This is a genomic window from Cryptosporangium arvum DSM 44712 (genome assembly GCF_000585375.1).
GTDB classification, from domain to species: domain Bacteria; phylum Actinomycetota; class Actinomycetes; order Mycobacteriales; family Cryptosporangiaceae; genus Cryptosporangium; species Cryptosporangium arvum.
The window spans coordinates 7,979,722-8,037,392 of record NZ_KK073874.1; the positions used below are offsets into that span (position 1 = coordinate 7,979,722).

Consider the following 57,671-nt stretch of genomic DNA (forward strand, 5'->3'; position numbering starts at 1 on the left):
CATCGGCAGGCGCTGGCAGCGTCGGCGCCACGGGCGCGACCGGTGCCGCCGCAAACGCCACCGATGCCGCAGCAAACGCCACCGGTACCGCGGCAAACGCGACCGGTGCCGCAGCGGGCACGAGCGGCGCCTCGGCGGGCGCGGGCGGTGGCGCAGCGAGCGCAGCCGGTACCGCAGCAAGCGCCAGCGGTGCCGCAGCGGGCGGCGCCGGAAGCGCCGCAGTGGCCGGAATGGGTAGCGCCGCAGGCGCGGGCGGTGGCGCAGCGGGTGGGGCGGGAAGTGCCGGAGCGGGCGCGGCCGCGGTCGACGCTGGGATCGCGGCGGCTTCGGCGCCTACCGTGATGACCGGTGGGCTCGCCGCGGCGCTCAGTAGCGTCTACGGGGCCGGTAACGCCCGCCCCCGAGCGAACCCCACACCCCCGCCCTCGCCGGTGGACGGCGTCACGGTCACGCACGCCGAGTTGCCGACCCAGGTCCACCCGGTGGTCCCGAACCGGCGGAGCGTGCCGAACAATCAGAGCCCGTACTCCGGCTCGCCCTGGGGCGCACGGGAGGAGCTGCCGCCGAGCAACGCCTACCTCCCGCCGCCCCCGGTGCAGCCGTCGAACGTCGTTCCGTTGCGTCGGCGCGTGGCCACCGGAGCGGTCGCGGCGGTCGTCGCCCTGCTGTGCTCGTTCGGCGGGGTGATGCTCGCCCAGGGCCAGGTCTCCGGCGACCCGTCGGACGTCCTGGCCGCGGCGACCCCGGACGGCGCGGAAGCGTCCGATGGGCCCTCGCCGATCGGCGACCCGCCGGACAGCAACACCCGGCGCGACGAGCCGAAGCCCGACAGCTACCAGATCGACTCGAACGCCGGGAACGACTACCCGGTCCCGATCCCGGAGCCGCGCACCAACGACGGGACGCCTCCGGGCTCGCCGTCGAAGAAGCCGCCGACGAAGTCGCCGAGCACCAAGCCCACCACGCCGTCGCCGTCGGTCACCACGCCCCGGCCGACGCCGTCGAAGACCACCCCGGAGCCGACCCCGACCGAGGACGAAGACGAGGACGACCCGACGACGCCGCCGCCGGACGACGACCCGACCACGACGCCGCCGACCAAGGGCCCGACGAAGGGGCCGTCGACTCCGCCGGCCTCCCCGACCGTGCCCCGGACGAGTTCCCCGGCGACGATCGTGATCCCGGCCTGACCGGAGAACTAGCCTAGGCCCCGGTCGTCGCCTGGAAGACCGTTCCCCGGCCGGTCACCGTCACGTCGCGGTGGCCGGCCGACACGTAGCCGGCCTCCCCGCCGCGCAGCTCGACCGGGCCCGTCCCGTCCTCGACGGTGGCCTCGCCCTCGAGGCAGAACAGGATGCGCGGCCCGTCCGACGCCAGCGACGCCTCGCCGCCGGCCTCGTCGAGCACTACGCGGGTCAGCGCGAACTCCGGCACCGGCGGCGCCCACACGCGCACGCCCGGTCCGGGTTCGGACGCCGGGAACGGCACCGCGGGCGTCTCCTCGAACCGCACCACCCGCAGCAGCTCCTGGACGTCCACGTGCTTGGGGGTGAGCCCGCCACGCAGCACGTTGTCGGAGGCGGCCATCACCTCGACGCCGAGCCCGTGCAGATAGGCGTGCAACACACCGGCCGGGAGGAAGATCGCCTCCCCGGGCGCCAGCTCGAGCCGGTTGAGCAGCAACGCGAGCACGATGCCGATGTCGCCGGGGTACTGCGCGGCGAGCGACACCGCGAGCTCGTGGTCGGCCGCCGCGTCGTCGTTTCCGGGCGGTGGCTTGCGGCACGCGTCCGCGAACGAATCGGCGACGGTCCCGGCGTCGGGAAGGCCGAAGAGCCCGGCCACGAACGCACGGAGACCGGAGCCGTCGGGCGAGGCGCGGAGCGCGTCGACGAGCGCGCGCAGCGCGGGGATCTCGGCGACGACCGGCGTGAGCACGGCCACCGACCGCACCGGGGACCGGAACCCGCAGAGCGCGGAGAACTGGCCGACCGCGCAGATCAACTCGGGCTTGTGGTGCGGATCGACGTAGTTGCGCCGGGGGTCGCCGATCGGGGGCCCGGCGGCCTGTTCGGCCGCGAAACCGGCCCGGGCCTGCGAGTCGCTCGGGTGGGCCTGCAGCGACAGCGGTGTCTCGGCCGCGAGCAGCTTCAGCAGGAACGGCACCCGGGCGCCCGGCGCGTCGGCCGAACCGAGCTCACGCTGCGGGTCGGCCGCGACCAGCGCGTCGAGGCCACGCTCGACGCCGTCCCTGGTCAACCGCGACGGCGCCGACGGGTGACCGCCCATCCACAGCTCGGCCTCCGGCTCCGCGCTGGGCACCGGGCGGCCCTGCACCCCGGCGATCGCCGACCGCGAACCCCAGGCGTACGTGCGGATCGGGTTAGTGAGCAGCTCCATGAGCCGCGCCCTCCTCCCCGCCCGACGCGACCGCCTCCGCCGGCTCGGGCTTCGCCTTGTTCGCGTGGTAGATGTCGGGTTCCAGGTAGATCACCCGGGCGACCGGCACGGCTTTCCGGATGCGCGACTCCGCGGCGTCGATCGCGTCGGCCACCGTGGCCGCGGTGTCGTCGTGGTGGACGGCGATCTTGGCCGCCACCAGCAACTCGTCCGGCCCGAGGTAGAGCGTCTTCATGTGGATGATGTGCTCGACCGTGCCGCCGTCGGACAGGATCGCGGCCTCGATCCTGCGGATGTCCTCGGGGTTCGCGCCCTCACCGAGCAGCAGGCTCTGCGTCTCGATCGCGAGGAAGACCGCGACCAGCACGAGCAGCACGCCGATCATGATCGTGCCGACGCCGTCCCAGATGCCGTTGCCGGTCAGCAGCGTGAGGCTGACGCCGAACAGCGCGAACACCAGGCCGAGCAGCGCCGCGGTGTCCTCGAGCAGCACCACCGGCAGCTCGGGCGCCTTCGCCCGGCGGATGAACGTGATCAGCGACGACGAACCGCGGGTCTTGTTCGTCTCGCGGAACGCGGTCGTGAACGAGTAGCTCTCCAGCGCGATGGCCACCAGGAGCACCGCGACCGGCACCCACTGCCACGAGTGGAACGCCTCCGGCTCCCGGATCTTGTGGTAGCCCTCGTACAGCGCGAACAGGCCACCGACGCTGAACAGCACGATCGAGACGATGAACGCGTAGATGTACCGCTCGCGGCCGTAGCCGAACGGGTGCTCGGGGGTGGCGGGCTTCTTCGACCGCCGACCACCGATGAGTAGCAACAGCTGGTTCCCGGAGTCGGCCAGTGAGTGGATCGACTCCGCGAGCATCGACGAGGAACCCGTCAGCAGCCACGCCACCAGCTTGGTCAGGGCGATGCCCAGGTTGGCGATCAGGGCCGCGACGATGGCCTTGACGCCGCCTTCAGCGCTCACGCGTTGGTCCGCTCCTTCAGTTCGGACACAGCCCGAACCGCGATCGGATCGAGACCGTGCAACAGGGCCAGGTAGACCGACGCGAAGTCGGGCACCGCGATGAGCGACGCCAGCCGCTCGAGCTCGGAGCCACCCTCCGCGTTCAGCACGCTGACGCCTATACCCCGTTCCCGGGCCAAATTCTCAATCGCGGTGGCACGAGCTGCGTCCACCTCGGATTCGCCGTCGTCGCGCAGCAGGACCAGGCGCAGCTTTGTGGTTCCGGCCGAGTCGACCCGGTCGGCGAAGAAGTCGTCGGCCTCGTCGGCGAGCGAGCCGAACACCCCGTCGATCAGGCCGACGCGACCCCGGCCGGCCTCGACCAGGTTGCCGGCGATGGCGGGGTAGCGCGCGTTGGCGGCCAGCTGGTCGGCGAAGCGGTTCGCGGCGACCGTGGCCAGCGCCGACGTGCCCCAGACGACCGGGATCGTGTTGGCCAGCTCGATCGCCAGCGACTTGCCCTCGTTGACGAACGACTCGGCGGTCGGGCGGCAGCGGTCGGCGTCGTTGTCGAGCCGGGTCGCGGTCTCGGCGAAGTCGGCCTCGGCGACCTGGCACATGCCCAGCGCACGCCCGGCGAGCAGCACCGGGGCGGCCAGCGACCAGAACGCCACCCGGGCGGGGCGGCGACGCGGCACCGGGACGAACAGCGCCCGGGCGCGCTCGGCCATCGACTGCAGCTCGCTGTCGGGTGCACCGATCGCGACCAGGCGGGCACCGCGGTGCATCGCGGCCTCGGCGGCGGCCAGCGCCTCGGGGCTGCGCCCGGACGCGGACACCGCGATCACGACGTCGGCGGCACCGACCCAGCCCGGCACGCCCCGGCTGCGGTGCAGGATGACCGGCACCGGGCAGCGCGGCCCGGCGACCGCGTTCAGCACGTCGCCGGTGCGCGCCGCGGTGCCGACGCCGGCGACGACGAGCGCGCGGGGACGGATCTCCTCGGACAGGACGTGCAGGCCGGCCTCGGCGGCCAGCGAGACGGCTTCACGCAGCTGCGGGCCGGCGCCCGCGGTGGCCCGGAGCATCTCGGCCGGGTCGGCACCGGACAGGACGTCGGTGTCGTCGAGGCGGCTCTCGTCGATCTGCGCGGTCACTTGGCGTCACCCCGGTGGCGGGCCTCGTCGAGCAAGAGCACGGGAATGCCGTCCCGGACCGGGTACGACCGGTCGCAGACCGTGCAGGCCAGCTCGCCCGTCTCCTCGTCCAGCCGCAGCGGTGCGTGGTCGTCGCTGGGGCAGGCCAGGATGTCCAAGAGCTCTATGAGAGCGGTATCGGATGTCACGATTTCTCCTGGGTTGAGCGGACAAGCGCGAGTACCTGGTCGCGGACCTCGGTCATCCGCTCCGGCGTGGCCGCCTCGACGTTGAGGCGGAGCAGCGGCTCGGTGTTGGACGCCCGCAGGTTGAACCATGCGCCGTCCGGAAGACTGACGGTGGTTCCGTCCAATTCGTCCACTTCGGTGCCGGGGAACGCCGCCAGGACCTTCCGCGTGGCCGCGGCCTGGTCGGCCACGACCGAGTTGATCTCACCGGACGCCGCGTACCGCTCGTACTCGGCGCCGATGGCCGAGAGCGGAGCCGTGTCCGAACCGAGCGCGGCGAGCACGTGCATCGCCGCCAGCATCCCGGTGTCGGCGCGCCAGAAGTCGCGGAAGTAGTAGTGGGCGGAGTGCTCGCCGCCGAAGACCGCGTCGCTCTCGGCCATCTGCGCCTTGATGAACGAGTGGCCGACGCGGGTGCGCACCGGGTTCCCGCCGTGCTCGCGCACGATCTCGGGGACGGCGCGCGACGTGATCAGGTTGTGGATGATCGTCGCGCCGGGGTGTTTGGCCAGCTCGCGAACCGCGACCAGCCCGGTGATCGCGCTCGGGCTCACCGGTTCGCCCCGTTCGTCGACGACGAAGCAGCGGTCGGCGTCGCCGTCGAACGCGAGCCCGATGTCGGCCTTGTGCTCGACGACGGCCTTCTGCAGGTCGACGAGGTTCGCCGGGTCCAGCGGGTTGGCCTCGTGGTTGGGGAAATCGCCGTCGAGCTCGAAGTAGAGCGGGACGATCTCCAGCGGCAGGCCCTCACCGAGGACGACCGGCACGGTGTAGCCGCCCATGCCGTTGCCGGCGTCGACGACGACCTTCAACGGGCGGACGCCGCTCAGGTCGACCAGCGAGCGCAGGTACTTCGCGTACTCGCCGAGCAGGTCGACGCGGCTGATCTCGCCGACCGCTCCGGCCGGGGTGATGCCCTCGTCGAGGAACTTCTCGGCCTCCGACCGGATCGTCGTCAGCCCGGACGCCTGCCCGATCGGCGTCGCACCGGCCCGGCAGAGCTTGATCCCGTTGTACTGCGCCGGATTGTGGCTCGCGGTGAACATCGCGCCGGGCAGGTTCAGGTGCCCGGCGGCGAAGTACAGCAGGTCGGTGGAGCCCAGGCCGGCCTCGACGACCGAGAGACCCTGGCTCAGCACCCCCTCGGCGAACGCCCGGGAGAGCGGGACCGAGCTCTCGCGCATGTCGTGCGCGGTGACGACGGCGGTAGCGCCCTCACCGCCGACGAGCTGCCCGAACGCGGCACCCAGGGCCCGCGCGACGGTTTCGTCGAACTGCTCGGGTACCACGCCTCGGACGTCGTACGCCTTGACCAGGCCGGACAGGTCATGCGAGGACACAGAGCGCGCTCCTTACGATGCGGTGCGATGCTCGCGAGCCTAGTCGGGCCGCCTCAACGGGGATTCGGCAGAGCGCGCAAGTGCCCACGACGGCCGACCTGCGACGAGCCGTCCTTGGCCGGGGCCTCGGCGGTGGCCGGGCGGGCGGCCTCGCGCACGGCGTCGGCCAGGGCGGCCAGGTCGTCGCTGCTCGGCGGCGGAGCCGCCCAGTCGCCCTCGGCCCGCACCAGGTCCCAGCCCTTCGGCGCGGTGAGGCGCTCGGCGTGGCCTTCGCAGAGGTCGTAGGTATGCGGTTCGTGCGATACGGCGAGTGGACCGATGACCGCAGTGGACTCCGCGTACACGTAGGTCAGCGTCGCCACCGCAGGCTGGGAACAGCCGTTCTTTGAGCAGCGCCGGTGAGACCTCACGGCGGAACGGTATCGGGCGGCGGGCTCCTGCGCCAACGGTCGGCTCCGGCGTGGCGGGTGTGTCGTGGATCAAGCGGGGTGAAACGCCCGGCGCACGGCCCTCCGGCGGGCACTATCCTTCTGTCATGCCCTCTGCCGCCGAGCACCGGCGCCGACCCGGCGCGTCCCGCCGTGATCGGCGCGGCCGAGGCATGCGCGGGCGGCTGGTTCCCGCCACCGTTCCGCTCTCGCGCAGCCGCGCGCAGATCTTCGACGACCTCGTGCTTGACGCCGTCGAGCACCTCGAGCCGCGCTGGTCCACCCAGTTGCGCGACGTCGAGTTCGCCGTCGAGGACGTCCCGCCGGAGTTGCCGTCCTACGACTCGGACGTGCTGGAGGACGGCAACGTGCCGCTGGCGCGTCTGCTGCCGGGTCGCGACGGCGGGCGGGGGCGCAGCACTCCCCCGCGCATCGTCGTCTACCGGCGGCCGCTGGAGGCCCGCGCCTACGACCGCGAGGACCTCGCCGACCTGGTGCACGACGTCGTCGTCGAACAGGTGGCGAACCTGCTCGGCCTCGACCCGGACGACGTGGACCCGCCCGGTCACTGATCGGCTCGTTCGCGCCCCCGAACGGCCCTCTTGATGGACATCCGGGCCCACGAAGGCCCTGCGGGGCGGATCATTGAACCCGATTCGTATTCACGTTTCGGGGAGACCGCGATGACCTCCGCGCCGACGAGCTATCGCGGCCGGCACGAGATCGCCCGCCGGGGCAACCGGCTCCCGGTGCTCGCACCGCGGAGCGCTCCGCGCCGGTGGCCGGGCCCGGTGATCGTGCTCGGGTCGGCGGGGTTGGCGTACGCCGGTGCGTGGCGCGCCGGGCCGCTGACCGACCCACCGCCCGGCGCGGCCGAGTTGTCGCTGCTCCGGTCGGCGGAGTCGCTCGGGGCGGGCGCCGACACCGCGGCGGCGCTGCAGATCGCGGCCTGGAACGCCGTCTGGGACTTCCCCAGCGCGCTCACCGCGGCCCGGGCGCTGATGGTGATGGCGGCCGTCGCCACCGTCCTGTGCACCGGCGGGCTGGCGCGACGCGTCGGGCTCAGCCTGCCCGCCCTCGCGGTGGCGACGGTCGTCACCGCCGCACTGCCGTGGGCGATGGCCGGTCACCGCCTGGTCGTGCCGATCAACCTGGCCGTCGCCTGGCTGCTGGCCGCCGCGCTGCTCGCGAGCACGCGGACGCGGCGGCGTCCGGCGCTGGTGGCGGCGGCGCTGTGCCTGCTGATCGCGTTGGCGACCGCGCCGCTCGTCGTCCCCATCGCGGTTCTGGCCGTCGCGGTGCTGCTGGCCGACCGTGACCTCGGGGCCGGCTGGCCGGTCGCGACCCGGATCGCCGGCGTGGCCACGCTGAGCGTGCTCGCGGCGGGCCTGTTCGCGGTCGTCACCGGCGACGGCTTCGGGTTCCACCAGCCCGCTCCGGACATCGCCCCGGTCGCGGTCGACCTGATCGTCGGCGGGGTGGTCGTGGTGGGTGCGGCGGCCGGAACCCTCGTGCGCTGGCTGCGGCCGTTCGCGCTGGTGGTGCTGGGCTGCGCGGTCGTGGCCGCAGTGGCCGGACCGGCCAGGACCCCGCTCCTGCTGTTCGCGCTCCCGGCCGCGGCGATCGTGCTCGGCGCGGCGATCGACGCCGCCGCGTCCGCCGGTCTCGGGAGACACGTCCGCCCCACACCGGCGCGCGTCGGCGTCCTCGTGGCCGTCGTGCTGGCGGCCGGCGTCGCTCTGGTGGGGACTGTCCACATGTGAGCGGCGGACGGGCTGAGCCCGTCCGCCGCTGCAAGTCAAGGTGGACAATCGATCGGCGACCTACCCACCCCGGTCAGTCGCACGAGGGACCGTCGGGTGTGGTCAGATGACCCGCTTCTTCAACTTGCGCCGTTCGCGCTCCGAGAGACCGCCCCAGATCCCGAAGCGTTCGTCGTGCGCCAGCGCGTACTCCAAGCACTCCGCCTTGACCTCGCACCCGGTACAGATGCGCTTGGCCTCGCGGGTCGAACCGCCCTTCTCCGGAAAGAACGCTTCCGGGTCCGTCTGCGCGCAGAGCGCGCGATCCTGCCACTCAGGTGCGTCACCGGTCACGAGATCGGTGATCACTTCTGCGGCCACTTCCCTGCCTCCTCCACTCGTACGCCGGCCGCGCGGCTGGCGCGTCGAACCCCCTGTGGAAGGCGATATTGACTATCCCCATTGGGAATTACACGCGTGTAATGCCGGTCCCGTCAAGAGACATTTTGATCCGATATGTGCATTTTTATCATGTGTCAGCCCGGGTGAGGGAACCCACCCCGGCAAAAAGGGTCGAACCCCCGCCCAGCGGGAACAGCCCTCTTCGCATTTCCCAGGCCTCTGCGCGCACCGAGAGCACCAACCGCGAAGGTTGTTAACCAAAACCGACATACAGGGCTTATTGTGCGTGTATCACCAGCATGGGGGGTGCCGGGGTGGAACGTCCGATGAGCGGGTATTGGCCCAGCCGAGACTCGGTGCTGGGCGCACCCGATCGCATCGCGGCCGTCGAACGCGCGCACGCACTGGCGTCGCGCTGCCTCGCCGACCAGCTCGCGCGGCTCGTGGCCGAGGCCTGCGGAGCGCCGAACGCGCTCATCTCGCTCGTCCACGTCCAGCGTCAGTTCGTCCTGGGGTCGTTCGGCGCCGGGCGCACCGGAGCGGGCCCGGCGGAGATCGCCGCCGAACGGTCGCTGTGCGAGGCCGTGGTCGCGGCCGGGATCCCGATCATCGTCAGCGACGCCACCCAGGACCGGCGGTTCGCCGAGACCGCTGCGGTACGCAAGCACGGCCTGGGCGCGTACGTCGGTTTCCCGATCCGGGACGCGGAGGATCTGGTCGTCGGTGTGCTCGCGATCGGCGACCACCTGCCACGGGAGTGGTCGGCGCGGCAGCTGACCGTGATCGACGACGCGGCGCAGCTGTTGACGGCCGGGCTCGCGGGCGAGATCGACCGGGAACGCCGGTCCGTCCCGGTCCCCGACACGATCGCCGAACTCACCACCGACGGCCTGGACGAGATCCACTCGTTCACCGACGGACTGCTCACCAGCCTGCAGACCGGTGTCGCCGCCTGCGACCGCAACGGCCGGCTGATCGTGTTCAACCAGGCGCTGCGGAACATGCTCGGCGTCGAGGACGGCGACCGCACCGACGTCGAACCCGACGACTGGCCGGGCGCGCTGCACCTGTTCCACCCCGACCGCCGGCTGTTCACCGCCGACGAGGTACCGCTGCGCCGTGCGCTGCGCGGGGAACGCCTGCGCGACGTCGACGTGCTGGTGCTCGCGCCGGGCCGGCGTCCGCGGGTGCTCTCGATCAACGGCCAGCCGGTGGTCGACGTCGTCGGCGACCGGGTCGGAGCGGTGATCACCGCCGAGGACATCACCCAGCGCCGCCGCGCCGAGCAACTCCAGGCCTGCGAGCTGGCCGCGGCGCAGGCGCTCGTCGACAGCAGCGATCTGTCCGAGGCCGGCGGGAACGTGCTCGCCGCGATCGGCGAGTGCCTGCACTGGCCGCACGCCGAGCTCTGGCTCGCCGACGACCTGTCCGGCGCACTGGCCCCGGTGGCCCGCTGGGACCAGCCGGGGCGGGCGCCGATCCCGCGCATGCCCGACCACGTCGACACCGGCGCCGGGCTGACCGGCAGCGTCTGGAAGAGCGGGAACCCGGTCTGGGTGCCCGACATCGCGTCCGGCCCGCTCGCCGACCCGGTCGCGGCCGGCTGCGGGCTGCACGCGGCGCTGGCCGTGCCGGTACGGGGCGGCGAGAAGACGATAGGCGTCCTCGCGTTCTTCTCCGCCCACGCCGAGGAGCCGGAGAGCTCGCTGATCGCGGTGCTGCTCGGCATCGCCGCGCAGATCGGGCAGTCCCTCGAACGTCGACGCGCCGAGGGGTACGCGGCCCGGCTGGCCCGCTCGGAGGAGGAGTACATCGCGCTCGTCGGCCACGAGCTGCGGACGCCGCTGACGTCGATCGCCGCGTACACCGAACTGCTGCACGAGTCCGAGGACGACGAGCCGCTGGGGGGCGTCCGCCCGATGCTGGAGGTCGTCGAGCGCAACACGCGCCTGCTGCTGGCGATCGTGGAGAACCTGCTGGACCTGGCGGCGCTCGACTCCGGTCACACGATGCTGGAGCTGGTGCCGACCGACTTCGCGACGATCGTCCGGGAGGCCCTCGACGGCTACCGGGACCTCGCCGACGAACAGGGCGTACGCCTCCACGCCGAGCTGCCGACCGACGCTCCGCTGGTCGCCGACCCCGAGCGTCTCCGGCAGGCGGTCGACCACCTGATCGACAACGCGGTCCGCTACAGCCCCGAAGGCGGGGACGTGGAGGTGTCGCTCGACCTGTCCGGCCACGCGCTCGCGCTGACGGTCACCGACAGCGGGATCGGCATCCCGGACAACGAGCTCGAGCTGGTGACCCGCCGCCTGCGCCGGGGAAGCCGCAGCACCGAGCGGAAGATCCGCGGCACCGGCCTCGGCCTGGCGATCGCGACCACGGTGCTGGCCAGACACGGCGGCACGCTGGAGCTGCGCTCCCGGGGCGAGCAGGGCACCACCGCCACCGCCCGGCTCCCGCTCCGCCCGCCGGTGGCCGCCCAGCCCTGACCGCCGGGCGGCTCAGCCGTCGCGGGCCGCGCGACACCAGCGTGGAGGCCCCGGATCTCCTCGTCGAGGAGATCCGGGGCCTCCTGCGGCGGCTTACGCGAGCGTGAGCGTCGGGCGGGACGGGACCTCGCCGTAGGTGGTGGTGCGCTGCCGGACCGGGCGTCCGGCGGCCGCCGCCATCGCGGTGAGTTCCTCGACGCTGCGTTCGCTGCCGTTCTCCGAGCCGGCCATGCGGCTGATCGTCTCCTCCATCAGCGTGCCGCCGACGTCGTCGGAGCCGCCGTTGAGGATCTGCACGGACCCGTTGTCGCCGAGCTTCACCCAGGAGCACTGGATGTGGTCGATCCGCCCGTGGAAGGCCAGCCGCGCGAGCGCGTGAACGGCCCGGTTCTGCGCGTTCGTGGGCCCCGGGCGGGCGATGCCGGCCAGGTAGATCGGGGCGTTGTGGTGCACGAACGGCAGCGGGACGAACTCGGTGAAACCGCCGGTCTCGTCCTGGATCCGGGCCAGCGTGCGGTAGTGGCCGAGCCAGTGCCCCGAGTGGTCGACGTGCCCGTACATCATCGTCGACGACGAGCGGATGCCCAGCTTGTGGGCGGTGGACACGATCTCGATCCACTCGGCCGCAGGCAGCTTGCCCTTGGTGAGCACCCACCGGACCTCGTCGTCGAGGATCTCGGCCGCGGTGCCGGGGATCGTGTCGAGCCCGGCCTCCTTCATCATCACCAGCCAGTCGTGCACCGACATGTTCGCCTTGGCGCTCGCGGTCGCGATCTCCATCGGCGAGAACGCGTGCACGTGCATGCCCGGGACCTTCTCCTTGACCGCACGCACCAGGTCGGCGTAGCCCCGTCCGGACAGCTCCGGGTCGATGCCGCCCTGCATGCAGACCTCGGTGGCGCCGAGCGCCCAGGCCTCCGCGGCCCGGTCGGCCACCTCGGTGTTGGACAGCCGGTAGGCGTCGGCGTCGGTACGCCGCTGGGCGAACGCGCAGAAGCGGCACCCGACGTAACAGACGTTCGTGAAGTTGATGTTCCGGTTCACCACGTAGGTGATCGCGTCGCCGTTGACCTCCTTACGCAGGTCGTCGGCGAGCTTCGTCAGGGTCTCGAGGGCTGCGCCCTCGGCCGCGAAGAGCGCCAGCGCCGCGTCGGTGTTCGCCTCGTCGAGCAGTGCGGCCGGGTTCGTGGCCGCGATGTCCAAGCCTCTGCGGACGTCGGCCGCGAGCCGTTCGGGGGCGGCGACGAGCGGGGTCTCGACGTGCTCCGCGACGGCTTCCCAGTCGCCGTAGACCGTGGAGAAGTCGGTACGCCGGTCCTCGGTGCGGCCGGTCGTGTCGATCGTGGTGCCCAGGTCGGCCCGGCCCATCGTCTCCAGCAGCGCGGGATCCGGCTCCTGCCAGGGCCGTCCCACCGGCATCGCCTTCTCGTTCGCGAGCCCGGTCTCGGGGTCCATCAGCGCGTGCAGGTGGCCCCCGACCCGGGGGTCGATCCACGGCTCGCCCGCGAGCGCGTACTTCGGGTAGGCGGTGAGCCGCTCTTTCAGCTCGAACCCGGCGTTCCTGGTGCGCCGGGCGAGCTCCTCGATCTGCGGCCATGGGCGCTCGGGGTTCACGTGGTCCGGGGTCACCGGCGAGACGCCGCCCCAGTCGTCGATGCCGGCGCGCAGCAGCAGCGAGTACTCGTCCTCGGTGCCCTTCGCCTGCAGGGTGTGCAGGTCGTCGAGCAGGTTCGGCGGGGCCTGCAGGCGCATCTTCGGGCCGAGCACGAGCCGGGCGGTGGCCACGGTGGCCAGGAAGTCGTCGAAGTCCGCGTCGGGCTCGTTGCGCATCGCGGTGTCGGGCTTGGCCCGGAAGTTCTGGATGATGACTTCCTGGATGTGCCCGTACTCGCGGGCCGACGCCCGGATCGCGAACAGCGACTCGGCCCGCTCCTCGTGCGTCTCGCCGATCCCGACCAGGATCCCGGTCGTGAACGGGACTCCGACCCGGCCGGCGTCGGTGAGCGCGCGCAGCCGGACGGCCGGCTCCTTGTCGGGCGAGCCGTAGTGCGGGCCGCCCGGCTCGCTCCACAGCCGCGTCGCCGTGGTCTCGAGCATCATGCCCATGCTGGGCGCGACTGGCTTGAGCCGCTGCAACTCGGCCCAGCTCATCACGCCGGGGTTGAGGTGCGGCAGCAGCCCGGTCTCTTCGAGCACGGCGATCGCGCAGGCCCGGACGTAATCCAGGGTGGACGCGTAACCGCGCGAATCCAGCCACTCCCGGGCCGCCGGCCACCGCTCCTCGGGGCGGTCGCCGAGCGTGAACAGGGCCTCCTTGCAGCCCTGCTCCGCGCCGGCCTTCGCGATCGCGACGACCTCGTCCCGATCGAGGAACGTGTGCGGCACCTTGTGCGGCACGGTCGCGAACGTGCAGTAGTGGCACCGGTCCCGGCACAGCCGGGTGACCGGGATGAACACTTTGCGGGAGTAGGTGACAATCCCCGGGCGGCCGGCGTCGACGAGCCCAGCGTCACGCACCCGGGACGCGATCGTCAGGAGCTCGTCCAGCTGGTCCCCGCGGGCACGCAGCAGCGTGGCGGCTTCGCCCGGGTCGAGGCTCACGCCGTCCCGGGCACGCCGCAGCGCGCGTTTCAGTCCTCGGTCGTCCGGGCTACTGGAAGGGACGTTCGGGCGCGTGACCTCGACCATGTCGGCCACCATATGCCGCCGCGAGCCCGGTTGACCGAGGGGCGATTGTGGTGCGGGTTACTCCCCGTGCCGGGGGCCGCGGTGCTGCTGCTGGTCCGGCGGCAGCAGGTCGTTCACGTTGACGATGTTCGTCTCCTGGCTGTTCGGGGCCGGGTAACCGCTCGTCGGCTGCGGGAATCCGCTGGTGGGCGCGGCCTGGTGGGCGGAGCCGTAGCCCGGCTGCTGACCCTGGTAGCCGTACGGGACGCCCGAGCTGGGCTGCTGGCCGTAGGGCACGCCGGAGCTGGGCTGGCCGTAGGGCACACCCGAGCTGGGCTGGGCGTACGAGGCGGGCTGACCGGACGTCGGGGCCTGGCTCGGCCACTGCCCGGGCTGGGGCTGCCCGGGCTGGGGCTGGCCGGGCTGCTGTCCGGGCCAGGACGGCTGGGCGTTCCAGGCCTGGGTGGGCTGGCCGGAGGGAACCGGCTGGCCCCAGTCCTGGCCGGGCTGCTGCGCCGGCTGCTGACCGGGCCAGTCCTGACCGGGCTGGTTCTGCTGCTGACCGGGCCACTCCTGACCCGGTTGGGCCTGACCGGGCTGAGCCTGGCCCGGGTAGCCGGCCTGGCCACCGTAGGGAGCCGCCGGGCGAGCCCCGGTGTCGTACCCCTGCCCCTGGGCGCCCGGGTAGGCGCCGTAGCCACCCTGCGCACCGGCCGGAGCCGCCGCGCCGCGCGCCGCCATCATCACCTGCAGGGCGAAGAACGCGACCGCCGCCGTCAAGGCGATCCACGCGAGCCCCTCGAGGAACGACGCGAACTTCGAGCCGGCCGTGGAGTACGAGGCGCCGAAGATGCTGGCGCTCGTGATCAGCCCGAGCAGGGCCGAGAAGGCCAGCTCGGCCAGGGCGATCATGCTGACCAGCGGAACGAGCTTGTCCTTGGTGGGGCGCACGACGGCGACCAGCAGCACCGCGACGGCGGGCAGCACGACCTGGGTCAACCCCAGGAACGACCCGCGCGAGGCGGCCAGCGCGTCGCTGAGGTCGAGCGACGACGTCGCGATCGCCAGCAACCCGACGAGCAACAGGACGCCGTTGACCGCCAGGAGCAGCACCGCTGCCGGTCCTCTTAACCGCTCGACGACGGCCTGGACAGGCGTTTGGGCCTCGGTGGACGACACGGTCTTCTCCTTCGACGCCATGTTCTCCGCATATCGGTTCAGCCGCCAGCCTGGCACAACACTGCCGAAAGGTGCGAGCGAACGCCCCGGGCAACCGTTGCCGGTGGCGTGCGCAACGATGGGAGAATGCGCATTGTCGTACTGGCCGGTGGCATCGGCGGGGCTCGTTTCCTCCAGGGCGTCCGGGAATGGGCGGGTCAGCGGGACGACCAGCCCGAGATCACCGCGATCGTGAACACGTCTGACGACGTCACGCTGCACGGCCTGCGGATCTGCACCGACCTCGACAGCGTGATGTACACGCTCGGTGGCGGGCACGACGAGGAACGCGGGTGGGGGCGGGTCGGCGAGACCTGGGCGGTGAAGGACGAACTCGCCGAGTACGGCGCGGAGCCGACCTGGTTCGGGCTCGGCGACCGGGACATCGCGACGCACCTGGTCCGGACCCGGATGCTCGACGCCGGGTATCCGCTTTCGGCGGTCACCGAGGCGCTGTGCGCCCGCTGGAAGCCCGGCGTGCGGCTGCTGCCGATGAGCGACGACCGGGTCGAGACGCACGTCGTGCTGGCCGAGGAACTCGAGGGCGCCGGGGTGCGGCGGCGGGCCGTGCACTTCCAGGAGTGGTGGGTGCGCTACCGGGCCGCCCTGGCGGCCGACCAGTTCGTCCAGGTGGGGATCGAGGATGCGAAGCCGGCGCCCGGGGTGGTGGAGGCGATCGCCGCCGCCGACCTGATCCTGTTCGCGCCGAGCAACCCGGTAGTGAGCATCGACACGATCCTGGCCGTGCCGGGCATCCGGGCGGCGTTGCTCGCCGCGCCGGCGAAGATCGTCGGGGTCTCGCCGATCATCGGTGGAGCGCCGGTGCGGGGCATGGCGGAGAAGTGTCTGCCGGTGGTCGGGGTGGAGATCTCCGCGGCCGGGGTCGGCGCGCACTACGGGGCGCGGGCATACGGTGGCCTGCTCGACGGCTGGCTCGTCGACACCACCGACGCCGGCACCGTGCTCTTCGGCGCGGACGTCCGCGCGGTGCCGCTCTGGATGACCGACCCGCCGACCACCGCCGAGATGGTCGCCGAGGCCGCTGCCGTCGCCGGGCTCCCCCGATGACCGTCCCGGTCGGGCCGCCTGCTTCGGCCGCGCCCGAGGGCGGGGCGGGTGCGCGGGCGGCGGACGTGCGAGTCCTTCCTGTTCCCGGTCTTCCGGAGGTCGGGCCCGGGACCGATCTCGCCGCGCTGATCAGCACGGCGGCGCCGTGGCTGGTCGACGGCGACGTGCTCGTGGTGACCAGCAAGATCGTCAGCAAGGCGGAGGGCAGGCTGCTACCGGTCGGCGACGACCGGGAGGCCGCGCGGGAAGCCGCGATCGACGGCCAAACCACGGCCGTGGTCGCCACCCGCGGTCGCACCCGCATCGTCCGCACCCCGCAGGGCCTGGTGCTGGCCTCGGCCGGCGTCGACACGTCGAACGTCGGCCAGGACGTCGTCGCGCTGCTCCCGGAGGACTCCGACGCCTCGGCACGCACCCTGCGCGCCGGGTTGAAGCACGCTCTCGGCGTCGACGTCGGCGTGATCGTCAGCGACACGATGGGCCGCCCCTGGCGCGTCGGCGTCGCGGACGTGGCGATCGGCGCCGCCGGGCTGCGTCCCCTGCGTGACCTTCGCGGCCAGACCGACAACCACGGCAACGACCTGGCCATGACCGTGGTGGCCGACGCCGATCAGATCGCGGCCGCGGCCGAACTCGTGAAGGGCAAGTCCGGCGGGGTCCCGGTGGCGGTCGTGCGGGGCGTGCGCTCGCTCGTCGACGTGGGTGGCGAGGACGGCCCCGGCGCGGCCGCCCTCGTGCGCGTCCTCGAGGAGGACATGTTCGCGCTCGGTACCGCCGAGGCGCGGGCGCTCGGCCAGCGCGAGGCCGTGACCCTGCGTCGCTCGATCCGGGTGTTCGGTCCCGACCCGGTGCCCGCCGACGCGATCGCCCGCGCGGTGGCCGCCGCGGTCACCGCGCCCGCACCGCACCACACCACACCCTGGCGTTTCGTCCACGTCGCTTCGGGCGACGTCCGGAAGCGCCTGCTGGCCGGGATGCGCGAAGCCTGGGCCTCCGACCTGCGCGGGGACGGCTTCGACGAGGACGCGATCGCGCGCCGGCTGCGGCGGGGCGACCTGCTCTGGGAGGCTCCGGCGCTGGTCGTGCCGGTGCTCGCGCTCGATGGCGCCCACCCCTACCCGGACGCCCGCCGCGCGGCGAGCGAGCGGGCCATGTTTCAGGTGGCGATGGGCGCCGGTGTGCAGAACTTCCTGGTCGCGCTGGCCACCGAAGGCATCGGCTCGTGCTGGGTCTCCTCGACGATGTTCGCCGCCGATCTGGTCCGGTCCGAGCTCGACCTGCCCGCTGACTGGCACCCGATGGGCTCGGTGGCGATCGGCTACCCCGCCGAACCGCCCCGCGACCGCCCCGCGCGCGACGCCTCCGCCTTCCTCCTGACCCGCTGACGCGGGCCGGAGCCCGTCCGGCGGATCCGTTGCGAGCGAGAGCCGCAGGACCGGACCTAGAACGCGCGGTAGTCGCGGGGGGAGAAGCGGGGGCCGCGTTTCGGGGGGCGGACGGCGGGGCCCACCTCCACCAGGCGGATGGCCCGCTGCCGATGAGGCGCGTAGGGGGCCAGCACCTCGAGCATGCCGGCGTCGTCCAGCTTCCGGCCCACCAGCGCCCACCCGACGACGTTCGGCAGGTGGTAGTCGCCGACGCTCACCGCGTCGGCGCCGGACATCGCGCGCTGCACCGCCTCCGCGGCCGTCCACGGCCCGATTCCCGGCAGCGTGCACAGCACCCGCACGGCCTCCGCGACCGGCCGGTCGACCAGCTGGTCCAACCGGGCCGCCACGGTCGCCGCGGCCCGGATCGCCCGGCGCCGCGACAGATCCACGCCGGCCCTGTGCCACTCCCAGTCGGGAATCGCCAGCCAGTCGGCCGGATACGGCGCCACCGCCAGGCCGCTCGGCGCCGGCCCCGGCGCGGGCGACCCGAACCGCCACACCAGCTCACGCCAGGAACGCCGGGCCTCGATGCCGGTGACCTTCTGCTCCAGCACCGCGACCGACACCTGGTCGAACAGCAGCCGGGTCGCCGGGAACCGCAGGCCTCCCCCGCACAGCCGCCACGCCTCGCTCAGCACCGGGTGCGGGGCGGCGTCCAGCACGCCCGCGAAATCGTCCACCACGTCGTCGACGCAGAGCAGTTGCGGGAGGTGCTCGAGCAGCCACTCGCCGCCCGGCCCCCAGGCCTCCGCGACGACGCGATCGGATCGGCGGAGCCGAATCGTGCCCGGCCCCGCCGGTGTCGGCGCGGTACGCCACAGCGCACCGTCGACGAGGCGATGGGTCGGGTCACCCTTGCCCCGGGCCAGGTGCCCGAGCGAACGCCGGAGGTCCAGCGGGTACGGCGGACTCCACTCACGGGTGAGCGCAGTAGTCGGCACCGCTTCAGCAGAGATTGCCCGCACCTTTGTTCTTCAAGGCCTCTACCAGCGACTTTACCTCCTGGGCCCGGTCGCGCGGGCACACCAGGAGCGCGTCGGGGGTGTCCACGACGACGACGTCGCGCATGCCGAGCAGCGCGACCGTCCGCGACGAGTTCGGGACGACCATCGCTCCGCTGGTGTCGATCATGATCACCCGGTCGTCGGTGCCGACGACCGTGTTGCCCTCGGCGTCGTGCTCCAGAACGGCCGCGAGCCCGTCCCAGTCACCCAGGTCGTTCCAGCCGAACGCGGCCGGGACGACGGCGACACCACCCCGCGCCGCGGCGTCCTCCATGATCCCGTGGTCGACCGAGATCTTCGGCAGGCGCGGCCACACCTCGGACAGCACCTCGTCCCGGCGGGGCAGGTCCCAGGATTCGCAGATCTTCATCAGGCCGCTGTACAGCTCGGGGAGCTGCCGCTGGACCTCGCCGAGGAACGCGTCGACCCGCCAGACGAACATGCCGGCGTTCCAGACGTACTCGCCGGACGCGAGGTAGCTCTCGGCGACGTCCAGCGACGGCTTCTCCTTGAACTCCAGGACCGCGCGGGCGCCGGTGGCCAGGTGGTCGCCGCAGCGGATGTAGCCGTAACCGACCTCGGGGCCGGTCGGCGTGATGCCGATGCAGACCAGCTTGCCGTCGGCCGCCGTCCGGATCGCGGTGCGGACCGTGGTGACGAACGTCCGGACGTCGCGAACCACGTGGTCCGCGGCGAACGAGCCCATCACGGCGTCCGGGTCGCGCCGCTGGATCAGCGCGGCGGCCAGCGCGATCGCCGGCCCGGACTCACGCGGACCGGGCTCGACGACGATGTTCGACGCCGGCACCTCGGGGAGCTGGCGGGCGACCGCGGCGGCGTGCGCGGCCCCGGTGACGACGAACGTGTCACCGGGGAGCGAGACGTATTTGAGCCGGTCGACGGTCTCCTGGATCAGCGTCCGGTCGCCGCCGGTGAGTTGGTGGAGGAACTTGGGGTGCCCGGCCCGCGACAGCGGCCACAACCGGGTACCGCTGCCCCCCGCAGGGATCACTGGATAGAACGCACCGCTCATCAGGCAACCTCCGGGAGGGGGTCGTCGACGCTCATGAACTCGCTGCAACCGCTCTCGTGAAGCTGGCGATGTGGGCCTCCGCGGAGGCGTCCCAGGAGAACTCGAGCGACCGCTCGCGGCCGGCCGCACCGAGTTGCGCCCGGCGCTCGTGGTCGTCGAGCAACGCGGCCAGGTCGGTGCCGATCTGGTCGGCGTCCTCCCCGGTGTACGCCACGGCCTCGCCGCCGACCTCGGGCAGCGACAGCCGCGGCGTGGTGAGCACACAGGCGCCGCAGGCCATCGCCTCGAGCACCGGCAGGCCGAAGCCCTCACCGTGGCTCGGGTAAGCCACGATGATCGCGCCGCCCAGGTAGCCGGGCAGGTCGGCGTAGCGCAGGTAACCCGGCCGGATCAGGCGCAGGTGCGGCGGGATCTCCTCGATCGCGGTGTCGATCTCCTCGTCGTGGCCGGAGCCACCGGCGATCACCAGCGCCGGCGGCGCCTCCCGGTGCGCGCAGGCCCGGGCCCAGCCGCGGATGAGGTTCGGGACGTTCTTGCGCGGCTCCTGGGCCCCGAGGAACGCCACGTAGCTGGCCTGCCCGATGCCCAGGCGGGCCCGCACACGGGCGCACTCGGCGTCGTCGGGGACGTGGAACACCCGCGGGTCGACGCCGTGGTAGGCGACGTCGAGCTTCGTCGGGTCAGCGTCCAGCAGGCGGATCAGCTCGTCGCGGGTGGCCTTGCTGGGCACGATCACCCGGGACGCCCGGCGCATCGCGGTGCGGGTGGCCGACCGGAAGAACGCGCCCTTGCCCTTGTCGTAGTGGCGCGGGTCGGTGAAGAACGTGGCGTCGTGCACGGTGACCACGACCGGGCAGGAGACCCGCAGCGGCTGCGTGTAGTGCGGCGAGTGCACGACCTCCGCGTTGACGTGCTGGGCGACCAGCGGCAGGCCGGTCTGCTCCCACGCCAGCCGCGCCGGGCGGTGCGCCACCGCCGCCGGAGCCGCGATCACCGACGCGTTCGGCACCAGTCGTCCGTAACGCTCCGCATCGGCCCGCTGGCAGACGACTGCCAGATCAGCGCCGGCTCGGCCGAGGGCCGGGAGCAGCCCGTCGACGTACCGCCCGACCCCGCCACGGTCCGCCGGAACCGCCGTGGCGTCGACCAGGACTCGAGGGCCGTTGCCGCCTGTCACCTGTTGTCTCCTCGTCGACCTGTCGTCGTCGTGCTGCGGGTGAGGACTCGGCCTCCCGCGCGTATGAGCGTACGCCGCGGAGGCATCCGTCACCGCACGGTCGGCACCGCCTGTCCGGGCCGGAAAGCCCCCCGACGGTCACCGTATCGGTTACTTGGCGAAGCCGAGATAGGTACTCCGCAGGCCGAGCTTGATCCGGAACGCGTCGCCGGTGAGCGACACGGTCGTGGCCTTACCGGTGGACAGCGTGCCGGTGAGCGTCACGGTCTCGGCCCGACCGCCCCAGAGGCCGAGGCCGGTGCGCTTGGTGACCGCGACCGCGGTGACCTTGGTCAGACCGGCCGCGGTGGCCAGCTGGGCCGGGGTGACGACCTTCGTCCAGTTGGTCGCGGACGAACCGGCGGCCAGCGTGTACGGGTCGGCCTTCGCCGGCAGGTAGCTGACGCCGCCGGAAGCGGTGTAGCCGCCGCTGTCGGACGAGAACTCGGCGCTGATGACCTTGCCGCCGACCGTGAGCACCTTGCCTGCGGTCGCGGCGATCGCGGCGTTGGTGGCCGCGGTCTCCGAGAGAGCACCGTCCCAGCACTGGTTGGCCTGAGTGTCGATCACGTCGTAGTAGCGGCTCGCGGTGATCTTCGCGGTCGCGTAGGTGCGCGCGGCCAGGGTCTGGGCCTGGAGGGCGGCGGCGGGCCAGCTGGAGGGCATCTCGGACGCCACCACGCCACGGAGGTAGGTGTCCATCGGCATCGTCGCGACGAAGCGGGACGCGTTGTCGGAGACCAGGGCGGTGAGCGTGCCGTCGAAGGTCAGCGTCGTGCCGCCGCGGCAGTCGCCCTTGGCCTTGCCGTAGGTGAGCTTGAGGGTCTTCGGCCCGCTGAACGTCACCGGGGCGACGAGCGTGAAGGACGCGCTCCCGGCGCTGACGACGTAGCCGGTGCCGCTGCGGGCGACGTTCCAGGCCTGGGTGGCCAGCGCGACGCTCCGCTTGTCCGCACCGGTGGCGACGAGGCCGGCGACCGGGGCGAACGTGAAGCTGCCCGCGTCGATCGCGGACAGCCGGACACGCAGCGCCGGGTTGCCCTTCGTGGCCACGACCGTGCCCGGGTAGTAGAAGTCGACGATCTTGGCGGCGTCGAGGCCCTGGTTGGCCGCGCCCTTGGCGCCGTACTGGCTCAGGCCACGGCCGTGGCCGAAGCCGGCGCCGTAGACGGTGACGCCGGCTTCGGACACGGTCGCGCCGTTCGTGGTCGCGGTGGTGGCGGCCGGGGTGGGGTTCGCGGTCGGGCTGACCGGCTTGGCGGGCGTGGCCGGGGTGGTCGGCTTGGCGGGCGTCGTCGGCTTGGCGGGCGTGGGCTTGGCGGGCGTGGGCTTGGTGGTGGGCTTGGTGGTGGGATTGGTGGTGGGCTTGTTGACGACCGGCGCCGGCGTGGCCGAGCCGAGCTTGTACGCGGCGACCAGGGCCTTCGAGCGGGTACGGACCCAGCTCATGACGTCCAGGCCGTACTTGCCGGGGCAGGTGGTCGCGCTGGTGCTCTGGTGCGGGTAGATCGTCGGCAGGTTGAGCGTGGTCTTGGTCTTGAACTTGGTCGACGGGCCACCGGTGAGCTTCGTGGTGCCGATCGGGCTGACCTTCGCGGTGCCGAGCTTGAACGCCGAGTAGCGGGCGACGGCCTCCTTGGCGGCGGCGCTCACCGCGACCTTGGTGTGGTCGCCGATGATGCCGATGCCGCTGGTGCCGGAGTTGAAGCCACCGGCGTGCGCGCCGACGACCGCGCGGGTGAGACCGCCGTAGCGTCCCTCCCAGACCCGACCGAAGCGGTCGATGAGCACGTTGTAGCCGACGTCGCCGTACTTCTCGGTGACGGCCATGTAGTAGTAGATCGAGCGGATGATCGCCGGGACCTGCTCGACCGTGTAGTTGTTCGCGGTCGCGGTGTGGTGCACGACGATCGCGTTGACCTTCGGCGCGTAGGCCGGCGTCCACTTCATGTAGGTGGCGTTCGCGCCCCAGGCGGCCCGGCTGTAGATCTTCACGACGCCGTTGCCGTAGCTGGTGGGCGTGGGCTGGGCGGTGGCGGCGGGCACGAGCGGGTCGGACTGGGCGACCTCGTCGCCGTCGGTGACGACGTCGGCGGGCACGCCGGCGGCGGGCACGTCCGCGCCCGGGTCGATCAGGTCGACCTTGACGTCCACGGGCTGGCGGCCGGCGACCGTGGTGACGACGACCTCGGCGCTCACCGCGTCGCCGGTCCAGATCAGGCCGGGGCCCTCCCGGACGTCGAGCGGGATCGCGTTGGTGCCGTTGCGGTCGTCGTTCTCGCCGTTGGCGGCGGTGGTCCAGGCCGACCAGGGCGCGGACGCCTCGGTGCGGGTGCGGACGGCGACGCTCACCCGGCCCAGCGACGGGTCACGCTGCCAGGTGACGCCGACGGCCGAGAACGGGGTGCCGGAGGCGATCGTGCGCAGGACGCGCGGGGTGCTGCCCGGCTCGGCGGCGGCGGCCGCGGCGAAGGCGAGCGGGACACCGGCCGGCTGGGCGGTGCTCACCGAGGTGGAACCGGCGGGGCGGGAGGTGCTGCCGAGCGCGACCGTGCGCACCGAGACCTTGGCCGGCGTCGCCGCGCCCTTGACCGTGGTGCCGGCCGCGACGGCGGCGGCCGTCTGAACGGCAGCGGCCGTCTGAACGGCGGCGGGGGCGTTCGCGGCGGCCGTGTCGCCGGCCGCGGTCGGAGCGGCGGCGTTCGCGGCCGGGGCGTTCGGGGCCGGGGCGATCACGGCGTCGGTCGCGGCGGAGGCCGCCACTGGCAGGGCGGCGGCCGGAGCGAGCGCGATGCCGCCGGCGACTGCCGCGACGACCGTGGCCGGCAGGGCGAGTGCCCAGCGGCGCGCTGTCGTGTTTCGAGCCATGGAAGCAGGTCCCCCGCGTCGTTTCGGTGTGGGCTTCGGGCGTGGATCGGCGTCCACGAATGAGCCGTCGGCGCGGTCGGTTGCGGGTTGAGAAGGGTTGCGGCCGTGCACCCGGTCCCCACCGGGCGTGCAACGATTCGGCAACCGACGAGGCGAGGAGCACCCATGGAGTCACCGGACGCGGCGCTGCGGAGCGCGCTGGCAGCCGACCCCGGGCGTCCGCTGATCACGCAGTACGACGACCGCACCGGCGAGCGCGTGGAGCTCTCCGTCGCCACCGTCGACAACTGGGTGTCCAAGACCGCGAACCTGCTGCAGGAGACCGGCGTCGAGCCCGGGGCGACGGCCGCGGTGCTGCTGCCGGCGCACTGGCAGACCGCCGTGGTCCTGCTCGGGTGCTGGCGGGCCGGGGTCGCGGTCGGGTACTCCCCCGTACCGGGGGCGGCCCTCTCGGCCGACGTCGAGCCGCGGGTGGTTTTCACGGCGGCGGACCGGGCCGCGGAAGCGGTGGCGCTGGGAGCCGATTTCGGCGTCGAAGAGATCTGGGCGCTCTCGCTGGCACCGATGGCCATGCCGCTGCGCGAGGTGCCGCCCGGCGTGGTCGACTACGCCACCGAGGTGCGCGTCCAGGGCGACCGCTTCACGCCGTACGCCCCTGTGGGCTCCACGGGTCCCGGTCTGCACGACGCCCGGACCCGCGCCGCCGAACTAGGGCTGGGGTCCGGCGGGCGGTTGCTCGTCGAGACCGACGAGAAGGTGCAGCCGTCGGTGGTCGACTGGCTGCTGGCACCGCTCGTGGTGGGCGGCGGGGTGGTGTTGCTGCGTCACCCGGACCCGGCCCGGGTGGACCACGTGGCCGGGACGGAGCGGGTCACCGCGCGGCTCGCGTGAACGGAAGAACCCCGGCCCGCTCGTGAGCGGGCCGGGGCCGGTATCTCCTGGAAGAAGTACGGGGCTCCACCCCCTGGGGAGGATCGAGTGGAGAGCAGTACCTCTTCGACCGTGTCGCCGAATCGTCTACCGCGTGCCGCGATCAGCCTCTTCGGCAAAACCGGCTAATAAGCCGCCGTCGGAGACCCGGATCGTTCCGGATCGTTGACGGCGCCTCCTCGAGCCGGCGTCGTGCTCCGTCGTGCACGACGGGCGGGACCGGACGTTCCAGCTGGAGGTCTCGCCCGCACAACGCCCCGGGTTACCGGGAACATCGGCGGAGCCCGGCATCACGGCACGTCGGTGCCGCGTAGCCAGTGGCACTGGCGACTCAGCCACCGACCACGTTGCGACCAACGACTGTGCCATGCCACCCCCTTCCGTGCGTCCAGATATGGACATAACGTGTCTATCAGAATCAAAGCGGCAATGGAAGCCTTCCGTAACACTGCACCCGATTGCACCGGTGCCCTCATGGACCTCTCCTGAGGTGGACGGCAATCCCTAGACTCAGCGCGTGAAGCTGTCGGTCCTGATGCCCGTCTTCAACGAGGAACGCACGGTTGCGAGCGCGATCAAGCGGGTCCTCGACGTCGACTATCCGTGTGCGGTCGAGCTCGTGGTGGTCGACGACGGTAGCCGCGACCGCACCGCCGCGGCACTCGCCGGTATCGGCGACAGCCGGATGATCGTCGGGTCGCACCCGCTCAACCGCGGGAAGGGCGCCGCCGTGCGCACCGCGGCCGCGCTGGCCACCGGCGACTACGTCGTGGTGTGCGACGCCGACCTGGAGTACGCCCCCGAGGACATCCCGAAGCTGGTCCAACCGGTGCTCGACGGCGACGCCCAGGTGGTGTTCGGCACCCGCACGTTCGGCTCGCACGCGTCCTACTCGTACTGGTACGTCCTCGGTAACCGGGGCGTCACCACCGCCTGCAACGTGCTGTTCAACTGCTACCTCACCGACCTCGAGACCGGCTTCAAGCTGATGCCGCTCGAGCTCTACCGCGACCTGGACGTCCGCGAACCGGGTTTCGGCATGGAAGCCGAGATCGCCGCCAAGCTGCTCCGCCGCGGGATCCGGCCGTACGAGGTGCCGGTCAACTACCGGGCCCGCGGCCGGGCCGAAGGCAAGAAGATCACCTGGCGTGACGGCGTCGAGGCCGTCTGGATCCTGGGCAAGATCCGCGCCGGGGGGCGCTGACCGGGGCCGTACGCTGACCGCGTGACCTTTTCCGTTGTCGGACGAGATCCGGTCACGGGAGAACTGGGCGTCGGGGTGGCGTCGTGCGTGCTCGCCGTAGGCCGGGCCGTGCCGTGGGGCAAAGCCGGTGTCGGGGTGGTGGTCACCCAGTCGCAGCCCCGCCGGGGGTACGGCCCGCACGCGCTGGCCGGCCTGGAGGCCGGGGTGCCGGTCGGCCGGGTGCTTCCCACACTGCTCTCCCGCGACGCCGGGGCCGCCGGGCGCCAGGTCGCGATCCTCGCCGCCGACGGGTCGGTCGCAGTGCACACCGGCGAGGAATGCCTCGCCGCCAGCGGCGACCGCTACGGCGACGGCTGGAGCGTCCAGGGGAACCTGCTCCGCTCGCCCGACGTCCTGGACGCGATGGTCGACGCTTACCTGCGCAATCCGCTGCCGCTGGCCGAGCGGCTGCTCGTCACGCTGGAGGCCGGCGAGGCGGCCGGCGGGGATCTGCGCGGACGCCAGTCGGCGTCGCTGCTCGTCGTCGGCGGCAAGCGGTTGGCCGAGCCGTGGGACGGCGTGGCGGTGGATCTGCGGGTCGACCACGCCCGGGATCCACTCGCCCAGCTCCGGCAGCTGCTGTCGCTCCAGCGGGGCTACGAGGGTGGTGACAGCGCCGCGCTGGCCGATCTGGCCCCCGACAGCACGAAGGCGATGCACGCCGCGCTGGAGGCCGCCCGGCGGGGCGACCTGGAGGGCGCGCGGGCGGCGGTGGCGGAGCTGCGGCGCAACCCGCAGTGGGAGGAGTGGTTGCGCTCGGGCGCGGTAGCCGGACGTTTCCCTCATCTCACCCAGTTGCTCGACTGAGGTTTCGTGGGGCGGGAAGATTGTCACCTGACCCACGTCGGCCCGGGGAGATCTTATGCGGCACTTCGGCAGTCTGGTGCTCGCGCTCGTTCTCGCCCCGGTGGTGTGGGTGGCGATCGCGTTCGGCACGAATCGTCTGGCCCGGTCGGTGCTCGCCTTATCCGGCTCGTCGGATACCGACAAATATCTGGGTATCGGGCTGCTCCTGGTGGCGGCCATCGCGCTCGGCGTACTGCTCGTGCCCCGGATCTCGCCGGTGGGGCCGGTGATCGCGGGGGCCGGGTTCCTGGCGGTCTCCGCGCTCGGCCTGTCGTCCGGTTCACCGGTGTACGACCTCGGCAAAGACGTGCTGAGCACGGCGGACCAGCAGACGCTGGTGTCGCCGATCCCCACCGGCTACCTGTGGCTGGCCGGTTTCCTGCTGCTCGTGCCGCTCGTCGTTCCGGCGCGGTGGCGCAAGCAACGCGGAGCGGAACCGGCCGCGGCACCGGCCGCCGGCCCGTACGGCCCCGGAGGGCCGCAAGGGCCCGGCGGGCCCGGCGGCACCGCCCCCGGCTCGGGCGCTCCCACCGCTTACAACCCCACTTCGGGCGCCCCGGGAACCTACGGCTCCGGCCCGGGCGGGCCCAATCCGTACGAGCCCAATCCCTACGAACCCAAGCCGTACGAACCCAGCCCCTACGGCTCGGGCCCGCCGAGCCCCGGCCCGTACGAGCCCGGGAACTCCCCGACGCTCGTCGGCTCCCCGCCCGGCAGCCCGGCCAACGCCGACAACCCGCCGCCGGCCACGCCGTACTACTCCGACTACAACAACGACCGGCCCGCCCAGAGCCCCGGCTCGGCCCAGTTCCCGTCGGCGTCGCCGTACCCGGGCTCCGCGGGCGCGCAGTACCCGCCGTCCACCTACGGATCGCAGTTCCCGGCCCACGACGCCCACCAGGCGCCGAACTACCCCGCGAACTACTCCGCGCCGGAACCGCCGCCCGGCCCCACCAGCTACTCGCCGACGGTCTACGGCCGCTCCCGCCCGGACGACGAGCCGGACCGGCCCGACGACCCGCAGGAGACCCGCCGGATCAATCCGTGACCGCGCCCGGCAGCCACTCGCCGATCGTCGCCCGCACCCGGGCGTCGGCGAAGAACGCCGTGTGCGCGACGGTGCTCGGTGCCGGGACCACGAACGGGTCGGCGATCCGGTACTCCCCGGCCTCGTAGACGCCCCGCGTCGGCACGACGAGGTCGTTCCCGGCTCCGAAGAACGGGTCGACGATCGCGTTCAGCGCTTTCAGGCGCAGGTCGCCGTCCGCGGGGGTGAAGTCCGACGTCACCGCGCGCACCCAGCCGGCGCCACGCACCGCGCCGCCGATCGCGCGCCGGTTGGCGTCCGCGACCGCCGGGTTGCCCGGATCCATCGCGGTCAGGCCGGCCAGCCCGGTGAAGACGCCGGTCGCGATCTGTTTGACCAGCTCGATCACGCTCTCGACGGTCGCCGTCGACAGCTCCTCGGGGAGCAGCGACAGCAGGTTCGTGAAGACGTCGAGCAGCGTCGTCCACCGCTTCGGCGACGCCAGCACCGTGCCGTCGTTCGGCGTTCCGACGTGGATCAGCCGGCGGACGTGCGGGGCCGGCACCCCCGCCGCTCCGGCCGACCCCGGGTCGGCGATCCGGCGGCCGACCAGGCCACCCCGGGAGTGCGTGAGCACGTCGAGCGTGACCGGCCGGTCACGCGGTAATCGTTCGAGGAACCAGCGTGCGTTCGCCGACGGGTCGACGTGCAGCGTCTGGTGGTCGAAGCCGAGCACGCGCCCCTCGTAGCGGGCGACGAGTTCGGCCAGGCCAGGGCCTTCTCCGGGCCGGGCGAGCCCGGCGAAACCGCTGCGTATCGTGCTGAACGTTCCGTGCACGAGCAGCAGAAAGGGCTTGTCGGCCAGCTCGGCGAGACGGGCCGTGGCCACGCCGTCGGGCGGCGGCACGTCGGCCAGCGTCTCCGGCGTGAGCAGGTTGAGCGAGTGGGGACGGTGGCGGTTCTCCCACCAGCCGACGACCACCTGACCGGCGGCGGCCGCGGCCGACTCGATCGGGAACCGGATCAGGTGCAGCACCTTCCGGAGCCCGAAGCCGACGAGCGCCCGGCGGTCGTCCTGCTGCACCGGGACCCGGAACACCTGCCCGAGCCCGGCACGGACCGGGGCGGCACCGCGGCGCGGGGCGCCCGTACCGTCGGCGATCGCGGCCGCGGTGGTGACCGCCTCGACGTCCACGTGCCACCGCACCAGGCCGACGTCGTCGACCTCCAGCACCACCTGGCCCTCGTCGGGGCCGGGCGCGGGCACCGTCACCTCGACGTACGGCGCCTCGCCGGTGAAACCGCGGGCCGAGACGGCGAGGTCGTCGAGCGGCACGCCGAGCACCACACGCATCCCGGCCGCGGCGAGCAGCGGCGCGAGCGGGGCCGCGGCCCCGGACAGGTCGTCGGCCAGCACGCTCCGTACCGTTCCGGGACGGCGGACCGCCCCGACGACCGCGCTGACGCCCGACGAGGAGATCCGGACACCGTCAGCGAGTTCCAGCTCGTGGTCACGCTCCAGCTCGGGCACGGTGACCAAAATAGACGAACGCCGGAACACGAGTGATCTCGGTCACGTACCGAGGGGGTCGCCTCCACCCCGAGTCGGAGCCAGTCGGCCGGTAGATACCGAAAGAAGTGGCCACGGTCAACTTCTCTTCATCCCGTAACGCGACCATTAACGCCCATTAAGTCGTTCTGAGACCACCGGGTGAGGCGTGTGGTTCCGCATGCAGGATCGCGGGCATCATCTACCCTCGAACGGTTGAATCGACCCGGACGGCCCCTGCACCCCGCCCGGCCCAGTAGAGCTGACCCGGTGGGTCTTGCCACAGGAGGAAGCACGCGTGTCGGAATCGATCCCCCAACGACCTCGTCTGACCATTCTCGGCACGGGCTATCTCGGGGCCACCCATGCCGTCTCGATGGCCGAACTCGGCTACGAAGTACTCGGCGTCGACGTCGATGAGTCGAAGATCACCAAACTCGCGGACGGGCAGGTTCCGTTCCACGAGCCCGGCCTGGACGAGATGTTGCGCCGCAACCTGGCCACCGGCCGGCTGCGGTTCACCACCTCGTACGCCGAGGCCGCCGATTTCGGTGACGTCCACTTCGTCTGCGTCGGCACCCCGCAGAAGGCGGGCAGCATGGCCGCCGACATGCGTTACGTCGAGTCGGCCGTGGTCTCGCTCGCGCCGCACCTGACCCGCAAGGCGCTCGTCGTCGGCAAGTCGACGGTGCCGGTGGGCACGGCCGAGTGGGTCGAGGAGCTCGTCGAGCAGCACTCGCCCGAGGGCCTCGGGGTCGAGGTCGCCTGGAACCCCGAGTTCCTCCGCGAGGGCTTCGCCGTCGAGGACACCCTGCGCCCCGACCGCCTCGTGTTCGGCGTGAAGAGCGAGTGGGCGCAGCAGATGCTCGAGGCCACCTACAAGGGTGTGTACGAGCTCGGCGTCGCCGAGGACCGTGAGGTTCCCACCGTCGTCACCGACTTCCCCACCGCGGAGCTGGTGAAGGTCGCGGCGAACTCCTACCTGGCCACGAAGATCTCGTTCATCAACGCGATGGCCGAGGTGTCCGAGGTCGCCGGCGCCGACGTGACCCAGCTCGCCAAGGCGATCGGCTACGACGTCCGGATCGGCAACAAGTTCCTCCGGGCCGGTGTCGGCTTCGGCGGCGGCTGCCTGCCCAAGGACATCCGCGCGTTCCAGGCCCGCGCCGACGAGCTCGGCGTCGGGCACGCGCTGAAGTTCCTCAACGAGGTCGACCAGATCAACAACCGCCGCCGCGAGAAGGCGGTCTCGCTCACCGCCGAGCTGGTCGGCGGATCCGTGGCCGGGGCTCGGGTCGGCGTGCTCGGGGCCACGTTCAAGCCCAACTCCGACGACGTGCGTGACTCGCCGGCCGTCGCGGTCACGCGGCTGCTGGCCGAAGCGGGCGCCCAGGTCACCGTCTACGACCCGCAGGGCATCGACAACGCCAGGCGCGCGCTGCCGTCGGTGGCGTACGCGACCTCGGCGGTGGACGCGATCCGCGACGCCGACGCGGTCGTCGTGCTGACCGAGTGGGAAGAGTTCCGGCACGCCGACCCGGTGGCGCTGGGCAACCTGGTCGCGCACAAGCGTGTGGTCGACGGCCGTAACTGCCTCGACCCCGCGGTGTGGCGCGCGGCGGGCTGGGAGTACCGCGGGATGGGCCGCAACGCCTGAGCGGGTTTCGCCGTCAGGGCCCGGGCAGCTGCCCGGGCCCTGACGTACGTTTGGGGCATGCACAGCTCGGCTGACGACATCCGCACGTTGCTCGCCGCGAAGACGTGGGCGTTCGTGGGGCTCACCGACACCCCGCACCGCACCGTGTACCAGATGGCCGCGTTCCTGCAGCGCAACGGTGTGAAGGTCGTGCCGGTGAACCCCCGGGCCGAGACCGTCCTCGGCGAGGAGGGCCACACGTCGGTTCCGGACGGCGTCGACGTGGTGGCGGTGTACCGGCGCTCGCAGTTCGTCGGGCCGCACGTCGACGAGGCGATTTCCACCGGCGCCACGGGGGTCTGGACGCCGCTCGACGTCGTGGACGAGGACGCCGCCCAGCGGGCCCTCGGCGCCGGGCTCACGGTCGTGATGGACCGCTGCCCGAAGATCGAGTGGCCGGCGTACGGCCCTAGCTGAGCTCTTTCTGCAGCGCTTCGTCCTTGGTGGCCACCAGGGCGCGCAGATCGTCCTGGAACGTGGCCATCCGGGCGCGGAGCGTCTCGTCGGTGGCGGCCAGGATGCGCACGGCCAGCAGGCCGGCGTTCCGGGCGCCGCCGATGCTCACGGTGGCCACCGGGACGCCTGCGGGCATCTGCACGATCGAGAGCAGCGAGTCCATGCCGTCGAGGTACTTCAGCGGCACCGGGACGCCGATCACCGGCAGCGGCGTCATCGACGCGACCATGCCGGGCAGGTGAGCCGCTCCCCCGGCGCCGGCGACGATGACCTTCAGCCCGCGGTCCGCGGCTGACTCGGCGTAGTCGAGCATCGCGCGCGGAGTGCGGTGCGCGGACACGACACGCACCTCGTGGTCGACGCCGAACTCGGTCAGGGCTTCGGCGGCGGCCTTCATCGTCGGCCAGTCGGAGTCGCTGCCCATGATCAAGCCAACGGTCATTCTTGCTTCCCCTCGCGCAGCCAGTGCACCGCGCGCCGGGCCCGGCGGCGGACGTCGTCCAGATCGTCGCCGAGCGCGGTGACGTGCCCGACCTTGCGCCCGGGGCGCAGTTCCTTGCCGTACAGATGCACCTTGACGCCCGGCTCGGCCGCCATCATGTGGTGGATGCGCTCGTCGAGCGTCATCTCGTGCGGCGGCCGGTGGTGCTCCTCGGAGCGGGGGTACGTGCCGGGGCTCGGGGGCGTCACGTCGCCGCCCAGCAGGTTGGCCATCACGACGTACGGCGCGGTGAGGCCGGTCGCGCCGAGCGGGTAGTCGAGCACGGCACGCAGGTGCTGCTCGAACTGCGACGTGCGCGAGCCCTCGATCGTCCAGTGCGCGGAGTTGTGCGGGCGCATCGCGAGTTCGTTGACCAGGATGCCGTCCGCGGTCTCGAACAGCTCCACCGCCAGCACGCCGACGACGCCGAGCTCCGACGCGAGCCGGATCGCGAGCTCCTGGGCCTCGATCGCCTTCTCCTCGGAGAGGCCCGGTGCCGGCGCGATCACCTCGACGTTGATGCCGTCGCGCTGCACGGTCTCGACGACCGGCCACGCGGCGACCTGGCCGAACGGCGAACGGGCGACGACCGCCGCCAGCTCGCGCACCAGCGGCACGCGCTCCTCGACGATCAGCGGCGTACCGGCGTCGAGCAGTTCCTGCACCTGCGACGGGTCGCTCACCATCCAGACGCCCCGGCCGTCGTACCCGCCCCGGGCGGCTTTGACCACCACGGTTGCGCCGCCGAACCGGGCCACGTCCTCGACCGAGGTGACCGGGGCCCAGCGCGGCATCGGGGCGCCGAGCGACGCGAGCTTCGCGCGCATGACCGCTTTGTCCTGCGCGTGGATCAGCGCGTCCGGACCCGGGTACACGGTGACGCCCTCGGCCACCAGCGCACGCAGGTGCTCCGGCGGCACGTGCTCGTGGTCGAACGTCACCACCTCGGAGCCGGCGGCCAGCTTGCGCAGCGCGGCGAGGTCGGTGTGATCGCCGATCAGGACGTCGGCCGCGACGAGTGCGGCGCCGTCGTCGGGGCTGACGGCGAGGATGCGCAACGACTGGCCGAGCGCGATCGCGGCCTGGTGGGTCATCCGGGCTAGCTGGCCGGCGCCCACCATGCCGACCACCGGGAGTCCGGTACGGGGGTGCATGGCCATGAGGCTATCTGGCCAGCGACGATCCCCCGGCCCCCGGTCACCCCGACCCCGACGTGACCGCGGGTCGTATTCTCGATCGGTGAGCTTCGTCCGGCGGCTGCGCGAGCGATGGCACGCCCTGATCAAAGAGCTGACGAAGTTCGGCATCATCGGCGTCGTCAACACGGTGCTCGACTTCGCGGTCTGGAACGCGCTGCTGTTCATCGGCCCGATCAAGGCCCAGGTGATCTCCACCCTGGTGTCGGCCACGTCGTCGTACTTCATGAACCGTCACTGGACGTTCCGGCACCGGGCCCGCTCCGGGCTCCGCCGTGAGTACCTGTTGTTCTTCGGGTTCAACGCGATTGGGCTGTTGATCACAGCGGGCATCCTGGGCGTCGCGTCATACGTGTTCCACATCGACAGCGTCGCCGCGCTGAACGTCGTGAAGTTGTTCGCGATCGGCGTCGCGACGATGTTCCGGTTCTGGGCCTACCGACGGTGGGTGTTCCTGCATCCGGAGGACACGCTGTACGAGCCCGAAGAAACACCGGCCGCCCGTTAGTACAACTGGAGTGACAGTTGTTCATATCTGACCAATGCCGCATGGTTGCGTGCACCGAGTCTCTATCGTGGCCCTCGTGACTTTGTTGGCGAAGCTCCGCGCCGGTCGGGAGAAGCTCATCCGTCAGCTGGCGTCGTTCGGCGTCATCGGCGCGGTGAACTTCGTCGTCGACACCGCGATCTTCAACGCGCTGTTCTCGATCGGGCCGGTGAAGGCCCAGATCGTGGCCACCACCGTGGCGACGACGCTGGCGTACTTCGCGAACCGCTACTGGACCTTCCGCAAGCACGAGCGGTCCGGGCTGCGCCGCGAGTACCTGCTGTTCTTCCTGCTCAACGGCGTCGGGCTCGCGATCACCGCGCTCATCATGGGCGTCGCGAAGTACGGGTTCGACCTGCACGACCAGCTCGCGCTCAACGTCGTGCGGCTGTTCGCGGTCGGCGTCGCGACCGTGTTCCGGTTCTGGTCGTACAAACGGTGGGTGTTCGGCAAGGAACTCGAGCCGGAGACCGTCGCGGTGGAGGTGCCCGGGCAGCGCACCGAGCGCGAGCGGGTCCGCGTCGAGAGCTAGAGCTCCTCGAACTCCTCTTCGAGCTCGTCCTCGCGCTCGTCGTCGAACTCCTGGATCAGCTCGTAGATCGCCGCCTGCACGCTCTCGACGCGCGGCACGTTCTGCACCACGACGACGCCCCGGTCGGCCGCCAGCTCCACGTAGAGAGTGCCGCAGCGCAGGGCCCGCTCGAGCAGCGTGTGCTCGAACGAGACCTCCTCGATCCGGCTGAGCGGGACGTCGCGCCCGTGCCGGGCGAAGACCCCGGAGCGCAGCAGCAGCCGCCGGTCGGTGACGGTGAGCGTCGTCGTCAGCCAGTGCAGCAGCGGACGCGACACCGCCGCGGCGACGATCACCAGCGCCGCGGCCGCGATCCCCCACCGGGTGTCGGCCTGCGGAACGACGGCGATCGCCAATCCGGCCAGTGCCACCACGACGACCGTGACGATCGCCGGGCGGACGAGCACCCGCACGTGCGGGTGCCGATGGACGACGACTTCTTCGCCGTCCATCAGAAGGCGATACGGAACGGCCACCAGCGTCTCCGTACTATTCGGTCAAAACTGGGCGTCGGTGCTCGACCTCGCGCCCGGCAGGCTAGAGCATGTGGACCGGAAGCGGGGGGAACACATGCGGCGACACGACACTTGGCGCATTCGCACGACGGCGGCCGGCCTGATCGCCACCGGCGTTCTCGGCGTCGTCAGCGCGTGCGGAGGCGGTTCCGGGGAACGCTCCGACGATGCGGCGGCCACGCCCGCGGCGTCGGAATCGAGCAGTTCGACGGCCGCGGCCACCGCGGCGGCGAGCCCGATCGCGAGCGCCGCGCTCGACGCGGCGATCACGCTGACCGCGCCGACGCAGGACGCCGCCGTCGGCCGGAGCTTCGTCGTGCGTGGGTCCGGGGTGGCGTTCGAGGGCACGTTGCTCTGGAAGCTCAGCGACGGGGCCGGGGTGGAAGCCGTGAGCGGGTTCGCGTCGGCCGGCGCCACCGAGAAGCAGCCGTTCCAGTTCACGGTCGAGGCGCCGCAGGCCGGTACCTACACGCTCACCGTGTACCGCGAGTCCGCCGACGACGGGAGCCCCACCGACGTGGTCACGCGACGGCTGACCGTGCGCTGAGCTCTACTCGCGGTGGGCCCTACTCCTCGCCCGGGCCGTCGACGATCAGGATCAGGCGCTTCGCCACGTCGTTCGGGTCCAGGCGGCCGTCCGCGACCGCCGCGCAGAGCGAGTCGTGGTCGGGCAGGTCCAGCACGCGGGCCAGCATCGACAGCGGGCGGTCGTGGGCCAGTACCCGGCCCTCGGCCGCCAGCGCCGCGGCGATGTCCCGGCGGCCGGTCTCGACCGACACGTCCGAGACGTCCTCGGCGAACCAGCGGCGGATCTGGATCTGCGCCTGCGGGCTCTTGGTGAACTGCAGCCACTCCTCGCTCGGCCCCGAGTACTCGGACGGCGACGTGAGGACTTCCACCACGTCGCCGTCGGAGAGGGGCCGCGCCAGCGGTACGAGCTGGCCGTTGACCTTGGAGCCGATGCACCGGTCGCCGAGGTGCGTGGACACCGCGTAGGCGAAGTCGACGGGCGTCGCGTTCTCCGGGAGGCTTATCGCGCGGCCGTTCGGCGTGAAGACCAGGACCTCGTGGTCGGAGAGGCCGGAGCGGAGCGAGTCCATGAACTCGCCCGGCTCGGCGGCGTCCCCCTGCCAGTCGAGCACCCGCTGCAGCCACTCGAGCTCGACGGCGGCGTCCCCGGCCCGGTCGCGGCCGAAGCGGTGCAGCGCGGCGATGCCGTACTCGGCGACGCGGTTCATGCCCTCGGTGCGGATCAGCACGTCGCAGCGGCCGTCGGGCGCGATGACCGTGGTGTGCAGCGACTGGTACATGTTGAACTTCGGGACGCCGATGTGGTCCTTGAAGCGGCCCGGCATCGGGTGCCATCGCCCATGGATCGCGCCGAGGGCCGCGTAGCACTCGGTGGGGTCGCCGTCGATCACGATGACGAGCCGGTCCGCGCCGATGAAGTCGTCGGGGGCGTTCGGCGTCTTGTTGATCTGCTTCCAGACCGACTTGAGGTGCCGCTCGCGCCAGGTGACCGTGGCTTTGATCTTGCCGGTCCGCAACTCGGCCATGGCCTCGCGGACCAGGCCGTCGAGGTAGGCCTTGCGCTCGACCATCCGCGTCTCGACGCGCCGCTCGACCTCGGCGTACGCGTCCGGCTGGAGGATGCGGAAGACCAGGTCCTCGAGCTCACGCTTGATCTTGTGGATCCCGAGCCGGCCGGCCAGCGGGATCAGCACCTCGCTCGTGGCCCGCGCGATGCGCTGCTGCGAGGGACCGGACTTGAAACCGAGCGTGCGCATGTTGTGGACGCGGTCGGCGAGCTTGATGACGAGCACCCGCGGGTCACGCCCGGCCGTGATGATCATCTTGCGGTTGGTCTCGGCCTCGGCCAGCTCCTTGCCGAAGCGGACCTTGTCGAGCTTGGTCAGCCCGTCGACGAGCAGCGCGACCTCGTCGCCGAAGTCGGCACGCAACTGGTCGAGCGTGTACTGGGTGTCCTCCACCGTGTCGTGCAGGATCGCGGCGACCAGCGCGGTGGTGTCCATGCCCAGCTCGGCGCAGATCTCGGTGACCGCGAGCGGGTGGGTGATGTACGGCTCGCCGCTCTTGCGCATCTGACCGCGGTGGGCGCGCTCGGCGATCGTGTAGGCCCGCCGGACGACCTCGACCTCGGCGCGCGGGTGCACCTGCCGGTGCAGCGTGAGCAGGGTGTGGAGCGGGTCTTCGACGCGATTACGTGCGGTGTTCGCTGAACCGGCACGGAGCAACCCGCGGAGCGTTCTGCGTGCTGCCGGCCCCCCCGTTACCGCTCCGCCGGAATCCACAGTTTCTGAGGTGCGGTTTCCGAGCGGCTGGGTTCCGAACGGGGTGGCCTCGGCGCTCATGCCTCGGCCCGTCCAGGGAAGACATGACCCGGACACAGGTCGGACATTCGTTGGAGCGCACGCGTCGACATAGCGGGCACCCACCCCCAGTCGGTCGCCGAGACAGGAAGTCGAGTTGTACCGATGGTATGCGCCCAAACGGCACCTTGGCGCCCCTGACCGGGCGTCCGATCCGATGCGCTAGCTCACCATTGGCCGTTCGACGGAGCTCTGCTAACTGAAAGGTCTCGGCGGGGGTTGCATCGAGATGTTCTTCCGATATATCGTTAGTGCATCGGTAAGAACACGCACTCAGGAGGCACTCATGTACCGCACCCCTCATGAACACCACGAACACCGCGGCCGAGGCCGTGGCCGGCAGGGCTTCTTCCCCGGCTTCGGCGGTCAGCCGCCGTTTCCCCCTGGCCCGCCCGGCTTCGGCCCGTTCGGCGGCCCGCACGGCCGCGGCGGGCGCCGCACCCGGCGGGGCAATGTCCGCGCCGCCGTTCTCGCGCTGCTCCGTGAGCGCCCGATGCACGGCTACGAGATGATCGGCGAGATCGCCGAGCGCAGTAACGGCGTCTGGCGGCCGAGCCCCGGCTCGCTCTACCCGGCACTCCAGCTCATGGAGGACGAGGGTCTCGTCACGATCGAGGAGGCCAACGGCAAGAAGCTGGTCTCGCTCACCGAGCGCGGCCGGGCCGAAGCCGAAGCGCTCGCCGAGGGTCCCGCGCCCTGGACGCAGGCGTCGGAAGGCGTCGACCAGAGCGTGCAGGATCTGCACGCCGCGATCGGCCCGGTCCTGCAGGCCGCTGGTCAGGTGGCCCAGGTGGGCACCGAGGAGCAGCGCGCCAAGGCGATCGAAATCCTCACCGAAGCCCGCCGCAAGCTGTACGGCCTGCTAGCCGAAGGTGAGTAACCAAAAGCGGGCTCGCGGCCCTGCTGTTTGGTTTGAACCTGGAGCCCGCTGAGGGCGACGCTGCCGATCGGGCGGCAGGACGCCGCGTATAAGTGATACTCAAGTCCTGCCGCCCGCTCGGCAGCGTCGTTCTCAGCGGGCCGCCCCCTCAGATGAGACGCCGGTCCACGGCCCAGCGGCTCAGCTCGTAGCGGTTGGACATCTGGAGTTTGCGCAGGACGCTCGACACGTGCGTCTCGACCGTCTTCACGGAGATGAACAGCTCCGAGGCGATCTCCTTGTACGCGTAGCCCCGCGCCAGTAAACGCAGCACCTCGCGCTCGCGGTTCGTGAGCAGGTCGAGTTCGGGGTCGCGAACCACGGTCTCGGGGCGCTGCGTGAACGCGTCGAGCACGAACCCGGCCAGGCGGGGCGAGAACACCGCGTCGCCCTCGGCGACCCGCCGCACCGCGTCGGCGAGCTCGTCCGCCGCGATCGTCTTGGTCACGTAACCCCGCGCGCCGGCGCGGATCAGCCCGATCACGTCCTCGGCGGCGTCGGACACGCTCAACGCCAGGAACTTCACCTGCGGCAGCGCCGGCCGGATCGCCTCCAGCACGGCGCGCCCGCCCCCGTCGGGCATGTGGACGTCGAGCAGCACGACGTCGGGCGTGAGCGCGGTGATCACCGACACCGCCTGCGGCACCGTGCTGGCCTCGCCCACCACCTCGACGCTGCCGCCGAGCTCCGCGCGCACGCCGGCTCGGAACATGCCGTGGTCGTCGACGAGCACCACTCGGATCGGTCCGTCAGTCATCGTTACTCACCGTTCGTACGCTTCATCGTCAGCCGGACTTCGGTACCGCTCCCGGGGCTGCTCCGGATCTCGGCCTTCCCGCCGTGCCGCTCCATCCGACCGAGGATCGAGCCGCGCACACCGTGCCGGTCGTCGTCCACGCGCGAGGGGTCGAACCCCTTGCCCCGATCGCGGATGAACACGCTCACCTGCTCGGGTTCGATCTCGGCGTACAGCGACACGGACGCTACCCCGGCGTGCTTGCCCGCGTTGACGAGAGCCTCCCGCGAGGCCTGGACGAGCGCGGTCAACGCCGGATCCAGGTCGCAGTCGCCCACCACCACCGCGTCGACGCTCACCGCGAACGCGTCCTCGACCTCGGCCGCGGCCTCCTCCAGCGCGGCGCCGATCCGCTCGGTCGCCGACGCGGTCGGCTTGTACAGCCAGTTGCGCAGCGAGCGCTCCTGGCCGCGGGCCAGCCGGGCGACCTCCCGCGAGTCGTTCGCGCGACGCTGGATCAGCGCCAGCGTGTGCAGCACCTGGTCGTGCACCATCGCCGCGATCTCGGCCCGCTCCTGCGACCGGATCCGCTCGCTGCGCTCGGCCCGCAGCTCGATCGCGATCTGCGCCAGCCAGGGCGCGATCACCAGCGCGACGCCGGCCAGCAGCACGCTGCCGAAGAGCAGACCGTCGCGGACCGACTCCCACTCACCGGAGAACACCAGGAAGCCGACCAGCCCGACCATCACGAGCAGGGCGCCACCGAGCAGCCGCACCGCGGTCATGCCCCGGCCGCCGGAGAGCACCGGGCCGAGCCACGGCACCTGCGGCGTCGCGGCGGTCCAGCGTTTGCGCTGCACCGGATCGGCTCGACGCCAGACCAGCGCCGCACCGACCGCCACCACGCCGAGGCACCAGACGAGTACCAGCTGCGTGCTCTGACGCAGACCCAGCAGCACCACGATGATGCCGAGGCCGAACACCAGGAACGCGACCAGCTGCCCGGTGTCGCGGTGGCTGCCGCGCTGCTCGGCGGCCGGGTCGAGGCTGAGCACGGCCCAGAAGACCGCGTAGAGCACGGCGCCGAGGCCGCCGAAGGCCAACAACGCCAAGAACACCAGCCGGACGACGATCGGCCGCGCGCCGATGTGCTCGGCGATACCCGACGCGACGCCGCCCAGAACCCGGTCGTCGGTGCGGCGGTAGAGGCGGCGGATCGGGATGCCGGACGGGGTCGAGAGGCCGGAGTTCACCGGGTCGGCGGCCGGGGGCTGCACGGTGCGCGCGGCGGCCCGGCGCACGGCCTCGGCGGCACGCTCGGCGGCGGCGCCGTGGGAGGCCGCGTGCTGAGCGGCGATGCGTGCGACGGATTCCCGATGGGCGTCGGCGTGCTTGGCGGCGATGCGGTCGGCTTCCGCGCGGGCCTGCTGAGCGCTGAGGAACTGAGCGGTCAGCTGCTGCGCCTCGGCGTAGGGCACCGCGTCGGGCAGGCCGGTGGGTGTCCCCGGAGGGAGCAGGCTCGACGCGAACGGGTTCGGAGCGAACGGGTTCGGGGCGGTCGGGTTCGGGGCGGTCGGGGTGGACGCCGGCATCGCGGAGGCCGCCGCCATGGGATCCGCCCAGGTGGGAGCGGGCCCGAAGGGCGCGGCCCAGGTGGGAGCGGGTGCGGGCGGGGTGGGCGCGGGAGGGGCGGTGGCGGGACCGGCGCCGGGCCCGCGGTGGGCTGGCGTAGTGATCGTTCCTCCCGGTGTTCGTCGGCGACTCCGATCGTCACACGCACAGCGGCGGGAGGCCACGGGGTGAGCCCCGGAGATACGGCCCCGAGGCAGATCAGGGTCCGATCAGGGTCGTGCCCGATGGTTCGGGGGCTCTTCGGCCAGGAGTATCGGTGACATGGACAGCCTCGACCCCCGCCGGGAGCCAACGCCGGATTCCGGCTCCACCTCGCCCAGCGGCTCGGCCGCGGCGTCGGACTCCGCATCGGGCGGCCCGACGCCGTCCGCCGGGCCGACCGACCCGACGCCGAACCTCGACGCCGCGTCGGACGTTCCTCCGCCCCCGGACGCGTCTCCGTCTTCCGGTGCCCCCGCCCAGCCCGCTCCCCCGAGCAGCGCCGCGCCCCCCACCAGCGAGCCCGCGAGCACGGATGCCCCGCCGCAGAGCGGCCCGTCTCCAGACGCGGGCACCCCGCCGCAGAGCGGGCCGGTGCCGCCGGGAGGCACGCCGCCGGGGCCGATGCCGCCGCACGGGGGTGTGCCGCCGCACGGGGGGATGCCGCCGTTCGGGGGTGGCGCGTGGAACGCCGGGGGCGGTAACGGCTGGAGCTGGAACCGCGGCCGGACGCTCACCCGTACCCGCCAGGGCAAGCTCGTCGCCGGCGTCTGCGCCGGGCTGGGCCGCACCACCGGTGTCGACCCGATCCTGTTCCGCGTGATCCTCACCGTGCTGGTCTTCTTCGGCGGCATCGGCGCGCTGCTCTACCTGGTCGCGTGGATCGCGCTCCCGGTCGACGAGGAGCCGGCCTCGCCGCTCGAGTCGCTGCTCGGACGCGGCCGTTCCGACACCTCGCCTGCGGTCACGGTCGGCCTGATCGTGCTCGCCGCGCTGCTCCTGATCGGCTCGCTCAGCAACGGGTTCGCTTCGACCGCGCTGCTGGCCGCGTGCCTGATCGGAGGAATGATGCTGCTCCGGCGCGCCGGTGGGCACGGTGGTCACCCCGCCGCACCGGCCGGCCCGACCGGTCCCGTGCCCGACGGCACGCTCGGCTTCACGCCTCCGGCCGGCCCCTGGACCCCCGGCAACACGCCGACCCCCGGCAGCACGCCGACCCCGGGCGGCACGCCGCCGCACGGTGGCACGCCGAACTCCGGTGGCACGCCGAACCCCGGCACGCCGAACTCGGGCCTCACTCCGACGGCCCCGGACGCACCGGTGACCGACGCCTTCCACGCCCCCGGCCACCCGGCTGCCGCGGTCCCCGCCTCGGTGCCGACGGCCGAAACCCCGCTCACCGCGCCGGTCGCTCCCGACCCGGCCGCGCCGACCGGCGGAGAAACCCCGTACCCCGCGGCTCCGCACGCCGCCGCACCCCAGCCCGGGACCCCGCACGCCGGAACCCCGCACGCTGCGGCGCCGTACGGCGCACCGTCCACCGGGACTCCGTACGCCGGCGCGCCCTACGCCCCGAACCAGTTCGGGTCCGGCCCGTACAACACCGGCCCCTACGGCTCGCCGGGTCAGCCCTACACCCAGCCGTTCGCTCCCTACGGACCGTACGCACCGGTCTCCGGTCCGGGTGTCGTGCCGCCCCCGCCCCCGTATCCGCCGGTCGGCTACCCCGGTAAGCGGAAGAAGGAGCGGTCGGTGCTCGGCCGGCTCACCTTCTCGATCGCCTGCCTCGCGATCGTCGTGCTGCTGATCATCAACGCGAGCGGCGTCCACATCCCGTTCACCGGGTTCGTGGCCCTGGCGCTGGGCATCGTCGCACTCGGGCTGTTCGTCGGCGTCTGGGTGGGCCGGGCCCGCTGGCTGATCCCGATCGGCCTGATCCTGGCGGTGGCGCTCGGCGCCGGTTCGATCGCCGAGAACGTCGACGGCGGCCCCGACCACGGCGCGCGCAACGTCAACTACGTCCCGACCACGCTCGCCGATGTGCGGCCGTCCTACCAGCTCGGAGCGGGCGACCTCGACCTCGACCTGCGCAACGTCGACTTCACCGGCGTCACCCGCACGATCGAGGTGGAGTCCGGCTTCGGCGACACCACCATCCAGCTGCCCGAGGACGTGGACGTCACGGTCACCTACGACCTCGGTGCCGGCGACGCCAAGATCCTGGAGAATCAGCAGGGCGGCATGGGAGTTTCCGATTCCGTCACCGACAACGGCGAGAACGGCGCGGACAGCAGCGATCTGACGCTCGTCGTCCACCACGGCGCCGGTGACCTGGAGGTCACGCGATGAAGAGGCACCCCGTCGACAGCGTCTCGCTGGTCTTCGCCCTGCTGTTCAGCGCGGCGGTGGCGTGGTGGGGGGTCGCGATGATCAGTCGTGATCCGCTGCACGTCCCGGCAGCCTGGATCGGCGCCGGCACGCTGCTGATCATCGGCCTGGTCGGGCTGATGAGCGCGCTCCGTCCGCAGCGTCAGGCGGAGGCTCCGCTCACCGTTCCGCCGGCGCCCCAGCCGGCGCTGGACGTCGACCCGTACAACGACCCGTTCCTGGCGTCGGTGTCGCTGCCCCGGGTGGACGGCGTGCTCGACGCGGACGCCATCGCCGCCGCGTACCGCGAGGCCGGCTTCGACGACCCGGCGCCGGTCTCCTCCCCCACCGCGATCTCCGCCCCCACCGCGGTCGCCGACCGCCCGGTGAGCGGCCCGGGTGCGGACACCGCCGCTCCGGCCACCGTCCCGACCTTCGACGACCCGGTCGTCACCCCGGGCGCTCCGTCCCCGCGTGACGACCGGCCGACGGACGCCGAGGCGCCCACCGTGGGCATCCCGGCCAAGGACGCGGACACCGACACGCAACTGCCGGTGGCGGAGCGGGCGGTTCGGGACGGCGACACGAAGCAGCTGCCCGCCGACCGGGACGGCGGGGCGACGTCGTGACGTGGCTCCTGGTCGCCGGCGTGATCGGTCTGGCCGCCCTCGCGGTGGTGGTCCGGGTCGACACCGCTTCGACGTCCACAGCGGACCGGCGGTGCACCGACCACTGAGCGCACGACGAACCGGACGCGCCTCCAGCAATATGCTGGGGGCGCGTCCGGCGGTTGAGGTTCGGACGATTCAGCGCCGAAACCCAGGGTGAGGTATGGCAGACCACGTGATTTCCCAGCCCGACGCGGGCCCGCTCGCGTTGTCCGATCGGCCTGTCGGGCCCGCGGCCGCGAAGGTCCTGGTCAGTGAGGTCGCCCGGCACCCGGGCCCGAAGACCGTGCTGGTGATCGGCGCGGGCGCCGGGGACGCCGTGGTCGACCGGGTGCTCGCGGTGCTGATGCCGGGCGATCACGCGATCGTCGTGGCCGAGGGGCCGGCCGACGAGCTGCTCGCCGCCGCGGCGACGCTCGCCGGGCGGGTGTCCGTCCGTAAGGACCTGCCGACCGACGTGTCGGAGCTGCCCGGCCCGGTCGACGTGGCGGTCGTCGCGCGTCCCGTGCTGCACCCGACGGTCGTGGACCGGATCCGCCCGCTGCTGGCCACCGACGGTGTCCTCGCGGTCGCCACCGACGCGACCGGCGGCGACCCGCTGACCGGCGTCGTCGACGACTACGCCGTCCGCACCGACCGGGTGTTCCGCTCGTTCCCGCCGCTGCGGGTGCACCAGCTGCGGTTCGCGCCGGCGACGCCGCACCTCGCGGCCCGACTCGACCCGGCCGTGGTGCCCAGCCACGTGGCGGTCACGAAGCGGATGGGGATCGACTCGAACGGCGTCGCGTTCGGCGGGCTGGTGGCCGGGGTCGCGCTGCTGACGAAGGTCGTCCGGCCGCGGTCGAAGGCCTGGCTGGTGCCGGCGGCGCTGGCCGTGCCGGTGGCCGCGTTCTTCCGCGACCCGCGGCGGATCGTGCCCGACGACCCGCGGGCGGTGGTGTCCTCCGCCGACGGCAAGGTGCTCGCGGTGGAGCGGCTCACCGATCACCGGTTCGGGTCGGAGGAGTGGCTGCGTATCTCGGTCTTCCTGTCGGTGCTCGACGTGCACGTGAACCGGTCGCCGGTGGCAGGGCGGGTCGTGTCGGTGCTGCGTGAGGAGGGCGGGTACGCGAACGCGATGACCGCGGCCGCGGAGCACAACGTGGCCTGCTACACCGTGCTGGAGACCGTGCACGGGCGGGTCGTGGTGGCGCAGCGGTCCGGGCTCATCGCCCGGCGGATCGTGAACCGTGCGAAGGTCGGGGCGCTGCTCGCGAAGGGTGAGCGCTACGGCCTGATCCGGTTCGGTTCGCGCACCGACATCTACCTCCCGGCCACCGCCGCCGAGCCTCTGGTCTCGCCGGGCGAGCGCGTGGTCGGCGGCGAGACCGTCCTGGCCCACTGGCTGGCCGACTAGGTTCCGCACACCGAGAAGGGCCGCCCCTCCGGAGGGGCGGCCCTTCTTCGTCCGGGTCGATCAGACCGCGGTGATGCCGCGCTTCTGGCGGGCCCACAGGAGCGGGCCGGACAGGAGGTAGGCGCCGATCAGCAGGCCCAGCGTGGTGACGGGGTCGAGCGCGACAGCCACCGCGCCCACCGGGAGGAGCCACTTCGGCACCCGCTTGAGCGCACCGATCTTCAGGTACGGGAACGAGCTCACCATCGCGATGGCCAGCGCGGCCACGAACAGCGGAGCCGCCCAGCGCCCGGCGTCGGGTTGCAGCAGCACGGCGATCACCGCGATGGCCGCCGCGATCGTCGTCGGCACCCCGGAGAAGAACCGGCCGTTCTTCGGCGACACGTTGAACCGGGCCAGCCGGATCGCGGCGCAGATCGCGACCAGCACGCAGGCGGCGCCGGCCACCACGGTCGGGCTCGGCCCGACGAGCCACGCGAACACCACGACCGGTGTCGCGATGCCGAACGAGCACATGTCGGCAAGCGAGTCCATCTGAGCGCCGAACGGCGTCGAGACGCCGAACGCACGCGCCAGTGCCCCGTCCGCGCCGTCGAACAGCACGCAGCCGAGCAGCACCGCCGCGGCGATCCGCACCTCACCGTGCAGGACCGCGAAGATCGCGACCATGCCCAGCAGGAGGCTCGCGAGCGTGCACGACTGCACGAGCGCGAACTGGCAGCGCCGCGACAGGGTTCGCTCACCAGTGAGCAGTGGCACGTCCTGCGGCGCCTCCTCGGCGAGGATCTCCGCGGGGCTGGGCGCCGCTTCGATGGCACGCCGACGAGTGGGGGCGCCGCGCACGACGTCACCGGCTCTCGGGGCTTGCCCCTCGGGCCACGTGAACGTGGTGTACGGACCGACCGGCTGCACGCCGACGCCGGGCGGAGCGCCCGGGTCGAGCCCGCCGCGCCGCCTCACGAGCACGCGTCGAGCGAATGTGCCGCCGCGGCGAAGTCCTCGACTCCACCGACGGCCAGCCGGACGGGGGCGGTCGGCACGCCGCCGCCATGGTCTCGCTTGCACCCCGAATCCTCCTGGGCCTGGGCCGGGTAGGGCTGCGTCGACTAGGTGCGACGCGCCACCTACTTGGACCGCGAGCGTCTCCTACGCCTGGGTCCCGATCTCGCGGACGTACATTCGCATAGACGTCTGCCCGCGTTCAGATGTTCGACCAGAAAGTATGAGTTCCCCGTCGAAGGGCCGCCCAATCGGAGAACGGCTCAATCAGGGGCACAAACTGGGTCCGATCCCCCACGCGAACCCGCCGCACCTGCACGGCTCCGCACGTTCGACCTGCTCACCGGTGTGCGGCGAGTCCACGGTACCGCACTCGAGCGACCCAAGTGATGCTGGTCACATCCGGCGTGCGGCCCCCAAAGCGGGGGTAGGAAACATCACTCCCACTCGATCGTGCCCGGCGGCTTGCTCGTCACGTCGAGCACCACCCGGTTGACGTCGCGTACCTCGTTGGTGATGCGGGTGGAGATCTTCGACAGGACGTCGAACGGCACCCGGGCCCAGTCCGCGGTCATCGCGTCCTCACTGGTGACCGGGCGCAGCACGATCGGGTGCCCGTAGGTACGCCCGTCGCCCTGCACCCCGACGCTGCGCACGTCCGCCAGCAGCACCACCGGGCACTGCCAGATGCTGCGGTCGAGACCGGCCGCCGACATCTCGGCCCGGACGATCGCGTCGGCCTCGCGCAACAGTTCGAGGCGCTCGGCGGTGACCTCACCGATGATGCGGATCGACAGGCCGGGCCCCGGGAACGGCTGGCGCCAGACGATCGCCTCCGGCAGGCCGAGCTCGAGCCCGACCTGGCGGACCTCGTCCTTGAACAGCGTCCGCAGCGGCTCGATCAGCTGGAACTGCAGATCTTCCGGCAGGCCGCCGACGTTGTGGTGGCTCTTGATGTTGGCGGTGCCGGTGCCGCCGCCGGACTCCACCACGTCGGGGTAGAGCGTGCCCTGAACGAGGAACTGCACGGACTCGCCGTGCGCACCGGCCTCGGCGACGAGTTCGCGCTCGGCGGCCTCGAACGTGCGGATGAACTCGCGGCCGACGATCTTGCGCTTCTGCTCGGGGTCGGTGACGCCCTTGAGCTCGCGGAGGAACTGCTCCTGGGCGTTGACCACCTTGAGCTTGATGCCGGTGGAGGCGACGTAGTCCTTCTCCACCTGCTCGGCCTCACCGGCGCGCAGCAGGCCGTGGTCGACGAAGACGCAGGTGAGCTGGTCACCGACGGCCTTGTGGACGAGCGCGGCGGCGACCGCGGAGTCGACCCCGCCGGAGAGGGCGCAGATGACCTGCTTGTCGCCCACCTGCTCCTTGATCGCCGCGACCTGGTCGGCGATGACGTTGCCCATCGTCCAGTCGGGGCTGATGCCGGCGACCTCGTAGAGGAACTTCTCCAGCATCTTCTGGCCGTCGGCGGTGTGCAGCACCTCGGGGTGGAACTGGACGCCGGCGAAGCCGCGGGCGGTGTCCTCGAACGCGGCGACCGGGGCGCCGGCGGTGGCGGCGGTGACGACGAAGCCCGCCGGGGCCTGGCTGACCGCGTCGCCGTGGCTCATCCAGACGTTCTGCTCGGCCGGCAGGCCGGCGAAGACGACGCCGGGGTCGAGGACCGTGAGCTTGGTGCCGCCGTACTCCCGGCTACCGGTGTGGGCGACCTCGCCGCCCAGGGCCTGGGCCATGGCCTGGAAGCCGTAGCAGATGCCGAAGACCGGGACCCCGGCGTCGAACATCCCGGCGTCGACGCCGGGGGCACCGTCGGCGTAGACGCTCGACGGGCCGCCGGACAGGATGATCGCCGCGGGCTTGCGCGCGAGCATCTGCTCGACCGGCATCGTGTGCGGGACGATCTCGGAGTAGACCTTGGCTTCCCGGATCCGGCGGGCGATCAACTGCGCGTACTGCGCACCGAAGTCAACGACAAGCACCGGGGGCGGAAGGCTCATGTCCCCGAAGAGTAGTGGGTTCTACCACCCACCAACGAATCGGTCCAGAGGATCAGTCGTTCCGCACCGGCCGGGCCTCGTCCGCGGTCACCTGGGCGGCGTCGGCCGGGGTGGGTTGGGAACTCGCGTCGCTCGGGGAGACGACGAACAGCGAGAGGCGGAGCGCGCCCTCGGCGGCGTCGGGGACCGCCGGCGAGACCGGGCGCACGGGCGCCACCGGTCGGTAGGCCTCGCCCGGCGCCGGGCGGGGGTCCTCGTCGCCCCGGTTGGGCCAGAGCGCCATCGCCCGCTCGGCCTGGGCGGTGATCGACAGCGACGGGTTCACCCCGAGGTTCGCCGAGAGCGCCGCCCCGTCGACGACGTGCAGGCCCGGGTGGCCGTACACGCGGTGGTACGGGTCGACGACGCCGGTCTCCGGTGAGTCGCCGATCGCACAGCCGCCGATGAAGTGGGCGGTCATCGGAACGTCGAACGCCTCGACGAGCGTCCCACCGGCCATGCCCCCGATGTGCGACGCCGTGCGCCGGGTGGCCTCGTGCCCGAGCGGCAGGTACGTCGGGTTCGGCGTGCCGTGCCCCGGCCGGGTCGTCATCCGGCGCCGCCCGAACCACGTGCGCTTGGTGTACGTCGTCAGCGAGTTGTCGACCGACTGCATCACCAGCAGGATGATCGTCCGCTCCGACCAGCGCCGCAGCCACAGGATGTGGCGCGCCTTGCCAACGTTCCGGACCATCTCCCGCAGCCACCCCGCCCAGCGGGGACGGCCCGGCGGCGGCAGCACGGTCGTCAGCAGCCCCATGAAGTTGCTTCCCCGCCCGTACCGCACCGGCTCGATGTGCGTGTCGGCGTCCGGGTGGAACGACGACGTGATCGCCACCCCGTCCGCGAAGTTGTCGTCGGGCACCACCCGGAGACGGTTCGCCCCGAGCAGCGCTTCGGAGTTGGTCCGCGCCAGCACCCCCAGCCGCGGCGAGAGCCGCGGCAGCGAACCGCGGTCGCGGCACGCGTGGAGCAACCGCAGGGTGCCCAGCGCGCTCGCCGCCACGACCACCTGATCGGCGGTGAACGTGCGCCGCCCGCGCCCCCACCCGGTCCGTACCGTTTCGACGGCGTAGCCACCCGACGGCAGCGGCCGGACGTCGGTCGCGGTGGTGCGCTCGACGATCGTGGCCCCGTTGGCCTCGGCCAGGTACAGGTAGTTCTTGACGAGCGTGTTCTTCGCGTTGTGCCGGCACCCGGTCATGCACTCGCCGCAGTGCGTGCACCCGGCCCGGCGCGGTCCGGCCCCGCCGAAGTACGGGTCGGGCACGTCCGTGCCCGGAGCGCCGAAGAACACCCCCACCGGCGTCGGGTGGTAGGTGTCCTCGACGCCCATCTCGGACGCCACCGACCGCATCACCCGGTCGGCCGGGGTCTCCCGCGGGTACCGGCGTACCCCGAGCATCCGCGAGGCCTGGTCGAAGTACGGCGCGAGCTCGGTCTTCCAGTCGGTGATGTGGCGCCACTGGGGGTCGTCGTAAAACGCCCGGGGAGGCTCGTAGAGCGTGTTGGCGTACACCAGGGACCCACCACCCACCCCGGCGCCGGCCAACACGAGCACGTCCTTCAGGAGCGTGATGCGCTGAATGCCGTAGCAGCCCAGCCGGGGCGCCCACAGGTACCTGCGCACGTCCCAGGAGGTGCGCGGCAGTTCGTGGTCAGCGAAGCGGCGGCCGGCCTCGATCACCGCGACCCGGTAGCCCTTCTCGGTCAGCCGGAGCGCGCTGACGCTCCCGCCGAACCCGGATCCGATGACCACGACGTCGAAGTGCTCGCCCATGACCCAGAACCGTTACATCGGCTAATGGGACTGTCAACGGGTCGCGTGTCCCAGATACGTCGTCGTCGGGTCGGGCACCGCGATCTCGTGGAAGCCCAGACGGTCGTAGAACGCCCGGGCCTTCACGTTGGCGGGCACCATGCCCAGGTGCACCGCGGCCACGCCCCGGTCGGCCAGCGTGGCGAAGAACCGGTTGATCAGCGCCCGGCCGAGGCCCCTCCCCTGCGCCGACGGCAGCAGGTCGATGTGCAGGTGCGCGGGGTAGGGCTCCAGCTGCGGCCAGAGCATGCGCTCCGGGTCGTGCAGTGTGCGCACCAGTTCGTCGGTGCGCGAGGTGCCGTCGGTCAGCGGCCACCGGCCGGCCACCGACGGCAGCCACTCCCCCCGGAACCGCTTCACGAACGCGACCGTGTCGGCCGTACCGAGGACGTACCCGACGGCACGCTCCCCGTCGTCGACGACGTACGCCAGTTCGGGCTCGAACGCCACGTACGGTTCGGCGAACGCCGTCGGGAAGATCGAGGGGTCGGGGTAGAGCGGGCGCGCGTCGCCGCCCTCGTGGCCGGTACGCACGCAGATGTCGCGGACGGCCTCGAGGTCGGCGTCGCCGTAGGGGCGGATCGTCAGCTCACCGGCAGACAACCAGATCGACCTTCTGGAACGCCTTCACGTCGGAGTAGCCGGTCTTCGCCATCGACCGCCGCAGGCCGCCGAACAGGTTCAGCCAGCCGTTCGGGTCGTCCGCGGGGCCGTCGACGACGGTCTCCAGGCTGCCCAGCGGCCAATCCGACGACGCCGGGACGTAGCTGCCGCGGGGCAGCTTCGGGTGCGAGGCCATCGGGTGCCACCAGGCCCCGCCGGCCGGAGCCTCGGCGGCCACCGAGAGCGGCTGACCGAGCATCACCGCGTCGGCGCCGCACGCGATCGCCCTGGCGATGTCCCCGGAGGTCCGCAGCTCGCCGTCGGCGATCACGTGCACGTACCGGCCGCCGGTCTCGTCCAGGTAGTCGCGCCGGGCCGCGGCCGCGTCGGAGATCGCGGTGGCCATCGGCACCCGGATCCCGAGCACCGAATCCTCGGTGGCCCACTTGTCGGCACCGGTACCGACGATGACGCCGGCCGCTCCGGTACGCATCAGGTGCAGCGCGGTCTGGTAGTTCGCGCAGCCGCCGACGATCACCGGGACGTCGAGGTCGGCGATGAACTGCTTGAGGTTGAGCGTCGGCCCGGACGTCGTCACGTGCTCGGCCGAGACCACCGCACCCTGGATCACCAGCAGGTCGACGCCGGCCGCGACGGCCTCGAGCGCGAGCTCCAGCGTGTGCTGCGGCGAGATGCGCACGGCGGTGGTGACACCGCCCTCACGCATCACCCGGATACGGTCGCTGATCAGCTCGGGCTTGATCGGCTCGGCGTACGCCTCCTGCAGTCGACGGGTGCGCCGCGAGCCGTCGGAGAGCGAGGCCAGCTCTTCGAGCAGCTTCGTCGGGTCGTCGTAGCGGGTCCACAGACCTTCGGCGTTGAGGACGCCGAGCCCGCCGAGCCGCCCGATCTCGATCGCGGTCTGCGGGCTCATCGTGGCGTCCGACGGCGTGGCGACGAGCGGCAGGCCGAAGCGGAACGCGTCGATCTGCCAGGCCAGCGAGGTGTCGTTCACGTCCCGGGTGCGGCGCGACGGAACGATCGCCACCTCGTCCAAGTGGTAGGCGCGGCGGGCGTTCTTGCCCATCCCGATCTCCACCGACATGTTCAATTCAAGCCCCTTGTCACCTCGGCGCCGCACCGTCAAAGATCCGAGTCTATGCGGGGACCCGGCGGGCCCCCGCATACGGCTCAGCTCCTACGGGACCGAGTCGCTCAGCGGAACCTCCACCGAAACCCGAGCCCTCGCACTCCGGGTCAGCCCTTGCGGGACCGGGTCGCTCAGCGGGGCCTCGACCGAAACCCGAACCCTCGCGCTCCGGATCAGCTCTTGCGGGACCGGGTCGCTCAGTGGGGCCTCGACCGAAACCCCGAGCCCTCGCGCTCCGGGTCAGCTTTTGCGGGACGCGTAGTTGGGGGCCTCGACCGTCATCTGGATGTCGTGCGGGTGGCTCTCCTTGAGCCCCGCCGCGGTGATGCGGACGAAGCGGCCGCGCTGCTGGAGATCGGCCACCGTGCGCGCGCCGACGTAGAACATCGACTGCCGCAGACCCCCGACGAGCTGGTGCGCGACGGCCGAGAGCAGACCGCGGTAGGGCACCTGACCCTCGATGCCCTCGGGGATGAGCTTGTCGTCGGTGGCGACGTCGTCCTGGAAGTAGCGGTCCTTGGAGAACGACTGCTGACGCCCACGGCTCTGCATCGCGCCGAGCGAACCCATGCCCCGGTAGGTCTTGAACTGCTTGCCGTTGATGAACTGCAGCTCGCCCGGGCTCTCCTCGACGCCGGCCAGCAGCGACCCGAGCATCACCGTGTCGGCGCCGGCCACCAGAGCCTTCGCGATGTCACCGGAGTACTGCAGGCCACCGTCGCCGATGACCGGAACGCCGGCCGCCTTGGCCGCGCGTGCGGCCTCGAAGATCGCGGTGACCTGCGGGACACCGACACCGGCGACGACCCGGGTGGTGCAGATCGAACCGGGGCCGACGCCGACCTTGATCGCGTCGGCGCCGGCGTCGATGAGCGCCTGGGCGCCTTCCTTGGTCGCGACGTTGCCGCCGATGACCTGTGCCCTGGTGTCGGCCTTGACCCGGCGGATCATCTCGGCGACCGCCCGGTTGTGACCGTGCGCGGTGTCGACGACGATGATGTCGCAGCCGGCGTCGACGAGCGAGCGCGCGCGCTTGTACGAGTCTTCCCCGACGCCCACCGCGGCGGCCACGACGAGCCGACCGTCGGCGTCCTTCGTGGACAGCGGGAACTGGTCCTTCTTGACGAAGTCCTTGTGGGTGATGAGGCCGCAGAGCCGGTTCTCCGAGTCGACGAGCGGCAGTTTCTCGACCTTGTTCGCGCGCAGCAGCCGCAGCGCGTCGTCGGGGTCGACCCCGACCGGCGCGGTGACCAGCGGCATCGACGTCATGACGTCACGGACGCGCCGGCCGGGGTCGGTCTCGAAGCGCATGTCGCGGTTGGTGACGATGCCGACGAGCACACCGTCGGCGTCGACGACCGGGAGCCCGGAGATGCGGTACCGGCCGCAGGCGCGGTCGACGTCGGCGAGCGTGTCGTCGGGCGAACACGTCACCGGGTTGGTGACCATCCCGGACTCCGACCGCTTGACCTTGTCAACCTCCTGGGTCTGGTCGTCGATCGACAGGTTGCGGTGGAGCACGCCGACGCCGCCCTGGCGTGCCATCGCGACCGCCATCCGCGCCTCGGTCACCGTGTCCATCGCGCTGGACAGCAGCGGGATACGGACGGTGATCTCCCGGGTCAGCCGGGTGCTGGTGTCGACCTCGCTCGGCATCATGTCCGACTCGCCCGGCAACAACAGCACGTCGTCGAACGTGAGGGCAGTGGGGGCGAACAACTCCGCCAGCGAGTCAGGGGCAGCGAAAAGTTCTGGGCTCGGGGGAAGCGAGGTGACCTCAGGCAGCATGCCTCATCGTAACTGTCAACCGGGGCCGCCCGAGTTCCCCCGTCCGGCACCTGTGGATACCGCTGTGACCTGGGGTAACCAGTGGGATTTGCTGAATCGGTGCGGTACGACTGATCCATTACTCGCCGGTACACGGGGTTCGCCGGGTGGTAGATCTCACCCCTGTGACCGTTCGCCGGATCCTCGTCCCGTTATTCGCGCTCGCCGTGGTGCTCGGCGTCACGGGCCCGGCCGCGGCGGCGCCGCCCGCCGCGCGCAGCACCACCGTCGCGTCGTTCGACGGCACGTCGATCGTCGTCAACTTCTTCCCGGCGGCCGGGCTGACGGCCGGTCGGCGCGCACCCTCCGTGTTGGTCGGCCCCGGCTGGGGCGCCGCCGGCGAGACCAATCCGGATGCTCCGGCGGTGGCCGGGCTCCGGCAGCGCGGCTACAACGTGCTCACCTGGGACCCCCGCGGGTTCGGGCGCTCCGGCGGAGCCGCGTCGGTGGATCACCACCGCTACGAGGGCCGGGACATGCAGGCGCTGCTGAGCTGGCTCGCCGCGCAGCCGGAGGCCCGGCTGGACCGTACGGGCGACCCCAGGGTCGGCATGGCCGGCGGCAGCTACGGCGGCGGCATCCAGTTCGTGACCGCGGCGATCGACCGCCGGGTGGACGCGATCGTGCCGACGATCGCCTGGAGCTCGCTCGTCGACAGCCTCTACCCCAACCGCACGCCGAAGACCGGCTGGGGGAACCTGCTCTGCGCGTTCGGGTCGGCCGGCACGAACCGGCTGGTCGCCCAGGTGAAGGAGACCTGCGGGCTGGCCGCGAGCGGCGGTCTCCCGGACGCCGCGCTCGAGGCCTGGTGGCGTGCGCACGGGCCGGCCGGGTCGTTGATCAACCGGGTCCGGGTCCCGACGATGATCGTCCAGGGCACCGTCGACACGCTCTTCCCGCTCCGCGAGGGCATCGCGAACTACCAGGCGCTGCGGGCCAACGGCACGCCGGTGAAGATGGTCTGGTTCTGCGGCGGGCACGGCACCTGCCTGACCCCGGCCGGGGCGGCCGGCCACGTGGAGGCGCTGACCGTGGCCTGGTTCGACCGGTGGCTCAAGCGGTCGAAGATCAGCACCGGCCCGGGGTTCGAGTACGTCGACGACGCCGGGGTGTGGCGCGGGGCGGCGAAGTACCCGCTCGCCACCACGCGGCGGGTCACCTCGTCCGCCTCCGGCACGCTGGCGTTCAGCCCCGCGGACGCCTCGGGTAGTGACGTCGCGGCCGCACCCGCGGCCAACGCCCGGCCGGTTCCGGGGCCGAGGTACCGCGGCCAGGTCGTCGGCAGCCCGACGTTGCGGCTCACCTACCGCGGCACCGGCAGCGCACCGAGGACGTCGCTCTACGCCCAGCTCGTCGACACCGGGAAGAACGTGGTCGCGGGTAACTTCGCCACCGCGCTCCCGGTGACGCTCGACGGCCGGACGCACACGCTCGAGGTGCCACTGGGTGCGGTCGCCTGGAGCAGCGCCGCGCTCGTACTGCAGATCACCGGAGCGTCCCGTCTGTATTACCCCCAGCGGGCGACCGGGTCCGTGACCTATCGCGCGACAGTGGCCTATCCGGTAACGCCGCCAGCACACGCTGTAAGGATTGGCGGCACCTGATCAGAAACCCCTCCCAGCGTCGTGTCAAGGGGGAAGGCGCGGAGAACCCCGTCGGGCTACGGTGGGAGCGTGCAGGAGGAACCGCTAGACCCGTTCGCGGGCGACCCGACCGACCCGACGTCCGCTCTCGAGGACGACGGGCCCGGCCGTGGTGCGCAGCCGCTCACGGCCGAGGAGCGGCAGGACGTGCTCGACGACCTCGCCGACCTCGACGTCTACGAGGCGCTGCTCACCGCACGCGACATCCGCGGGCTGGTCGTCGACTGCGAGGACTGCCGGGTTCCGCACTACTTCGCGTGGGACCTGCTCCGGGCCAATCTCCAGCACCTGCTGGTGGCCGGCCGCACCCGCGTGCACGAGCCGGCCTTCGACCCCGATCCGGCCGAGTACGTGACGTGGGAGTACGCCCGCGGATACGCCGATGGCATGCAGGACGCCGTCGAGGACGCGGACGACCCTGACGCCTGAGCGTTAACGCCGCGGCTTACCGGCGCTAACCGGGTTACTCGGCCGGGGCCGACTCGGCCTCCGGCTCGGCCGGCGACGATCCGCCGGTCGAGGGCGCCTCGGTGGGCACCGGGTCGGGGCTCTGCGTTTCCGTCGGCGTCGGCTCGGGGTTCTGCGTGCTCGGTTCGGGATCCGGCGCGCCCGTCGTCGGACCGGGGTTCGTCGGTGTCGTCGCGCCGGTGGGCGGCGTCGGCACCGTCGAGGTGCCCGGCGGGGTGGCCTGGGTGGAGCCCCGGCCGTCGCGCGGCCGGTTGCGCTTCCACTTCGACCGCGCCGACGGATCCGACGAACTGCTGCTGCCCGCGCTCGAGGACGGCGCCGCGGTGGACGGGTTCCAGCGGCTGCCGGGCACCACCGGGAAGTCGGGTATCGCGGCGGTCGTCTCGAGGTCGTCGGCGAGGCGATCGGCCTCGTCGGAACCCTCGCGGACGTTCTCGTCGAGCTTCTGCTGCGCCTCGTCGTAATAGCGCTGCGCGGCGCCGGTGTCGCCACGCTCCAACGCCTCGCGCGCCTTCTGCAGCGACGCGTGCGCTTCCTCGCTGGCCTCGATCGAGCGGGCCCGCTCGGCGTAGACGACCCGGCTGATCGGCCACAGCTTGTCACCGGGGTGGGCGGTGGCCGCCGCGGCGACGCTCCCCGCCGAGCCGGCGGCGAGCACCGCGGCCACCGCGGCCGTCGCGACGACCACGCGGTCGAACCGGCGCCGCCGGGGACGGCGTTCGCCCAGCGTGGTGACGGGCTTCTCCTCGACGGCGGGCGGCAGCCGGTCGAACGACGGCTGGAACTGCTCCGTCGCCGCCTCGCTGGGCCGCACCGGCGGGAGCTGCTCGGTGGGGCGCGCGTAACCGGCCGCGACGAACGCCGAGCGAACCGACTCGTCGATGCGGTCGGGGTCGGAGACTCCGTCGCTGAACAGCCGCGGCAGCTGCGCGGTGTCGTCGCCCGAGTCTCCCCACGGGGAGCGGAAGACCTCGGTGTCGTCGTCCCGCGCCGGCGCCAGCAGCACCGGGGCCTCGGCCTCGGCCGACCGCAGCGGCGGCAACCCCTCGTCGAGGTCGTCGCGCCAGGTGGTGAGCAGGCGCGCGGTCACGTCCGCCCGGTAGGTGGCGGGAAGTTCACCCCGCCCCAGGGCATCGAGGAGAGCGTCGTCGCGAAGGATGGCGTCCACCCCGGCATCGGTCTCGGCGTCGGCGAACGGATCGGACGGACGCCGTTGATCAGGTCCGCCGTAGGGGCTGGGGATACGCGGATCACTCATGCCGTCTCCCGGACCACTGGGTCGACGGTGCGGCGCAGGCGGTTGAGCGCGCGGTGCTGGGTGACCCGCACCGAGCCCGCGCTCATCCCCAGCGCCTGCCCGGTCTCCTCGGCGCTCAGCCCGACCGCGATGCGCAGGAGCAGGACGTCACGGTGCTGCGGGGGCAACGTGTCGAGGAGGTCACGCATCCGCCGGGACGCGTCGGCTTCGATCGCGTACCCCTCGGGACCCGCGTCGGTCGCGGCGGTCTCCGGGACGGTCTGCACCGGAACACCGAGCTCGCGCGCCGCGACCCGGTGCGCGTCGGTGACTTTGTTGGCCGCGATACGGAACAGGAACGCGGTGAAAGGGCGTCCCTGATCGCGATAGCGAGGCAGTGCGTGCAACACCGCGAGACACACCTCCTGCGCTACGTCGTCCGCCGTCGTATAGGTACCGCCGCCTGCGCGCCCCAGCCGGGCGCGGCAGTAACGCACCACCATCGGCTGCACCTGCCGGAGCAACTCGGACGTCGCAGCCGGATCCGACCGCGCCGCCAGGGACGCCAGTACGTCCAGTTCGCGCCCGACCTCGCCCCCGGTGTTACCAGTGCCGGTGATCGTCGTCCCCGTCATCGCCGTCCTGTCCCAGGACCGCATTCGTCTCCGCGCCCGCCTGGCTCACACGTGCGGGGCTCACGTCCAAGCCTGACCACGATTCCTGACCGTAGCCTGCCAGCCCGGGCTGCGGGCGGCACCTGTCCGCTCGGCCCAATCGCATCCGCCGGACGGACGAGGCGGTCTGGCCCGGAGCGAGACGTCAATCCGCAGGTCAGAGGGGACCAGATCAAATTCTCAACTACTCCGTTAGGACGTGAGCACTCCACTCACCACAAAGGTTGCGCAGCGTGACGACGAATACCGACGGGGACGCTGAGTAACCAAGACCTGACACATCGGACGGTCCGGAAACTACCCAGGTTGGTATTTCACCCGGGAATGCTCGCTCCGCCAATCGGCCGTCCGGCCAATGCGACAAGTCGGCCGGGTGGTTCGACGCAACGGGGCCGGACAGTTCGACGCAAGCGAA

The 57,671-nt window shown here is 72.2% G+C and carries 49 protein-coding genes (1 of these 49 running past the window's edge); 21 read left to right on the forward strand and 28 right to left on the reverse strand.

The genetic code is table 11. The features are described from left to right. Positions 1–1,190: the 3' portion of an RNA polymerase sigma factor gene (locus CRYAR_RS47770; protein ID WP_157018322.1), read on the forward strand. 1,846 nt of this gene lie to the left of the window's left edge; only the last 1,190 of its 3,036 coding nucleotides appear in the window; the start codon falls outside the window, past its left edge; the stop codon is at positions 1,188–1,190. Positions 1,191–1,203: 13 nt separating this feature from the next. On the opposite strand, the gene manA is transcribed toward CRYAR_RS47770, so the two are convergent. The 6 genes from manA to CRYAR_RS36405 form a co-directional block, all read right to left on the reverse strand. Then, on the reverse strand, positions 1,204–2,400 hold the full coding sequence (gene manA, locus CRYAR_RS36380; RefSeq protein ID WP_035857734.1) for a mannose-6-phosphate isomerase, class I: 1,197 nt from the start codon (positions 2,398–2,400) through the stop codon (positions 1,204–1,206). Then, on the reverse strand, positions 2,384–3,376 hold the full coding sequence (locus tag CRYAR_RS36385) for a cation diffusion facilitator family transporter (RefSeq protein ID WP_051571405.1): 993 nt from the start codon (positions 3,374–3,376) through the stop codon (positions 2,384–2,386). Before CRYAR_RS36385 ends, manA begins: the two co-directional genes overlap by 17 nt. Continuing rightward, positions 3,373–4,443 carry an SIS domain-containing protein gene (locus CRYAR_RS36390; RefSeq protein ID WP_084702039.1) on the reverse strand — a complete coding sequence of 357 codons (1,071 nt, stop codon included), beginning with the start codon at positions 4,441–4,443 and terminating at the stop codon, positions 3,373–3,375. Before CRYAR_RS36390 ends, CRYAR_RS36385 begins: the two co-directional genes overlap by 4 nt. 65 nt (positions 4,444–4,508) lie before the next feature. Then, positions 4,509–4,700 carry a Trm112 family protein gene (locus tag CRYAR_RS36395; protein WP_035857736.1) on the reverse strand — a complete coding sequence of 64 codons (192 nt, stop codon included), beginning with the start codon at positions 4,698–4,700 and terminating at the stop codon, positions 4,509–4,511. After that, positions 4,697–6,079, reverse strand: a complete 1,383-nt coding sequence (locus tag CRYAR_RS36400) for a phosphomannomutase/phosphoglucomutase (protein WP_035857737.1) — start codon at positions 6,077–6,079, stop codon at positions 4,697–4,699. Before CRYAR_RS36400 ends, CRYAR_RS36395 begins: the two co-directional genes overlap by 4 nt. Before the next feature lie 53 nt (positions 6,080–6,132). Next, on the reverse strand, positions 6,133–6,489 hold the full coding sequence (locus tag CRYAR_RS36405) for a DUF3499 domain-containing protein (protein ID WP_035857738.1): 357 nt from the start codon (positions 6,487–6,489) through the stop codon (positions 6,133–6,135). A gap of 125 nt (positions 6,490–6,614) precedes the next feature. On the opposite strand from CRYAR_RS36405, the gene CRYAR_RS36410 reads away from it, so the two are divergent. Both CRYAR_RS36410 and CRYAR_RS36415 read left to right on the forward strand, forming a co-directional pair. Further along, a complete protein-coding gene (locus tag CRYAR_RS36410; protein ID WP_035857739.1) occupies positions 6,615–7,079 on the forward strand; it encodes a metallopeptidase family protein in 465 nt (154 codons plus the stop codon). Positions 7,080–7,190: 111 nt separating this feature from the next. Continuing rightward, positions 7,191–8,270, forward strand: a complete 1,080-nt coding sequence (locus tag CRYAR_RS36415) for a hypothetical protein (RefSeq protein ID WP_035857740.1) — start codon at positions 7,191–7,193, stop codon at positions 8,268–8,270. Positions 8,271–8,372: 102 nt separating this feature from the next. On the opposite strand, the gene CRYAR_RS36420 is transcribed toward CRYAR_RS36415, so the two are convergent. Continuing rightward, positions 8,373–8,630, reverse strand: coding sequence for a WhiB family transcriptional regulator (locus CRYAR_RS36420; protein ID WP_035857741.1), 258 nt, complete (start codon positions 8,628–8,630; stop codon positions 8,373–8,375). A 347-nt stretch (positions 8,631–8,977) separates the two neighbouring features. On the opposite strand from CRYAR_RS36420, the gene CRYAR_RS36425 reads away from it, so the two are divergent. Beyond that, positions 8,978–11,146, forward strand: a complete 2,169-nt coding sequence (locus CRYAR_RS36425; RefSeq protein WP_169745135.1) for an ATP-binding protein — start codon at positions 8,978–8,980, stop codon at positions 11,144–11,146. Between the two features lie 93 nt (positions 11,147–11,239). On the opposite strand, the gene CRYAR_RS36430 is transcribed toward CRYAR_RS36425, so the two are convergent. Both CRYAR_RS36430 and CRYAR_RS36435 read right to left on the reverse strand, forming a co-directional pair. Next, complete coding sequence (locus CRYAR_RS36430; RefSeq protein ID WP_035869239.1) at positions 11,240–13,834, reverse strand: bifunctional FO biosynthesis protein CofGH; 2,595 nt, start codon at positions 13,832–13,834, stop codon at positions 11,240–11,242. Positions 13,835–13,891: 57 nt separating this feature from the next. Continuing rightward, complete coding sequence (locus CRYAR_RS36435) at positions 13,892–15,013, reverse strand: hypothetical protein (protein WP_035857743.1); 1,122 nt, start codon at positions 15,011–15,013, stop codon at positions 13,892–13,894. 105 nt (positions 15,014–15,118) lie between these two features. Here CRYAR_RS36435 and cofD point away from each other — a divergent pair, with 105 nt between their 5' ends. Together cofD and CRYAR_RS36445 are read left to right on the forward strand one after the other, a co-directional pair. After that, complete coding sequence (cofD, locus tag CRYAR_RS36440) at positions 15,119–16,099, forward strand: 2-phospho-L-lactate transferase (RefSeq protein ID WP_035857744.1); 981 nt, start codon at positions 15,119–15,121, stop codon at positions 16,097–16,099. Next, a complete protein-coding gene (locus tag CRYAR_RS36445) occupies positions 16,096–17,484 on the forward strand; it encodes a coenzyme F420-0:L-glutamate ligase (protein ID WP_035857745.1) in 1,389 nt (462 codons plus the stop codon). The genes cofD and CRYAR_RS36445 overlap by 4 nt, the downstream gene beginning before the upstream one ends. 56 nt (positions 17,485–17,540) lie before the next feature. On the opposite strand, the gene CRYAR_RS36450 is transcribed toward CRYAR_RS36445, so the two are convergent. From CRYAR_RS36450 to CRYAR_RS44105, 4 genes are all read right to left on the reverse strand, one after another. Then, entirely contained in the window at positions 17,541–18,470 is a 930-nt protein-coding gene (locus tag CRYAR_RS36450) for a DNA-3-methyladenine glycosylase family protein (protein ID WP_035857746.1), read from the reverse strand. A gap of 4 nt (positions 18,471–18,474) precedes the next feature. Continuing rightward, a complete protein-coding gene (locus CRYAR_RS36455) occupies positions 18,475–19,566 on the reverse strand; it encodes a mannose-1-phosphate guanylyltransferase (RefSeq protein WP_035857747.1) in 1,092 nt (363 codons plus the stop codon). 31 nt (positions 19,567–19,597) lie between these two features. After that, positions 19,598–20,743, reverse strand: a complete 1,146-nt coding sequence (locus tag CRYAR_RS36460; protein ID WP_035857748.1) for a glycosyltransferase family 4 protein — start codon at positions 20,741–20,743, stop codon at positions 19,598–19,600. A gap of 150 nt (positions 20,744–20,893) precedes the next feature. Further along, positions 20,894–23,650 (reverse strand): SpoIID/LytB domain-containing protein, encoded by a 2,757-nt coding sequence (locus CRYAR_RS44105; RefSeq protein ID WP_051571406.1) that lies wholly within the window; start codon positions 23,648–23,650, stop codon positions 20,894–20,896. Positions 23,651–23,815: 165 nt separating this feature from the next. On the opposite strand from CRYAR_RS44105, the gene CRYAR_RS36470 reads away from it, so the two are divergent. The 4 genes from CRYAR_RS36470 (at position 23,816) to CRYAR_RS44110 (ending at position 27,717) form a co-directional block, all read left to right on the forward strand. Further along, on the forward strand, positions 23,816–24,541 hold the full coding sequence (locus tag CRYAR_RS36470) for a TIGR03089 family protein (protein WP_035857749.1): 726 nt from the start codon (positions 23,816–23,818) through the stop codon (positions 24,539–24,541). A 556-nt stretch (positions 24,542–25,097) separates the two neighbouring features. After that, positions 25,098–25,784: a glycosyltransferase family 2 protein gene (locus tag CRYAR_RS36475; protein WP_035857750.1), complete on the forward strand. Its 687-nt coding sequence runs from the start codon at positions 25,098–25,100 to the stop codon at positions 25,782–25,784. A gap of 21 nt (positions 25,785–25,805) precedes the next feature. Then, positions 25,806–26,630, forward strand: a complete 825-nt coding sequence (locus CRYAR_RS36480) for a DUF1028 domain-containing protein (protein ID WP_035857751.1) — start codon at positions 25,806–25,808, stop codon at positions 26,628–26,630. A gap of 55 nt (positions 26,631–26,685) precedes the next feature. After that, a complete protein-coding gene (locus CRYAR_RS44110; protein ID WP_051571407.1) occupies positions 26,686–27,717 on the forward strand; it encodes a hypothetical protein in 1,032 nt (343 codons plus the stop codon). Here the strand turns inward: CRYAR_RS44110 and CRYAR_RS36490 are convergent. Beyond that, positions 27,707–29,227 carry a DUF7379 domain-containing protein gene (locus tag CRYAR_RS36490; RefSeq protein ID WP_157018325.1) on the reverse strand — a complete coding sequence of 507 codons (1,521 nt, stop codon included), beginning with the start codon at positions 29,225–29,227 and terminating at the stop codon, positions 27,707–27,709. The two genes, CRYAR_RS44110 and CRYAR_RS36490, sit on opposite strands and share 11 nt — an antisense overlap. Positions 29,228–29,543: 316 nt before the next feature. Between CRYAR_RS36490 and CRYAR_RS36495 the strand changes: the two genes are divergently transcribed. Together CRYAR_RS36495 and CRYAR_RS36500 are read left to right on the forward strand one after the other, a co-directional pair. Then, positions 29,544–30,902: a UDP-glucose dehydrogenase family protein gene (locus CRYAR_RS36495; RefSeq protein ID WP_245620582.1), complete on the forward strand. Its 1,359-nt coding sequence runs from the start codon at positions 29,544–29,546 to the stop codon at positions 30,900–30,902. Between the two features lie 57 nt (positions 30,903–30,959). Then, positions 30,960–31,358 carry a CoA-binding protein gene (locus CRYAR_RS36500; RefSeq protein ID WP_035857753.1) on the forward strand — a complete coding sequence of 133 codons (399 nt, stop codon included), beginning with the start codon at positions 30,960–30,962 and terminating at the stop codon, positions 31,356–31,358. On the opposite strand, the gene purE is transcribed toward CRYAR_RS36500, so the two are convergent. Together purE and CRYAR_RS36510 are read right to left on the reverse strand one after the other, a co-directional pair. After that, positions 31,351–31,839 (reverse strand): 5-(carboxyamino)imidazole ribonucleotide mutase, encoded by a 489-nt coding sequence (purE, locus tag CRYAR_RS36505; protein WP_084701426.1) that lies wholly within the window; start codon positions 31,837–31,839, stop codon positions 31,351–31,353. The two genes, CRYAR_RS36500 and purE, sit on opposite strands and share 8 nt — an antisense overlap. Further along, complete coding sequence (locus CRYAR_RS36510) at positions 31,836–33,032, reverse strand: 5-(carboxyamino)imidazole ribonucleotide synthase (RefSeq protein ID WP_035869245.1); 1,197 nt, start codon at positions 33,030–33,032, stop codon at positions 31,836–31,838. Before CRYAR_RS36510 ends, purE begins: the two co-directional genes overlap by 4 nt. Positions 33,033–33,117: 85 nt before the next feature. On the opposite strand from CRYAR_RS36510, the gene CRYAR_RS36515 reads away from it, so the two are divergent. Both CRYAR_RS36515 and CRYAR_RS36520 read left to right on the forward strand, forming a co-directional pair. Continuing rightward, positions 33,118–33,582, forward strand: a complete 465-nt coding sequence (locus CRYAR_RS36515; RefSeq protein WP_051571409.1) for a GtrA family protein — start codon at positions 33,118–33,120, stop codon at positions 33,580–33,582. Between the two features lie 76 nt (positions 33,583–33,658). Beyond that, on the forward strand, positions 33,659–34,153 hold the full coding sequence (locus tag CRYAR_RS36520) for a GtrA family protein (RefSeq protein WP_063725978.1): 495 nt from the start codon (positions 33,659–33,661) through the stop codon (positions 34,151–34,153). Here the strand turns inward: CRYAR_RS36520 and CRYAR_RS36525 are convergent. Beyond that, positions 34,150–34,668, reverse strand: coding sequence for a PH domain-containing protein (locus CRYAR_RS36525; protein ID WP_035857756.1), 519 nt, complete (start codon positions 34,666–34,668; stop codon positions 34,150–34,152). The genes CRYAR_RS36520 and CRYAR_RS36525 overlap by 4 nt on opposite strands. Positions 34,669–34,762: 94 nt before the next feature. Between CRYAR_RS36525 and CRYAR_RS36530 the strand changes: the two genes are divergently transcribed. Continuing rightward, a complete protein-coding gene (locus CRYAR_RS36530; RefSeq protein ID WP_035857757.1) occupies positions 34,763–35,254 on the forward strand; it encodes a Gmad2 immunoglobulin-like domain-containing protein in 492 nt (163 codons plus the stop codon). Positions 35,255–35,273: 19 nt separating this feature from the next. On the opposite strand, the gene CRYAR_RS36535 is transcribed toward CRYAR_RS36530, so the two are convergent. Continuing rightward, positions 35,274–37,079: a RelA/SpoT family protein gene (locus tag CRYAR_RS36535; protein ID WP_051571411.1), complete on the reverse strand. Its 1,806-nt coding sequence runs from the start codon at positions 37,077–37,079 to the stop codon at positions 35,274–35,276. 304 nt (positions 37,080–37,383) lie between these two features. Between CRYAR_RS36535 and CRYAR_RS36540 the strand changes: the two genes are divergently transcribed. Then, complete coding sequence (locus CRYAR_RS36540; protein ID WP_035857759.1) at positions 37,384–37,977, forward strand: PadR family transcriptional regulator; 594 nt, start codon at positions 37,384–37,386, stop codon at positions 37,975–37,977. A 148-nt stretch (positions 37,978–38,125) separates the two neighbouring features. On the opposite strand, the gene CRYAR_RS36545 is transcribed toward CRYAR_RS36540, so the two are convergent. Further along, positions 38,126–38,773, reverse strand: coding sequence for a response regulator (locus tag CRYAR_RS36545; RefSeq protein ID WP_035857760.1), 648 nt, complete (start codon positions 38,771–38,773; stop codon positions 38,126–38,128). A gap of 2 nt (positions 38,774–38,775) precedes the next feature. Further along, positions 38,776–40,005 (reverse strand): ATP-binding protein, encoded by a 1,230-nt coding sequence (locus CRYAR_RS36550; protein WP_051572357.1) that lies wholly within the window; start codon positions 40,003–40,005, stop codon positions 38,776–38,778. Positions 40,006–40,645: 640 nt separating this feature from the next. Here CRYAR_RS36550 and CRYAR_RS44115 point away from each other — a divergent pair. The 3 genes from CRYAR_RS44115 (at position 40,646) to CRYAR_RS36570 (ending at position 44,794) form a co-directional block, all read left to right on the forward strand. Further along, positions 40,646–42,712: a PspC domain-containing protein gene (locus CRYAR_RS44115; RefSeq protein WP_157018331.1), complete on the forward strand. Its 2,067-nt coding sequence runs from the start codon at positions 40,646–40,648 to the stop codon at positions 42,710–42,712. After that, the gene (locus CRYAR_RS47775) at positions 42,709–43,359 is read left to right on the forward strand and encodes a hypothetical protein (RefSeq protein ID WP_051571413.1); all 651 of its coding nucleotides are present in this window, start codon (positions 42,709–42,711) and stop codon (positions 43,357–43,359) included. Before CRYAR_RS44115 ends, CRYAR_RS47775 begins: the two co-directional genes overlap by 4 nt. A 202-nt stretch (positions 43,360–43,561) precedes the next feature. After that, entirely contained in the window at positions 43,562–44,794 is a 1,233-nt protein-coding gene (locus CRYAR_RS36570) for a phosphatidylserine decarboxylase (RefSeq protein ID WP_051571414.1), read from the forward strand. Positions 44,795–44,854: 60 nt separating this feature from the next. On the opposite strand, the gene CRYAR_RS36575 is transcribed toward CRYAR_RS36570, so the two are convergent. The 6 genes from CRYAR_RS36575 to guaB form a co-directional block, all read right to left on the reverse strand. Continuing rightward, positions 44,855–45,760, reverse strand: a complete 906-nt coding sequence (locus CRYAR_RS36575; RefSeq protein WP_035857762.1) for a CDP-alcohol phosphatidyltransferase family protein — start codon at positions 45,758–45,760, stop codon at positions 44,855–44,857. 470 nt (positions 45,761–46,230) lie between these two features. Continuing rightward, entirely contained in the window at positions 46,231–47,796 is a 1,566-nt protein-coding gene (guaA, locus tag CRYAR_RS36580; RefSeq protein WP_035857763.1) for a glutamine-hydrolyzing GMP synthase, read from the reverse strand. A gap of 52 nt (positions 47,797–47,848) precedes the next feature. After that, positions 47,849–49,615 carry a GMC family oxidoreductase N-terminal domain-containing protein gene (locus CRYAR_RS36585; RefSeq protein WP_051571415.1) on the reverse strand — a complete coding sequence of 589 codons (1,767 nt, stop codon included), beginning with the start codon at positions 49,613–49,615 and terminating at the stop codon, positions 47,849–47,851. A gap of 33 nt (positions 49,616–49,648) precedes the next feature. After that, complete coding sequence (locus tag CRYAR_RS36590) at positions 49,649–50,257, reverse strand: GNAT family N-acetyltransferase (protein WP_035857764.1); 609 nt, start codon at positions 50,255–50,257, stop codon at positions 49,649–49,651. Next, positions 50,244–51,362, reverse strand: a complete 1,119-nt coding sequence (locus CRYAR_RS36595; RefSeq protein WP_035857765.1) for a GuaB3 family IMP dehydrogenase-related protein — start codon at positions 51,360–51,362, stop codon at positions 50,244–50,246. The genes CRYAR_RS36590 and CRYAR_RS36595 overlap by 14 nt, the downstream gene beginning before the upstream one ends. A 285-nt stretch (positions 51,363–51,647) precedes the next feature. Next, complete coding sequence (gene guaB, locus CRYAR_RS36600; RefSeq protein WP_084701436.1) at positions 51,648–53,195, reverse strand: IMP dehydrogenase; 1,548 nt, start codon at positions 53,193–53,195, stop codon at positions 51,648–51,650. Positions 53,196–53,359: 164 nt separating this feature from the next. Here guaB and CRYAR_RS36605 point away from each other — a divergent pair, with 164 nt between their 5' ends. Next, positions 53,360–54,838: an alpha/beta hydrolase family protein gene (locus tag CRYAR_RS36605; RefSeq protein WP_035857766.1), complete on the forward strand. Its 1,479-nt coding sequence runs from the start codon at positions 53,360–53,362 to the stop codon at positions 54,836–54,838. Positions 54,839–54,907: 69 nt separating this feature from the next. After that, on the forward strand, positions 54,908–55,306 hold the full coding sequence (locus CRYAR_RS36610) for a DUF5319 family protein (protein ID WP_035857767.1): 399 nt from the start codon (positions 54,908–54,910) through the stop codon (positions 55,304–55,306). A gap of 34 nt (positions 55,307–55,340) precedes the next feature. Here CRYAR_RS36610 and CRYAR_RS36615 read toward each other — a convergent pair whose 3' ends face one another. Together CRYAR_RS36615 and shbA are read right to left on the reverse strand one after the other, a co-directional pair. Further along, positions 55,341–56,603, reverse strand: a complete 1,263-nt coding sequence (locus CRYAR_RS36615) for a superantigen-like protein SSL4 (RefSeq protein WP_157018335.1) — start codon at positions 56,601–56,603, stop codon at positions 55,341–55,343. Then, positions 56,600–57,217 carry an RNA polymerase sigma factor ShbA gene (gene shbA / locus CRYAR_RS36620; RefSeq protein WP_051571416.1) on the reverse strand — a complete coding sequence of 206 codons (618 nt, stop codon included), beginning with the start codon at positions 57,215–57,217 and terminating at the stop codon, positions 56,600–56,602. Before shbA ends, CRYAR_RS36615 begins: the two co-directional genes overlap by 4 nt. Between the last annotated feature and the right edge of the window lie 454 nt (positions 57,218–57,671).

Excerpts from the sequence above, each read along its gene's own strand:
- manA (WP_035857734.1), bottom strand. The coding sequence starts at position 2,400 with ATGGAGCTGCTCACTAACCCGATCCGCACGTACGCCTGGGGTTCGCGG.
- CRYAR_RS36390 (WP_084702039.1), bottom strand. The coding sequence starts at position 4,443 with ATGCTCCGGGCCACCGCGGGCGCCGGCCCGCAGCTGCGTGAAGCCGTC.
- CRYAR_RS36410 (WP_035857739.1), top strand. The coding sequence starts at position 6,615 with ATGCCCTCTGCCGCCGAGCACCGGCGCCGACCCGGCGCGTCCCGCCGT.
- CRYAR_RS36415 (WP_035857740.1), top strand. The coding sequence starts at position 7,191 with ATGACCTCCGCGCCGACGAGCTATCGCGGCCGGCACGAGATCGCCCGC.
- CRYAR_RS36425 (WP_169745135.1), top strand. The coding sequence starts at position 8,978 with ATGAGCGGGTATTGGCCCAGCCGAGACTCGGTGCTGGGCGCACCCGAT.
- CRYAR_RS36430 (WP_035869239.1), bottom strand. The coding sequence starts at position 13,834 with ATGGTCGAGGTCACGCGCCCGAACGTCCCTTCCAGTAGCCCGGACGAC.
- CRYAR_RS36435 (WP_035857743.1), bottom strand. The coding sequence starts at position 15,013 with ATGGCGTCGAAGGAGAAGACCGTGTCGTCCACCGAGGCCCAAACGCCT.
- cofD (WP_035857744.1), top strand. The coding sequence starts at position 15,119 with ATGCGCATTGTCGTACTGGCCGGTGGCATCGGCGGGGCTCGTTTCCTC.
- CRYAR_RS36445 (WP_035857745.1), top strand. The coding sequence starts at position 16,096 with ATGACCGTCCCGGTCGGGCCGCCTGCTTCGGCCGCGCCCGAGGGCGGG.
- CRYAR_RS36455 (WP_035857747.1), bottom strand. The coding sequence starts at position 19,566 with ATGAGCGGTGCGTTCTATCCAGTGATCCCTGCGGGGGGCAGCGGTACC.
- CRYAR_RS44105 (WP_051571406.1), bottom strand. The coding sequence starts at position 23,650 with ATGGCTCGAAACACGACAGCGCGCCGCTGGGCACTCGCCCTGCCGGCC.
- CRYAR_RS36470 (WP_035857749.1), top strand. The coding sequence starts at position 23,816 with ATGGAGTCACCGGACGCGGCGCTGCGGAGCGCGCTGGCAGCCGACCCC.
- CRYAR_RS44110 (WP_051571407.1), top strand. The coding sequence starts at position 26,686 with ATGCGGCACTTCGGCAGTCTGGTGCTCGCGCTCGTTCTCGCCCCGGTG.
- CRYAR_RS36500 (WP_035857753.1), top strand. The coding sequence starts at position 30,960 with ATGCACAGCTCGGCTGACGACATCCGCACGTTGCTCGCCGCGAAGACG.
- purE (WP_084701426.1), bottom strand. The coding sequence starts at position 31,839 with ATGACCGTTGGCTTGATCATGGGCAGCGACTCCGACTGGCCGACGATG.
- CRYAR_RS36510 (WP_035869245.1), bottom strand. The coding sequence starts at position 33,032 with ATGCACCCCCGTACCGGACTCCCGGTGGTCGGCATGGTGGGCGCCGGC.
- CRYAR_RS36530 (WP_035857757.1), top strand. The coding sequence starts at position 34,763 with ATGCGGCGACACGACACTTGGCGCATTCGCACGACGGCGGCCGGCCTG.
- CRYAR_RS36535 (WP_051571411.1), bottom strand. The coding sequence starts at position 37,079 with ATGAGCGCCGAGGCCACCCCGTTCGGAACCCAGCCGCTCGGAAACCGC.
- CRYAR_RS36540 (WP_035857759.1), top strand. The coding sequence starts at position 37,384 with ATGTACCGCACCCCTCATGAACACCACGAACACCGCGGCCGAGGCCGT.
- CRYAR_RS36545 (WP_035857760.1), bottom strand. The coding sequence starts at position 38,773 with ATGACTGACGGACCGATCCGAGTGGTGCTCGTCGACGACCACGGCATG.
- CRYAR_RS44115 (WP_157018331.1), top strand. The coding sequence starts at position 40,646 with ATGGACAGCCTCGACCCCCGCCGGGAGCCAACGCCGGATTCCGGCTCC.
- CRYAR_RS47775 (WP_051571413.1), top strand. The coding sequence starts at position 42,709 with ATGAAGAGGCACCCCGTCGACAGCGTCTCGCTGGTCTTCGCCCTGCTG.
- CRYAR_RS36570 (WP_051571414.1), top strand. The coding sequence starts at position 43,562 with ATGGCAGACCACGTGATTTCCCAGCCCGACGCGGGCCCGCTCGCGTTG.
- guaA (WP_035857763.1), bottom strand. The coding sequence starts at position 47,796 with ATGAGCCTTCCGCCCCCGGTGCTTGTCGTTGACTTCGGTGCGCAGTAC.
- CRYAR_RS36585 (WP_051571415.1), bottom strand. The coding sequence starts at position 49,615 with ATGGGCGAGCACTTCGACGTCGTGGTCATCGGATCCGGGTTCGGCGGG.
- CRYAR_RS36595 (WP_035857765.1), bottom strand. The coding sequence starts at position 51,362 with ATGTCGGTGGAGATCGGGATGGGCAAGAACGCCCGCCGCGCCTACCAC.
- guaB (WP_084701436.1), bottom strand. The coding sequence starts at position 53,195 with ATGCTGCCTGAGGTCACCTCGCTTCCCCCGAGCCCAGAACTTTTCGCT.
- CRYAR_RS36615 (WP_157018335.1), bottom strand. The coding sequence starts at position 56,603 with ATGAGTGATCCGCGTATCCCCAGCCCCTACGGCGGACCTGATCAACGG.
- shbA (WP_051571416.1), bottom strand. The coding sequence starts at position 57,217 with ATGACGGGGACGACGATCACCGGCACTGGTAACACCGGGGGCGAGGTC.